A 54,869-nucleotide genomic window follows, 5' to 3' on the forward strand; every position below is an offset into this window, starting at 1 on the left:
TCCCCAAAAATCAGTGTTGAATCTGATTTGCCGGCCTGTGGGAATCCCAATTCCTTAAATCGTCACTACGGCCTAGGCTCCAAAAGTCGCCCGGGCTTGAAAATCGGCAAGCCACGAAAAATCGTTTGCGCCGACTTCCGTTCAGCCTCCGTTCAGCCACGGTCTTCTATTAACCTTTGCTAAAGCCGGTCCGTATCCCCCGAAAAAATGCGCGGGCCGGCGCGAAGGAGACCGAAAATGAATAGCTTTCTCAAGACCGCCATCCTGAGCGTTGGCATTGCCGCGACCACCTTGGCCACCTTCTCGGCGGCCAATGCCGACGACTGGCGCTGGCACCATCATCGTAGTCACGGCGGTGACGCCCTTGCTGCCGGCGTCGTCGGCCTCGCGGCGGGCGCCCTGATCGGCAGTGCGCTCAGCAACCCTGGGCCGCGCTACTACGACCCGGCCTATGATGACGGCTATTATGTCGACCGGCCGGTGCGTCGCTACTACGTGCAGCAGCCGCGTGTCGTCTATGCCGACCGCTACGCCGAACCGTGGACCCGCGGCTGGTACGAGTATTGCTCGGATCGCTATCGCAGCTTCAATTCGCGCACCGGCACCTTCACCGGCAACGATGGCGCCCAGCATTTCTGCGTTGCCAATTAAGAAACGAGGGTTCCCTGCCCCGGGCAAAAGCGCCGCCTCCAGCGGCGCTTTTTCTTTGCCTGCGGGGTCAGGTCAGAAACGGATTGGTCCGCCGCTCGTCGCCAAAGCGGCTGCCCGGGCCATGGCCGCAGATGAAACCGATGTCGTCGCCAAGCGGCAGAAGCTTGTCCTTGATCGAGGCGATCAGCGCGGCATGGTCACCGCCGGGCAGATCGGTGCGCCCGATCGAGCCCCGGAACAGCACGTCGCCGACATGCGCGAACTTGGACGCCCGGTTGTAGTAGACGACATGGCCCGGCGCATGCCCCGGGCAATGCAGCACCTCGAACCGATGGCCGCCGAAGGAAACGACCTCGCCTTCGGTCAGAAAACGGTCCGGCACGCAATTGCGCACCGGGTCGGTGAGGCCGAAGCGCTTGGCCTGGTTCTCGAGATTGGCAAGCAGTGGTTTGTCGGCCTCGTGCGGGCCGATGATGTCGATGCCGAGCGCATCCTTCAGTTCCATCGCGCCGCCGGCATGGTCGATATGGCCGTGCGTGATCCAGATCGCGCCGGCGGTGATGGCATTGTCCTTCAGCACCGACAGTATTTTGTCGACATCGCCGCCGGGATCGACGACGACGCCATTCCTGTCGTCCATGTCGAACAGGATTGTGCAGTTCTGCTGGAAGGGCGTGACCGGCGCGATGCTGGCATTGAGCTGACCCATGGCTTTCCTTCCCCACCGCTTTCCTTCGAAGTGTCGCCTGATGTAGACAGCCCGGCGAACCTCGTCCACCATTGTCCGAACTTCGGGAGGAAATGCGCGGCCGAGGCTGCCGGCCATGTTCCCAAAAGGAATGGGCGGCCGAGGCCGCCCATGGCAAAGGTCCGAAAGAACCGGGCCTATTTCTTCATCGCATTCATGACCGCGCCGATGATGCCGGTCAGGATCGCGCCACCACCAACGCCGCCGAGGAGGTTCTTCAGGTCGAGCGCGCTGCCGATGCCACCCGCCGCCGCTGCCGCGTCAACGCCGCCGCCGCCGAGCAAACTGCCGAGAATGGCCGCGCCGCCGACGCCGCCGATCGCACCGCCGAGGATTTTGGTGACTTGGCCCATCGCCGCCTGCTTCAACGCCGCGCCAACCGCCTGGCCACCGATAACGCCGGCAATTACCTGTACAACGATCTGGATAATCGTGTTGCTGTCCATGTAACTAGTCCCTCCTTAGCCGCCAGCCTCCTCGGGCCGACGCCATCATGAGACGCTGAATTGTTTGAAAGTCAAATGCGCGGGCGCTTAAATAAAAGGGGCGGCTCGAAAACCGCCCCTATTGCACAAAAAAGCTGTGACTATCGCTATTCTGCAGCGATTGCGTGCTTCGGCTGCACCGCGGCGGAATAGTCATTCATCAACGTCTTGGCGATCTCGCCGACCTCGAATCGGTATGGACCGATCTCGGAAACCGGCGTGACCTCGGCGGCGGTGCCGGTGAGGAAGCACTGCTCGAAACCTTCGAGTTCCTCCGGCATGATGACGCGCTCGATCAATTCGAAACCGCGGTCCTTCGCCAGGCCGATCACCGTGCGGCGGGTTATGCCATCGAGGAAGCAGTCGGGCGTGGGCGTATGGATCTTGCCGTCCTTGACGAAGAAGATGTTGGCGCCGGTGGCTTCCGCCACCTGGCCGCGCCAATCGAGCATCATGGCGTCGGCGTAGCCCTTGGCCTCGGCGGCGTGCTTGGACAGCGTGCAGATCATGTAGAGGCCCGCGGCCTTCGACTTGGACGGCGCGGTGCGCGGATCCGGCCGGCGCCATTCGGCGACATCGAGACGGATGCCCTTGAGCTTCTGCGCGGGGTCGAAATAGCTCGGCCATTGCCAGATGGCGATGGCGCAGTTGATACGGTTGTTCTGCGCCGAAACGCCCATCTGCTCGCTGCCGCGCCAGGCGATCGGGCGCACATAGGCGTCCTGGAAACCCTGTTTCTTCAACAGCGTGCGGCAGGCCTCGTCGATCTCGGCGACCGGATAGGGAATCTTGAAGCCGAGCAGGCGCGCCGATTCATGCAGGCGCTCATTGTGTTCGGTCAGCTTGAAGATCTGGCCGCCATAGGCGCGCTCGCCCTCGAAGACGGCGCTGGCATAGTGCAGGCCATGGGTCAGCACATGGATCTTGGCGTCGGCCCATTTGACGAACTCGCCATTCATCCAGATGAAGCCGTCCAATTGATCGAAGGGAACGGATGCCATGGAAACCTCCCGCGGGCGAGTGCCCGCAAATCGTTGTGTCTTAAAGCCTTTCGTACCGGCCCCGCCACAGGATCCGAAAGACTGGCCAATGCTTGAAAGCGTAGGCGGATATTCAATCCGTGGCAAACTCAGGAAGTTCCAGAAAAACGGCTTCCCCTTGCCTTTTCGTTCGCAATCCGCCGAAAAGCTTGTCAAAAATTATCATTGTCCGGAAATTACGTCAATAGTACTGACATAATTCCCCGCCTCGCATGGAGAAATGATGACGAGCCCCGCAGCCGGTAAACCGATCAGGACGGCGATCGCCGATGAGGACGGCATCGACTTCGCCATCATTGAGCTGTTTTTCTTCGCCTATCGCGATTTCACCTCCGATCCGGACCAGATCCTGGCCGATTACGGCTTCGGCCGCGCCCATCATCGCGTGCTGCACTTCGTCAACCGCAGGCCGGGTCTCACCGTCGCCGAATTGCTCGATGTGCTGAAGATCACCAAGCAGAGCCTCGCGCGGGTTTTGAAGCAGTTGATCGACACCGACCATATCGTCCAGGTGCAGGGTCCGCGCGACCGCCGGCAGCGCGAGCTCTATCCGACCGCCAAGGGTCGCGCCTTGGCCTTGGCGCTGGCACGGCCACAGTCACGCCGCATCCGTGCGGCATTGGAGGATTCCGGAACCACCGAACGCGCCACGATCGAGCGTTTCCTGGAAGCGATGGTCAATCCGGAACTAAGAGCGCAGATCGACATTGTGCCTGCGCAAACATCGGGGAAGAACCATGGAGACCATTGAGAAGGTTGATCATCCGTCAGCGCCCGACGATGACGCGCCGCATCTCCTGGTCGTCGACGACGACACGCGTATCCGCAACCTGCTCAAGCAGTATCTGTCCGAGAACGGTTTTCGCGTCACCGTGGCCGGCAATTCCGGCGAGGCCAGGCGCAAGCTCGCCGGCCTCGACTTCGACCTTCTGGTGCTCGACGTGATGATGCCGGGTGAAACCGGCGTCGACCTCACCAAGGCGCTGCGGGCCGAGAAGAACGTGCCGATCCTGATGCTGACGGCGCTGTCCGAAACCGACAGCCGCATCACCGGGCTGGAGGCCGGCGCCGATGACTACCTGCCGAAACCGTTCGATCCGCGCGAGCTGATCCTGCGCATCAACAACATCCTGCGCCGTGGCGGCCCGGCGGCGACGCCGAAGGTGGAGCAGCTGGTGTTCGGGCCCTACACGTTCCAGATCGCCAAGCGCGAATTGAAGCGCGGCGGCGAGGCGCTTAAGCTGACCGACCGCGAGCAGGAGATCCTCGCGATCTTCGCTGCGCGGGCGGGCGAGACCATACCGCGCCATGAGCTGGTGGGCGATGAATCGGATGTCGGCGAGCGCACCATCGACGTGCAGATCAACCGGCTGCGCCGCAAGATCGAGCGCGATCCGTCCAATCCGGTGTGGCTGCAGACGGTGCGCGGTATTGGGTATCGGCTCAGCGTCGAATAAGTTACCGTCGAAGGCCCTTTGCTGAATAGGCCATCGACGAGCGGAAGGGCGAATGGCGACCACGCAACTGGACAAGCCGAAAGGAAGCGGTCTCGGCGATCTCGCATTGCGGACGCTGAGGGCGATGCCGCGCGCCTGGAACCGGTTCTGGCGCCTGGTCGCGCTCTATATGCCGAAGCGGCTTTACGCCCGCTCGCTGATCATCGTGATCGCGCCGATGATCCTGCTGCAGTCGGTGGTCGCCTTCGTCTTCATGGAGCGCCATTGGCAGACGGTCACGCAGCGCCTGTCGCAGGCGACTATCTCGGACATAGCGGCCGTCATCGACATGATGGAGACCTATCCGCACGATGCCGATTACGCCAACATCATCCGCATCGCCCAGGACCGCATGCAGTTGAAGGTGGATCTGCTGCCGCCAGATCCGCTGCCGCCGCCCGGCCCGAAACCGTTCTTCTCGATCCTCGACGAGGCCTTGTCGTCGGAGATCACGAAGCAGATCAACCGTCCGTTCTGGATCGACACGGTCGGAAACTCCAACGTCGTCGAGGTTCGCGTCCAGCTTGAAGGCAAGGTGCTGCGCGTCTTCGTGCGGCGCAGCCAGGCTTATGCCTCCAACACCCACATCTTCCTGATCTGGATGGTCGGCACCTCGCTGGTGCTGTTGATGATCGCCATCCCCTTCCTGCGCAATCAGATCAGGCCGATCCTGACGCTCGCCGAGGCCGCCGAGAGTTTCGGCAAGGGTCGGCCGATGCCGCGCGATTTCCGCCCGCGCGGCGCCGAGGAAGTCCGTCGCGCCGGCTTCGCATTCATCCAGATGCGTGAGCGCATCGAGCGCCAGATCGAGCAGCGCACCGCGATGCTGACCGGCGTCAGCCACGACCTCAGGACCATCCTCACCCGCTTCAAGCTGCAACTGGCGCTGGCCGGCGGCAAATCCGAGACCAAGGCGGCGCTGAACCAGGACATCGACGACATGCAGTCGATGCTGGAGGGCTATCTTTCCTTTGCCCGCGGCGAGGGGGCGGAGGATACCGGCCGTTTCGATCTCGAAACCTATTTCCAGAAACTCGGCGAGGAAGCCCAATTGCGCGGCTGCAAGCTCACGACGGCGCTGACCGGCGATCCGACAGTGCATGTGCGGCCGAACGCCTTTGCCCGTTTGCTGTCGAACGTCATCGGCAATGCCTTCCGCTATGCCAAGACCGTCGAGGTCCACGCCAATCACGGTCGCGGCTCGCTCACGGTCATCATCGACGACAACGGCCCCGGCATCGCGCCCGACAAGCGCGAAGAGGTTTTCAAGCCTTTCCTGCGGCTCGACGAGGCGCGCAACCTCGACGCCAGCGGCACCGGACTTGGCCTGTCGATCGCCCGCGACATCGCCCGCAGCCACGGCGGCGACATCGGTCTCGAGGACAGCCCGCTCGGCGGCCTGCGCGCCGTCATCAAGGTTCCTGCCTAGCCCGAGCATGATCCCGAAAAGTGAAAGCCGGTTTTCGGATAAGATCATGCTCGATCAAAAAAGCAGCTTCATCCGCCCGTCATGAAATCATGGTCAAGAGCGCGCATGAAGCGCGCGACCTTCGTTGATTCGGCCCTGCCGCCCCGCTTCGATCCCGTGCCCGCCCGGGTGCGCTGGAGCGAGGCGCGAGCTGCTGCCTGGCTGCCGTTCCGGCACCACGCCGGCGCGACCAGGAACTATCGCGGCAAAGGACCGTCATGCGCATCGGGATCGCCATGCGGATCCTGATGGTCACCGACGCATGGCGGCCCCAGATCAACGGCGTGGTGCACACGCTGGAACGTCTCACCGAGGCGCTGAAACCTTTCGACGTCGAGCTCGATTTCCTGACGCCGAACCTCTTTTACACCTTGCCGATGCCGACCTATCCCGACATCCGGCTCGCATTGACGACGCCTGGCCATGTCGCGCGTATGATCGACGCCGCCAAGGCCGACCACATCCACATCGTCACCGAAGGTCCGCTCGGCATCATGGCGCGCCGCCATTGCCGAAGGATTGGCCGCCCCTTCACCACCAGCTACCACACACGCTTTCCCGAATATCTCAGCGCCCGCCTGCCGGTGCCGGAGAGCTGGGCCTACAATTGGCTGCGCGACTTCCACAATTCGGGACAGGGCACGCTCGTCGCGACGCAATCGCTGGCGGACGATCTCGCGGCGCGTGGCTTCAACAAGCTGAGGCCGTGGACACGCGGCGTCGACACAGACCATTTCCGGCCCGACAAGCGCAAGGAAACCGGCTTCCCCCGCCCGGTTTTCCTGTGCGTCGGCCGCGTCGCGATCGAAAAGAACCTGGCCGCCTTCCTCGATCTCGATTTGCCCGGCAGCAAGGTTATCGTCGGCGAAGGACCGGAGCTGGCAAAGCTCAAGGCGCGCTATCCCAAAGCGAATTTCCTCGGCCACCGCCCGAACGACGAGCTGGCCGAGATCTATGCGTCGGCCGACGTCTTCGTCTTTCCGAGCCGCACCGACACCTTCGGCAACGTCATCATCGAGGCGCTGGCCAGCGGAACGCCCGTCGCCGCCTATCCAGTGACCGGCCCGATCGACATTGTCGGCGATGGCGTCGGGGGGGCCGTATCGAACGATCTGGGCGAGGCGGCGATGAAGGCGCTTCACGTCGATCGCGCCGAGGCACGCCAGCGCGCGATGCGCTACAGCTGGCAGGCCTGCGCCGAAATGTTCCTCGACGTGGTCGACGAAGCGCTGGGAATGCCAAGCAAGCGCGCCGATCAGGATCAGCTGGCTCCAGGTCGCCCCAGGCTCGTCCTAGAATAAACGCCCGCCGTCCGGCACCTTGCGTTCGATGGCGCCGAGCACGACCGCGCCTTCCTCATCGGGAAAGCCGAGCGTCAGCACCTCCGACATGAACGGGCCGATCTGGCGCGGCGGGAAATTGACCACCGCGAAGACCTGGCGGCCGATCAGCATTTCCGGCGCGTAGTATTTGGTGATTTGCGCCGACGACTTCTTCACCCCGATCGCCGGACCGAAATCGATCTTCAGCTTGATCGCCGGCTTGCGCGCCTCCGGAAACGGCTCCGCCTCGACGATCGTGCCGGCACGGATGTCGATACGGTCGAAATCGGCAAAGCTGATCTCGGACTTGCGCTCGCTGCTGGAACTCATCGGCGATATCGGCCTGGCTCAGGCGTTTCCATGGGTCTCGAAGAGCACGCTGGAGAGCGCGTCCTTGGCCGATGTACCCGACCAGACGACGAACTGGAAGGCCTGGAAATAGCATTCGCATGCCTCTAACGCCGACGACAGAAGCACCTCGACCTGCTGGCTCGAGGGCTCGACCCCACCGGCAAGCAGCAGCGACTGCCGGAACATGATCGCGCCTTCCTGTTCCCACAGATCGAAGTGGCCGAACAGCATCTGTTCGTTGATCAGCGACAACAGCCGCATCACTTCCAGCGCGCGCGTTTCCGGCACCTTGATGTCGAAGGCGCAGGCCAGATGCAGCGCCTCGAAATCCTCCATCCAGGAGAAGGAGACATGGTAATCGGTCCAGCTGCCGGCCACCGAAATCGAAATCTCGTCGTCGCCGGCGCGCTCGAAGGACCAGTCGTTGTTGTGGGCCACCTGCTCGATGACATCCACCGGGTGGATTTCGCGGGAGAATTCGAGTTCGAGGAGTTCCATGAATGCTTCCTGTGTTCAGGGGAGCGCCACACGCTCCGCGGGGCACACACGACGAACAATCTTGTCTAGAACTCGGACGGTCAGGACTTCCCAACGCAAAGACCCAACCGGACCCCACCGCCCGGCGCATGACCCTGCTTCGAATCATGCAACAAATTCAGTCTATTGATCGGGAGTCGCGTGAACAGCCCAATTTTTCGCACTGCGTCATCCGCATGTGGAAAGGTGGCTGTCACAGAGATTCATGCAATGCCGGTAAGCGATTCACGGCAAAGCGATTTTTCGGATCGCGCTATGTGGAAAAGTTTAACGATTATTTTTTTGCGCGGGGCTTTGCAGCACCCGTAGGTGCGGCTTGTCCGGTCAGTTCGGCAAGCTTGGCCTCGAGCGCCTCGACGCGCGTCGCCAACTGGATGTTGTCTTCCCTCGCCTTGACCGCCATCTCGCGAACGGCCTCGAACTCTTCGCGCTGCACGATATCCATGGAGTTCAGCATGCGCTCGGCCTGAGCCCGGAACGCCGTCTCCACTTCGCGCCGCACGCCCTGCGCGGCACCCGCGGCATCGGTCATGATCTTTGCGAATTCATCGAGAATGCGGTTCGGTCCGGTCGACATGGCAGATCCTCGCTTTGTCGTTTTGAGGTAGTGGCGAGCGCCGCGGAATGCAAGAACGTTACGGGTTGATGGGTCCTGTGCGTTGCTATGGCGCATGGCGGTGAATTGCCTTATGCAAAGCTCCGCAAGCGCCCCAGACTGTACTTGAGGGCACCCAATCGCCTAGTGTGTTGCGTATTGCTTCAGCGCTCTTCAGTCCAGGGTCAACCAATGGCAACGCCCCCACGCCGACCGACAAATCCGATGGCCGCCGCGGAAGCCGCCTTCAAGCCAGTCAAAAAACCGGCGACCCCGATTCGCGAGCCCGCCACCGCGCCAAACGTCAGAGAGCTTGTTTCGATCAGGATCGATCGAGCTGTGCTGGACCACTTCCAGGAAGATGGTGCCGGCTGGCAGGACAGGATCAACGACGCTCTAAGACAAATTGTCGTCGGCAAGCCACCGGTTTAAGACCACCTCTGTGACAATCAAGGCAATCACCACCTTGCCTTGACCCTGCCAAAACCCTGCCGCATGGTCCGCGCCCGACAGACGACCGCAACCGGGAGACCCCAGTTTGAGCGAATATTTCCTGCTGCCGCTGGCCTCCCTGCCCTTCCCCAACATCGATCCGGTCATCGTCAACATCGGGCCGCTCGCGGTGCACTGGTACGGCGTCGGCTATATCGTCGGCATCCTGTTCGCCTGGTGGTACGCCAAGCGCCTCGTCACCAATTCTCGCCTCTGGCCGGACGGCCGCCTGCCGATGAAGCCCGAGGACCTCGACGATTTCATCGTCTGGGCGGCGATCGGCGTCGTGCTCGGCGGACGCACCGGGTACGTGCTCTTCTACGACCTGCCGCGCTACATCGCGCATCCGCTCGACATCTTCGCCGTCTGGCAGGGCGGCATGTCGTTTCATGGCGGCCTTCTCGGCGTCATTCTCGCCATGACGCTGTTTTCGCTCAAGCGCCGCATCCACACCTGGACGCTGTTCGATGTGGTGTCGGCCGGCGTGCCGGTTGGGCTGGGCCTGGTCCGTGTCGCGAACTTCATCAATTCGGAGCTCTGGGGCCGGCCTTCGGAAGCGCCATGGGCGATCGAATTTCCCAATGGCGGGCCCTTCACTCGCCACCCTAGCCAGCTCTACGAGGCCTTGCTCGAAGGCCTGGTGCTGTTTCTGGTGCTGCGCTTCCTCACCCATTCGCGCCTCAAGCTGAAAACGCCGCGCTTCGTCGGCGGCGCCTTCATCTGCGGCTACGGCTTGTCGCGCATCTTCGTCGAGTTCTTCCGCGAGCCCGACCAGCAGCTCGGCTACCTGCTCGGCACCAACTGGCTGACCATGGGCATGATCCTGTCCACGCCGATGGTGCTCGCCGGCATCTGGGCCATGGTCACCGCAAAGCCGATGGCGCAACCGCGGACGGCATGACCCGGTTGAAGGAGCGCATCAAAGGCCTGATCGGCGCGACGGGGCCGATCCCGGTCAGCGAATATATGGCGCTCTGCCTGTTCGATCCCGACGCCGGTTACTACACGACGCGCGAACCCTTCGGCGCCGCCGGCGACTTCATCACCGCGCCCGAGATCAGCCAGATGTTCGGCGAGCTCGTCGCGGTCTGGCTCTACCGGGCCTGGCAAGGTGCCGGCCAGCCATTGCCCGCGACCTTCGCCGAGATCGGTCCCGGCCGCGGCACCTTGATGAAGGACATGCTGCGCACCTGGTCGCAGCTCGACCCGGCACTTACCGGCAAGGCCTCGTTTGCCCTCATCGAGACCAGCCCGCGCCTTGTCGAAATCCAAAGAGAGACGCTTGCCGGCCAAGACGCAAAGCTGGACTGGCATCAGACCATCGACACGCTGCCGCGGCAGCCGCTGTTCATCGTCGGCAACGAACTCTTCGACGCAGTGCCGATCCGGCAGTTCGTGCATGTCGGCGAAAGCTGGCGCGAGCGCATGGTCGGCCTCGACGACAATGACGAGCTGCGCTTCTTTGCCGGCGCGGGCTCGCTCGACCCCACGCTGTTGCCCGAAGATGCCTCCAACGCGCCCGAAGGCGCGATCGCCGAAGTGGCGCCGGCCCGTGTAGCACTGATGTCGGCGATCGCGGCGCGTATCGCTGCCCAGGGCGGCGCGGGCCTCTTTATCGACTACGGCCATATGCAGCCTGGCATCGGCGACACCTTGCAGGCCTTGCGCCGGCATCGGCGTGAAGACGTGCTGGCCGGCCCCGGCGAGGCCGATCTCACATCGCATGTCGATTTCGCCGCCCTTGCGACAGCGGTCCATCCTCATGGGCTTCGTGTCGAGATGACGACACAGGGAGAATTCCTGCTTGGCATGGGCTTGATCGAGCGCGCCGGCGCGCTCGGTGCGAACGCTGATGAGCAAGCCCGTCAAGCCATCTCCGATGCGGTCGAACGCTTGGCCGGCCCCGACGCGATGGGCGAGCTTTTCAAGGTTATGACGATCCTACCGGCGACGAGAGCTGCTTGAGCCGGCAGGCGCGTCCTGCCGCCTGGCCCTCTTTGTCGTCCGAACTTCGCCTTGACGAAACCGCCTTGCACGGACGACAAACCCAGCCATGCTGAATCAGACCAGACCAGATCCAGTACGCTCGCCGCTGCTTGAAAAGGCGCAAGGCATGCGCCACGGCTATTTCACCCGCATCGGCGGCGTCTCCGACGGCATCTATCGGGGGCTCAACATCGGCACGGGCTCCAGCGACGATCAGACACTGGTCGCCGAGAACCGGCGACGCGTTGCCGACTGGATGGGCGTGCCGGCCGATCACCTGTTGACAGCGCACCAGGTCCACTCGCCGGATGTCATTGTGGCCAGGGAACCCTTCCCGGGCCCTCGCCCGAAGGCCGATGCCATCGTCACCGACCGTCCGGGCATCGCCGTCGGCGCCTCGACCGCCGATTGCGGGCCGGTGTTGTTTGCCGATGCCGAGGCGCGCATCATCGGTGCCGCCCATGCGGGCTGGAAAGGCGCCTTCACCGGCGTGCTCGAGAACACTATCCTTGCCATGGAAGGCCTCGGCGCCCGCCGCGAGCGCATCGTGGCCGTTCTCGGTCCTTCCATCGGCCCCGACAATTACGAGGTCGGGCCGGAATTCGTCGCCCGCTTCGTCGAGGCCGATGCCGACAACCCCCGCTATTTCAGGCCATCGACGACCGCCGGCCACTCGATGTTCGACCTCAACCAATATACGGTCGACCGGCTGCGCAAGGCCGGCGTGACCGCCGAGGGCCTTGGCCGCTGCACTTACGCGGAAGAAGACCTTTTCTATTCCTACCGGCGCACCACACACCGCAAGGAAGCGGATTACGGGCGCCAGGTTTCGGCAATCGTCCTGGAGAAAGAGTAATGGCGCTGCATTTCGAACGATCGGAATTCGACGCGCGGCGCGACCGGCTGCTGATCGAGATGGCCGAGAAGAAGCTCGATGCCGTGCTGTTGTTCGCGCAGGAGAGCATGTACTGGCTGACCGGCTACGACACGTTCGGCTTCTGCTTCTTCCAGTGCCTGGTGGTGAAGGCCGACGGTTCGATGGTGCTGCTCACCCGTTCGGCCGATCTCAGGCAGGCGCGTCATACCTCGACCATCGAAAACATCGTGCTGTGGACCGATCGTCAGGGCGCCAACCCGGCGATCGACCTGCGCAACCTGCTCAACGACCTCGATCTGCTCGGTGCCCGCATCGGCGTCGAATACGACACCCACGGCCTGACCGCCTACAACGGCCGGCGCCTCGACGAGCAATTGCAGACCTTCGGCCAGATCGCCGATGCTTCCGGCATCGTTGGCCGCCTGCGCCTGTTCAAGAGCCCGGCCGAAATCGCCAAGGCGGAAAAGGCCGCCAATCTTTCCGACGACGCGCTGGAAGCCGCCCTGCCCCTGATCAAGCAGGGCGGCGACGAAGGGCTCATCCTTGCCGCCATGCAGGGCGCGGTCTTTGCCGGCGGCGGCGACTATCCCGCCAACGAGTATATCATCGGCTCCGGCGCCGATGCCTTGCTCTGCCGCTACAAGGCCGGCCGCCGCAAGCTCACCAAGAACGACCAGCTGACGCTCGAATGGGCCGGCGTCTTCCACCACTATCATGCTCCCATGATGCGCACCGTGCTGACCGGCAAGGTGTCGAAACGTCACCAGGAATTGTTCGACGCTTCCCGTGCCGCCCTGCTCGCGGTCGAAAAGGCGATGACGCCGGGCAACACGTTCGGCGATGTCTTCGACGCGCATGCCCGCACGCTCGAAGCGCACAATCTGACCAAGCATCGGCTGAATGCCTGCGGCTATTCGGTCGGCGCCCGCTTCACGCCGTCCTGGATGGACATGCCGATGTTCTACCAGGGCAACACGGAACCGATCGCACCCAATATGACGCTGTTCGCGCATATGATCATCATGGACTCCGAGACCGAGAGCGCAATGACGCTTGGCCGCACCTACCTCACCACGGAATCGGCGCCGAAGCCGCTGTCGCGCCATGATCTCGACTTGATCGTGCAGTGAATCCATAATGGTTGGTTCACGCGGGGGCGTTCGCCAGTAGGGAGTTTTCAGGCAATGAGACGATCGCAGGTGACGACCGTGTCATTGCTTGCGGCGCTGGCGCTTGGCGCCTGCACCAACGCCAAGGACGTACTGGAACCTTCGGCCATCACCCCGACGGCGAGTTCGGCCCAGTCTTTGCCTGCCCCGCAGGGCTCATCGACAACGGCCACGTCTCCGACCACGACCGCGCCTGCTCCTTCGCCCGCGCCTTCCACCGCAGTGTCGCCCGCGACACGCGCAACGCCGGCTCAGACCGCCGCCCTCGCCAGGACGCGGCTGCAGGTGGCGCCGATCGTCGGCGCCACGGTGGAGGCCGCGGCGCCCCTGACGGCGGAACTGCAGACCCGAGCCCGGCAGCGCGGCCTGACGCTTGTCGGCAGCACGGACCAGACGGCTACGCATGTGCTGAAAGGCTATTTTTCGACGATGTCCGAGGGCAAGGACACGACCGTGATCTATGTCTGGGACATCTACGACCCTTCCGGCAATCGCCTGCACCGCATCAATGGCCAGCAGAAGGCGCCTGCGGCCGGCAGCGGCGAGGGCTGGCCCACGGTGGCGCCTGCGACCATGCAGGCCATCGCCGACCAGACGATCGACCAGTTCGCCGCCTGGCTCGGCGGCGGCGCCGGTTGACCGAACTGTTGCCGGCCAAACTGTTGCCGGCCAAACTGTTGCCGGCTTGCGATGTTTTCCGTGTTTGTTGCGGTCGCCGGAAGGATTCCCCACAACGAGGCTTGCAATACCGGCCCGGCCCGCTAAAAGCCCGCATAAAAGGCTTATGAGAGTCTCTCCGGCCTCTCCATCCTTCACCAGGAACGGTGCATGAAGCTTTTCGCGGGCAATTCCAACCGGGTGCTGGCCGAAGCGGTCGCTCGCTATCTCAACATCCCGCTGGGGAAGGCCAGCGTCAGGCGCTTCGCCGACCAGGAAATCTTCGTCGAGATCCAGGAAAACGTGCGCGGCGAGGATGTCTTCATCCTGCAGTCGACCTCTTATCCGACCAATGACCATCTGATGGAACTGCTCATCATGATGGACGCTTTCATGCGCTCCTCGGCACGACGCATCACGGCGGTCATCCCCTATTTCGGCTATGCGCGGCAGGACCGCCGCGCCTCCGGCCGCACGCCGATCTCGGCCAAGCTGGTCGCCAACATGATCACCCGCGCCGGCGCCGACCGCGTGCTGACGCTCGATTTGCATGCCGGCCAGATCCAGGGTTTCTTCGACATCCCGACCGACAATCTGTTCTCGGTGCCGGTGATGGCCCGCGACGTGAAAGCCAAGTACAAGCAGCTCGGCAACGTCGTCGTCGTGTCGCCCGACATCGGCGGCGTGGTGCGGGCGCGCGCGCTGGCCAAGCGTTTCGACGCGCAACTCGCCATCGTCGACAAACGCCGCGAGCGCCCTGGCGAATCGGAAGTCATGAACATCATCGGCGCCGTCGCCGGCAAGGACTGCCTGCTGATCGACGACATCGTCGATTCCGGCGGCACGCTTTGCAACGCGGCCGACGCGCTGCTCGCCAATGGCGCGACCTCCGTCACCGCCTACATCACCCATGGCGTGCTCTCCGGCGGCGCCGTTGCCCGCATCGCCGGATCGAAGCTGCAGGAACTGGTGATCACCGATTCCATCCAGCCGACGCAGGGCGTACTCGACGCGCCGAATATCCGTGTCATTTCGATCGCCGACCTGATGGGCGAAGCGATCTCGCGCACGGCCACGGAAGAATCGGTGTCGAGCCTGTTCGATTAATCAAAACTGGTCGCCGCGGGCGCATAGCGCAGCAGCGTCACCCCTTGCGCAAGGCGCTCCGTGCCGAGCGGCTTCAACGCCAGCGACAGGCCGGACCGGAAATATGGCTTGCCGCCGCCCAGCACGACCGGATGCACGTAAAGCCGGTACTCGTCGATCAGCGCGGCACGCGCAAAATACCCGGCAAGCTCGGCGCCAGCGACGGAAATCTCGCCATCCGTATCCGCCTTGAGGGTCCTTGCCACCACCTCCGCATCACCCTTTACCAGACGGGCATTCGGCCCAACCTCCTGAAGCGTGGTCGAAAACACGACCTTCGGCGTCTCTCGCCAGGCGCGGGCAAAATCCCGCTCGACGTCTTCAGCGGCGATCTCGCGCTCCGGGCTGTCCCAGAAGCGCATGGTTTCATACATCCTGCGCCCGCAAAGCGCGATGGATGTCCGTCGCATCTCGTCGTTGAAATGCCGATGCAATTCTTCCTCGGGAACAGGCAGGTCGATGTCTCCGCTCGGCCCGGCGATGTAGCCATCCAGCGATGTCAGCATGGCATAGACGATCGTCGCCACTAGGCTTCCTCCGATTTTTGCCTCCAGCAAAAAGAGCACAACTGATTGCAATTCGCAATCAGTATTTGGAAAATAGAACCTGTGCTGAGAACGGGCGAACCGCTCAATACCGCGGGCGCTGCTTCACGCGGCGATCGGACCGCCTGTTCGGCGCGGGTTTTCACCGGCATCGCGCGCGCCGCGCATATAGCCGCGCGGCGAAGCGCCGAGCATGCGCTTGAACATGGTGATGAAAGCCGGCACGCTGTCATAGCCGAGATCGAGCGCTACTCTGGTGATCGGCTCGCCGTCGGCAAGCCTCGGCAGCGCCGCGAACAGGCAGGCCTGCTGGCGCCAGGTCGACAGCGACAGCCCGGTCTGGCGATGGAAGGCGCGGGTGAAGGAGCGGCGGCTCATGCCCGCGGCATCCGCCCATTCGTCGATCGTCGCATGCGGTGAAGGGGCTGCCACGAAGCGCCGGCAAAGCGCCGCGAGCTTCGGATCGGACGGGAAAGGCAGGCCGAGCGGCCGTTCCGGCAGGCTCGGGATCTCGTGCAGCAAAAGTCCCATGACGAGCGCGGCACGCCCTTCGAGCTCGCCGCCCTGGGGCAGCTTCTCCGATTCGACGATCAGGCTGTGCATCAGCTCGGTGATGCCGACGACGCGCAAGCCTTCCGGCAGGCCGGCAATAGCGTCCGGCATCACATAGACCGAGCGCATCGAGACGTCGCCGAGCATCTCGACGGCGTGCTCGGTGCCGGCCGGTATCCACATCGCATGGTCGGGCGGCACCATCCAGCGTCCGTGCCTGGTCGTCACCAGGACCACGCCAACCAGCGCGTGCAGCAGCTGGCTGCGGCTGTGGCGGTGCTGCGGCACGCGATAGCCGTCCGGATATTCGGTCGGCAGCGCGACCGCCGGCCCGACGGCCTGTTCCAGCCATTGCCAGCGGCTTTCATGCAGCCGGCCGAGCTCGGCGGCGTCGCCTCTGAATATCTCCCGGCTATTTGGCATCGGATGTGGCCCACTTGCGAAACTATTGGACCAAACCACGAAAGAAGTCGCTTGGCAACAGGCCTATAAGGCCGCCTGCGGTTCGCCGCCTAGAGCATGATCCCGAAAAGTGGGAACCGGTTTTCGGACAAGATCATGCTCCAACAAGACTACGGAGCATTGCCTTGACTGATACGACCGCCACCTCCGTCGCCGCACCGGCGCCGGCAAGCAACATCTCGGCGCAGGCGACGGCCTTCACCGTCATTCTTGCGGTGAGCTTCTGCCACTGTGTCAACGACATCATGCAGTCGCTGCTTTCGGCGATCTATCCGCTGCTCAAGGACAATTACGGTCTCGATTTCTGGCAGATTGGCCTTCTGACCTTCACCTTCCAGGTGACGGCTTCGCTGCTGCAGCCGGTGATCGGCATGATCACCGACAAGAAGCCGATGCCCTACTCCTTGCCCTGGGGCATGGCCTCGTCGCTGGTTGGCCTGGTGGTGCTCGCCCATGCCGGCCATTACTGGCTGCTCCTGATCGGCGCCTCGCTGATCGGCATCGGCTCGGCGATCTTCCATCCGGAATCCTCGCGCATCGCCCGCTTTGCATCTGGCGGCCGCTTCGGCCTTGCGCAATCGCTGTTCCAGGTGGGCGGCAATTTCGGCCAGGCCATGGGCCCGCTGCTCGCCGCCTTCATCGTCGTGCCGTTCGGGCAGACCAGCATCTCCTGGTTCGCCGTCGGCTCGCTGATCGGCATCGTCGTCTTGTGGCAGGTCGGCGGCTGGTATAGCCGTCTGCGCGCCTCGCTGGCCACCCGCAAGCAGGCCGCCCATGTCTCGCCCTTCGCGCGCAAGAAGGTGATGTGGGCGCTGGCCGTGCTGACGCTGCTGGTGCTGACCAAGAACGCCTATATCGCCTCGCTCTCCAGCTACTACACCTTCTACGCCATGCATAAGTTCGGCGTTTCGGTGCAGATGAGCCAGGTGATGCTGTTCCTGTTCCTCGGCGCCTCGGCGCTGGGCATCCTGCTCGGCGGTCCGTTCGGCGACCGCTATGGACAGAAGGCGATGATCTGGTTCTCGATCGTCGGCGTGCTGCCCTTCACGCTGGCGCTGCCCTACGCCAATCTGGAATGGACGATGGTGCTCACCGTGCTGATCGGCCTGATCCTGTCGTCGGCCTTCTCCAACATCGTCGTTTTCGCGCAGGAACTGGTCCCGGGGCGCGTCGGCATGATCGCCGGCATCTTCTTCGGCTTCGCCTTCGGCATGGGCGGCATCGCCGCCGCGGTGCTCGGCGTCGTCGCCGACATGAAGGGCATCGACTTCGTCTACCAGATCTGCTCGTACCTGCCCTTCCTCGGCCTGCTGACCGTGTTTCTGCCCGACATGAAGGAAGCGCGGAAGGCCTGAGCCGGCGAAATCGGCGGCCAAGCCGCCGTTCAGCCTATAATCGCCGCCGGGTTTGAGACCTTGAAGGTCCCGGATCCGGCGGCATCTCATGGCGCAGCGCTTGCATTGCCCAAAACGCAGGTTCTTTTCTCGGCGCCCTTGCGCACGAGATCAGCTCTTTCCGATCAAACCCAGGCGCCGCAGAAGGCCGCGAAGAAAGCGGCCTCGGCCATTGGCCGCGTTCGCCGTCGCCTGGCGTTGCCGCCTCGGCAGCGCTGCGAACTGCTCGGAAAGCCGCCGAAGCGTCGAAGTCCAAAGCAGCGTATCGAGCTGCGCGATATCCGCCGATTTCAGCTCCTCCGGTTCGCTTCTGAGCGCCTGCACCAGCAGATCCCGGAAGTCATCCGGCCTGTCGGCCAGCCGGACATTCCGCCAATGCTTGAATTGCTCGTAGCCGCGCAACGCGAAAGTCGTCGCCACGACGGGCTTGCGATTGTACAGCGCTTCCGCGGTCTTGATGTTCGTGCCGCCGCCCTCAAGGATCGGAAGCATCACGACATCGGCAAGCTCGATCAGCGCGCTGAGGGTCGCGCCGTCCTGCACGCCGAGCAGCTCGATCCGTGCTTTGTCGGCGCCACCGTGCCGCGGGAATCCGGGATCGTTGCGTATCTGGTCGGCAACGTCGCCGACCACCACGATCCGCTCCGAGGCTGAAAGGAAACCGAGGTCCGGACCCGTCATCTGGAGAAAACCGCGGGCGTTGGGCGGATGGCCCGAGCCGACGAACAGCGCCGTGCGCAGGCCGGCGAACCGCGACGCCCAACGATCGAGGCCGATAGGCATTTCCCGCGGCCAAATGCCGTTGGCGGCGACCACCACGCTTGGATTGAGCTTGCGGAAATAGGTTGCATCCTGCTCGCTGACGGCGACGATCAGGTCTGCCTTTGCGGCAAGATCGGGCTCGATGTCTGCCGCGCGTTGAGCACTCCAGAGGTCCATTTCCGCGCCGGCGATGGCCTCCTGCGCCAGCATTTCCTGTTCGACGTTGTGCGAACTGTACACGATTGAAAAGCGTGCCTCGGGCGAGCACGTTTCAACATACTCGCTCAAGGCCGGCCAAAGCCAGCACTGCTCCAGGGCGATGACATCCGGCCTGAAGCCGTCGAGAAATCTTGCGATTTCGCGGCGATGGGACTTGCTGCCTGCGATGAATTCAGCGGCGGCGACATCGGAACGCCATTTGCGCCGGGCCATCTTCTTGCGAAAGCTGCGCGGCATCTCGATGAAAAGATCGCCGGCCTCCATTTCCCGTCTGGCGCCGCGGTTGGGAGTGACCACGACATGGCGTGTTTCCCATCCGCAACCCCGCAAGACCCTGTGGACGGCATTCACCCTCAACTGACCGCCATGGACCGGCCGCCGGATCGGAAACGTTCCAAGCGAAACATACCTCATCGGATCGACGTGATGGCCAGGCCGCCGGCATGAAGTGGCCGTCTCAACGTCGCAATCATTCTCTGGCCCCCAATTTAAGCGGGACACTACCATTGGACGCCCAGTCTGGACATTATGTTGGTGGATGGATGCCAGGTGCGCCCAAGATAAGCCTTGGCGATTGCAAATGTGAGAGCATCAGCTCGGTCTGAAGGGGAAGGAAGCATTTGACGTCGGGCAACGGACGAGATCCTTCCAAGTTGCGAATCCTGACGCTTCTGGCGCGCCATGGCACCGCCAGATATCCCACCGCGCTGCAGGATTTGAAGGCGATGTTTGCCGCGCAAATGCCAGACATGGCGCACCACACGCTTGTGATCGACAATTGCCTGCCGGAAGGTCGGAGCGTCCAGCTTGATCGCGAAGTCGAATTGATCGGGGGCTCCAACTCCAGCTGGGAATTCTCCGCCTGGGACAGCGGCATTGCCCACATCGGCGAACGGGTGAATGGCTATGACCTGGTCCATCTCGCTACGTCTGCATTCGCCGAATACACGCCGGACCATCTCAAGCTGATCGACCAGGACGTCGTGCGGCATCTGTCGGGCTTGAATGCGGTGCTCGGCCACATCGATTTCTTCAATGAGCCCGTGTCGATGTTTGGAATTCCCTCGCAGGCTTGGCTCCGCAGCTCGTTCATCCTGATGCGGCCCAGGCATTTGCAGGCGCTTGGATCGATGGTCGGCGTGACCGATGGCGCGCCGATTTTCAGCGGGAATCCGCTTTCGCCCTTCCGGGAAGACGCACCGGTCTCGCGCCCCTATAGACAGCTGTTGATTGGATGGCTTACCGGAGCCGGTACCGGGCAAGGCCCTGGATGGCACTCCCGGTTCGATCTCACGGACGAAACGCTGCCTCTTTTCGAGAGCAAGGCAAGGGCGATCCTCAACGAGCAGATGCTGACGAACCGATTGCTCGCAATCGGCAGCGCAATCGTCGATGTCACCTGGCTCGCGCGAAAGGCCAAGGCTGCAGACAGTATATCCTTGGGCGACATCCCCGATTGGCGAGCGCAACTGCGGTCGAGAGTGGGGCGCAAATTCGCGCGCCTCCTCGGTAAACCCGGTCGGGGACGACAGCCCTAGAGCATGATCCCGAAAAGTGGGAACCGGTTTTCGGAGAAAGATCATGCTCCAACAACGAGTTAGATCGAGACGGCGATTCAACGAAACGCCATCCCGCTCTAGCAGAAAGCAGCAGGCACGATTTCGAGCTTCATCCTCCCTGCAGCACCCGCCAGAGGGCGGGTGCTTTCGTGTTTCCGGCAAGCAGGCTCAGGCCTTGAAGAACGCCAGCAGGTCGGCGTTGATGACATCCGCATGGGTCGTTGCCATGCCGTGCGGGAAACCCTTGTAGACCTTGAGCTCGCCCTTCTTGAGCAGCTTGACCGAAAGCAGCGCGGAGTCCGCGATCGGGACGATCTGGTCGTCGTCTCCATGCATGACCAGCACCGGCACGTCGATCTTCTTCAGGTCCTCGGTGAAGTCGGTCTCCGAGAACGCCTTGATGCAGTCGTAATGCGCCTTGGCGCCACCCATCATGCCCTGGCGCCACCAATTGTCGACGACGCCTTCGGAAACCTGGGCACCGGGACGGTTGAAGCCGTAGAACGGGCCGGCCGGCACGTCGTGGAAGAACTGGGCGCGGTTGGCCGCCAGCGCAGCGCGGAAACCGTCGAACACCTCGATCGGCAGGCCGCCGGGATTGGCCGGCGTCTTCAGCATGATCGGCGGCACCGCACCGATCAGCACGGCCTTGGCGACGCGTCCTCCGCCGCCATATTGCGCGACATAGCGCGCGACCTCGCCACCGCCCGTCGAATGACCGACATGGATAGCGTCCTTGAGGCCGAGATGCGCGGTGAGCGCGGCCACGTCGGCGGCATAGGTGTCCATCTCGTTGCCGGTATCGGTCTGGCTCGAACGGCCATGGCCGCGTCGGTCATGGGCGACGACGCGGTAACCCTGTGCCAGGAAGAACAGCATCTGGGCGTCCCAGTCGTCGCTGCTCAACGGCCAGCCATGGTGGAAGACGACAGGCTGGCCAGTCCCCCAATCCTTGTAGAAGATCTGTGTTCCGTCCTTGGTGGTGATCGTGCCGCTGCCCGAACCCGACTTGGTCTGCGAGGTCATCTCAATCTCCTTTTATCGATGTCACGATAAACAATATCGCGATAACTATCTCGTAACGGAGGTCGGGAGCCTTGTCCATGAAATTATTTATCGCGATATCATTTTTCGTGGTATGCAATAGATGCTCAGTCGGCAAAAGGAATGCGCCGTGCCTCTCCCGTTGGACAATCAGCTCTGCTTCACGCTCTACGCCACCAGCTTGGCGATCAACCGCACCTACAAGCCCATGCTGGACGAGATGGGGATCACTTATCCGCAATATCTCGTGCTCAATGCGCTGGGAGAGACGGATGGCATGTCGGTGGGCAGCATCGCGCATCGGCTCGCCCTCGAATCGAGCACCATCACGCCGCTGGTGAAGCGAATGGAGCAGGCTGGGCTTGTCACCCGCCAGCGCAGCCAGACGGACGAGCGCCAGGTGCAGGTCGACCTGACCCCCGGCGGACGAGCCTTGCTCGTCCAATGCAATTGCCTGAACGAGACGCTGATCGAGCGGTCAGGCATGAAACTGGCTGAACTCGATGCCTTGAACCGGCAGATCCAGGCGTTGCGCGACGCGCTGAACGGCGGCCTTGCGGTCGACGCCGTCTGAGATGTGCTGAACAAGAGAGCGGGCGCGACCGGACAAGCTTGCGTCCCGGGCGCCTTGGACGGGCTCAGGGGATGCCGGTCACGCCTCTATCTTGACCGGCGACAGTTGCGGCGCCTCCAGCCCCTGGAATGGGTCGCGCCAGGCGTCGATCGCCTCCAGCCGGCCGTACCAGCGCCGGATCGCCGGGTAGTCGGCGAGCGGCAATCCGGCGACGTCGTTGAAAGGCAGGAACGTCGCCATGCGGAAGTCGGCATAGGAGATTGAATTGCCGACCAGCCACTCGCGTCCCGAAAGCTCGGGCTCGAGGATCGCCGCGGCTTTATGGAATTGCCTCAGCCCCTCCTCGACCAGCGCCTGGTCGATAGGACCGAGCCCATAGCGCTGCTTGGTCCCGCGCTCGAAATGCACCATATCGCAGGCGAAAGCGAACCGTTCCTTGCCCCAGCTGATCCAGCGGATCATATCCGGCTCGTCATCCCCGCCGCGCCAGAAATCCGAGCGAACCTCGCGCGAAAGCCGGCAGGCGATGGCGTCGGCCTCCCACAGGCTCCATCCCGATCCCACCAGTATGGGCAATGTCAGATTGGGGTTGAGCACGCGATGGCGTTCGGCCTGCCCCGGCGCCATGGGCGATGCGAACTCGAACGCGATCTTAGCCTTGAGATGGCGCGCCGTCGCGACCGCGAGGCGAGGATTGGGATTGCGGCTGAACAGCAGTTTCATAGTTGGTCCCCTTGGGATGGTTACATGCCGCAGGACGACTGAGATCCGCCCGATCCTACATTCGCGCAAATCGGATTTCCGGCTTATGCTTTCGGTGCTGGAACCCGCCCCGCAAGCCTTCCAGCCCAACCGCTTGCGCCTCTCGCCGCCTTCCGCTATAGAGCCGCCACCCGCGTAGACACCCTTGGAGGCAACGCGGAGGAAGGCCGGCCAGGCCTCGCATGATCCCCAGACGCATTTGGATCGCCAAACGCATCGGACAGATCGTGCAGGCCGCGACGGCTTTCGACGTTTACGGTTGGCCTCGTGCTTGCCGCAAGCGCTCCATAACACGCGAAAGGAAATGCCATGAGCCACGATGCTTACGAGCTCAAGGCCGAAGCGCGCGAACAGGTCGGTAAGGGGTCCGCCCGTGCAGTTCGTCGCAACGGTAAAGTGCCTGCAGTGATTTACGGCGACAAGCAGCCTCCCCTGGCGATTGCGCTGAACTACAAGGACCTCTTCTACAAGATCCACGGCGGCGGGTTCCTGACCACGATCGCCACGATCGATGTCGACGGCAAGAAGATCCAGGTCCTGCCGAAGGATTTCCAGCTCGACCCGGTCAAGGATTTTCCTGTCCATGTCGACTTCCTGCGCATCGGCAAGGACACCGAGGTCAATGTCGACGTGCCTGTCCACTTCATCAATGAGGACAAGTCGCCCGGCATCAAGCGCGGCGGCGTGCTCAACATCGTTCGTCACGAAGTCGAGTTCCACTGCCCGGCCAATGCGATCCCGGAATTCATCACCGTCGATCTCACCGGCACCGACATCGGCGATTCGATCCACATCTCGGCGGTCAAGCTGCCGGCCGGCGTCAAGCCGGTCATCTCCGATCGCGACTTCACCATCGCGACCGTTGCCGGCTCGTCAGCGATGAAGCCGGAGACGGAAGCGACCACCGAGGCGGCTGCGGAAGAGACGGCGGCCCCGGCGGCCGAAGAGAAGTAATTCTCCAGGCCGGATGATTTCATCCGGCTCTAGATCAAAGAAATAGAGCATGATGTTTTCCGAAAACCGCTTCACATTTTTCGGCATCATGCTCTAGTCCGGAGGCGGCGATGCTTGTCTTTGCAGGCCTCGGCAATCCGGGCGCGAAATACGAAAACAACCGGCACAATGTCGGCTTCATGGCGGCGGACGCGATTGCCCGCCGCCATTCCTTTTCCCCCTGGTCGCGAAAATTCCAGGGGCTGATCTGCGAAGGCACTCTCGGCGGCGAGAAGGTGCTGCTGATCAAGCCGCAGACCTTCATGAACCTCTCCGGACAGTCGGTCGGCGAAGCGATGCGCTTCTACAAGCTTGAACCGGCCGCCCTCACCGTGTTCTACGACGAGATCGACCTTGCCGCCGGCAAACTCCGGGTCAAGGTCGGCGGCGGCTCCGGCGGCCACAACGGCATTCGTTCGCTCGACCAGCATGTCGGCAACGCCTATCGCCGGGTGCGCATCGGCGTCGGCCATCCCGGCGTCAAGGAAATGGTGCACGGCCATGTGCTCGGCGATTTCGCCAAGGCCGATCGCGAATGGCTCGACGTCCTGCTCGACGCCATCGCCGACGACGCCGGTCTGCTGGCCAAGGGTGACGACAGCTCGTTCATGAACCGCGTCACGCTGGCGCTCCGCGACAAGCTTGTGCCGACCGGCGATGACGACCGCCCGCCGCCCAAGCCGCCGAAGCAGCAAAGCCATGTCCGCCAGGCGCGCCCGCAGCAGCCGGCGGCAAAACTTCCCGAAAGCGGCCCGATGGCCGCCATGCTGAAGAAGCTGTTCGGAAAAGACTAAAGCGCGTCGCGTCGAAACGGATTCACGCGACGCGCTTAGGTCGTTGCTTGATGCATGTCGTTGTCGCAAAACCGAGGTCACCTTTGCGCGACATGCATTAAATCATCGGGCCGCTCCCCATCGGATCGGCAGGAGCCGCCGATCGCGGAGAACGGCGCCGCCTCGAACTACATGGCGCCGACGGCCATGCCCTTGGTCGTCTCGTCGATCGCATCCCTGACCAGTGCGATGGCCTTGAGACGATGACCGCCCTTGTCGGGAATGGCGACCTGAAGCTGGTTGAGCGCCGTTTCCAGGGCTGCAAGCGCCCGGCTCATATGCGGCTGGCCGGCGGCTTCGGCTTCAGTGGCGGCAAGCGCTGTCGCGCCAACGGCGACTGCGGCGCCCGCAACTCCAAGCGCCACGATGTTGCGTAGACTGTCACGACGGGACAGATTGAAATCGGCCATGTCAGAATTTCCTTTGCTCGAGACTTTTATCGTCCATGCGACCGGGCCAAGCTAGCGTCAAATTGCGACGCCCGCGCTAAACGAACCCTGATCAAGCCGCTTGCAAACCGCACGCCCAGGCACTGGCGACGCCGGCTGCTGTCTTCGAAGGGCTTGACGTTCGTCACCCCTATCGCCCATAGCCCTCACCAAAATCGAATTCCGACAGGACTGGACGAACATGGGTTTCAAATGTGGCATCGTTGGCTTGCCCAACGTCGGCAAGTCGACGCTGTTCAATGCGCTGACCAGGACGGCCGCCGCGCAGGCCGCCAACTATCCTTTCTGCACCATTGAGCCGAACACCGGCGAGGTGGCGGTGCCTGACCCGCGCTTGCAGAAGATCGCGGCGATCGGCAAGTCGAAGGAGATCATCCCGACCCGCATCTCCTTCGTCGACATCGCCGGCCTGGTGCGCGGCGCCTCGAAGGGCGAAGGGCTGGGCAACCAGTTCCTCGCCAACATCCGCGAGGTCGACGCGATCGTGCATGTGCTGCGCTGCTTCGAGGACGACGACATCACCCATGTCGAAGGCCGCATCGACCCTGTCGCCGACGCAGAGACGGTCGAGACCGAGCTGATGCTGGCGGACCTCGAAAGCCTCGAGCGCCGCATCGCCCAGATCCGCAAGCGCGCCGCAGGCAAGGACAAGGAAGCCATGGCCGTCCTGCCGATGATGGAGGCCGCGCTCGAATTACTACAGGCCGGCAAGCCGACGCGCGTCCTGCTCAACGGCATCGCGGCGGAGGACCTGCGCATCCTGCAGGGGCTGAACCTGCTCACCTCGCATCCCGTTCTCTATGTCTGCAACGTCTCCGAGGCGGACGCCGCCACCGGCAACGAGCACACCAGGGCGGTGGAGAAGATGGCGGCCGCGCAAGGCGCCGGCACGGTGGTGATCTCGGCGGCGATCGAGGCGGAAGTCGCCCAGCTTTCCGACGAGGAGGAAATGGAGTTCCTTGCCTCGATCGGCCTCGACGAGCCCGGCCTCAACAAGGTGATCCGCGCCGGCTACGAGCTCCTGCATCTGATCACCTATTTCACCGTCGGACCGAAGGAGACGCGCGCCTGGACGATCCACAAGGGCGATAAGGCGCCGCAGGCGGCCGGCGTCATCCACACCGACTTCGAACGCGGCTTCATCCGCGCCCAGACGATCGCCTACAACGACTTCGTCACGCTGGGCGGCGAAGTAGCCGCCAAGGAAGCCGGCAAGGCGCGCGACGAAGGCAAGGAATATGTCGTCCAGGACGGCGACATCATGCTGTTCAAGTTCAACACCTGATCTCCAGGGAGACCCGGCGATGATAAAAACCTTCGTCGTCGACAATGATCGCCTGCGCCTCACCGAGGACCTTGCGGCCGATGGCGACAGGATCGTCTGGGCCGATCTTTTCAACCCGACCAAGGAGGAAGAGGCGCGCATCGAGAGCTGGCTGGGCATTGCCATCCCGACCCGCGAGGAGATGGAGGAGATCGAGATTTCGAGCCGACTCTATATCGAGGACGGCGGCTACTTCATGACCGCCGTGCTGCCGGCGCAGACCGAGGCCGACGATCCCTTGATGTCGCCGGTAACCTTCGCGCTGGCAGGCAAGAGGCTGATCACCGTCCGCTACCATGAGCCCAAGGCCTTCAAGACTTTCCCGCAGCGCGCCGAAAAGGTGGCGACCGGCTGCACCAGCGGCGACACCATCCTGATCGGGCTTCTCGAGGCGATCGTCGATCGCCTGGCCGACATCCTCGAGCGCGCCGGCCGCGAGGTCGAAACAATCTCGCGCGACATTTTCGAGGCGCGCTCGACCAAGGCCTCAAAACGCAACCGCGATTTCCAGGAGCTCCTGAAAGGCATCGGCCGCAAGGAGGACATCGCCTCCTCGGTCCGCGACAGCCTGATCTCGCTGCAGCGCCTTGCCGGCTTTCTCGCCCATGTCGCTGACCAGACCAAGATGAGCAAGGATGTGCGCGCCCGCATCAAGACGCTGTCGCGCGACGTGCTCTCGCTCGCCGACCACGCGACTTTCCTATCGCAGAAGATCTCCTTCCTGCTCGATGCCACGCTCGGCATGATCTCGATCGAGCAGAACGCCATCATCAAGATCTTCTCGGTCGCCGCCGTCATCTTCCTGCCGCCGACGCTGGTCGCCTCGATCTACGGCATGAACTTCGACATCATCCCCGAGCTCAAATGGGAGTTCGGCTACCCCTTTGCCATCGCCCTGATGGTGGTCTCGGCCATCCTGCCCTTCTGGTATTTCCGCCGCCGCGGCTGGCTCTGACGGGGTTGGCCGGCGACGGCTGGCTTACCAGAAATCACTTGACCAAATTGACTAGGACCTTCATCCGGGAAGGCCCGACTTTGGGGACCACGCGTTGTCAACCGGATTGTCAGCATGACCGGAAAGACCTGGGCCTATGAGGACTTCGTCGAGGGCGCCTCGCTCGACCTCGGCAGCAAGGACGTGAGCGCGGCCGAAATCATCGAATTCGCCAGCGAGTTCGACCCGCAGCCAATGCATCTCGACGAGGAAGCCGGCAAGGCGAGCATCCTCGGCGGGCTTTCGGCTTCGGGCTGGCATACCTGCGCGATGTTCATGCGTATGCTGTGCGACGCTTTCCTGCTCGATTCGACCTCTCAAGGCTCGCCCGGCATCGAGCATGTGAAATGGAAGAAGCCGGTGCTGGCCGGCGACAGGCTTACCGGCACGCTCACCATACTTTCCAAGCGCCAGTCGAAATCGAGGCCGCAGCTCGGCTTGATCACCATGCGCAGCGAGCTCGTCAACCAGCGCGGCGAAAGCGTCTTCGAGCTGGAGAACACTGGTATGTTCCTCGCGCGTGATGCCGCGAGGGACCTGTCATGACTTTGGACGAGTATTTCCTGATCGGCGAAACCGTCACGCTCGGCGCGCATAAATTCGAAGCCGACGAGATCAAGGCGTTTGCCAAAAAATACGATCCGCAGATCTTCCACGTCGATGAAGAGGCGGCGAAGAAGAGCGTGCTTGGCGGGCTCTGCGCCTCGGGCTGGCACACCGCCGCCACCTGGATGAAATACAACCTGGAAAAACGCATGGAGACCGAGGGCGTGCGCTGGACCGGCCCCGGCCCGCAGCCCGAATTCGGCCCCTCGCCCGGCTTCCGTAACCTGAAATGGCTGAAGCCGGTCTACGCCGGCGAGACCGTGACTTTCACGCGCATCGCGCAGGCGCACCGTCCGCTCGCCGGACGCCCGGGCTGGAACCTGCTGACGCTGCGTTCGGAAGGTTTCGATTCGACCGGCGACAAGGTGATCGAATTCGACAGCGCCGTGCTGGTGAAGGTGCAGTGAGTAGTGAGTAGTGAGTATTGAGTAGTGAGTAATGGATATCGGTGTTCTATGGCGAACGTTCGAATTTATCCGCACTCACTATTCACTACTCACTATTTCCTAATGCCCCTCGAACCCGATCAACGTCCTCACCGGCACGCCGAGCGCTTCCAGCTTCTCGCGCCCGCCGAGGTCCGGCAGGTCGATGACGAAGCAGGCCGCGACGATGTCGGCGCCGATTTGCCTGAGCAGCTTCACCGCGGCTTCCGCCGTGCCGCCGGTGGCGATCAGGTCGTCGACGATTATCACCTTCTCTCCTGGCGAGACGCCGTCCTTGTGCATCTCCATCTCGTCCAGCCCGTATTCGAGACTGTAGGCCACGCGCACCGTCTCATAAGGCAGCTTGCCTTTCTTGCGGATGGGCACGAAGCCCGCCGAAAGCTGGTGCGCCACCGCGCCGCCCAGGATGAAGCCGCGCGCCTCGATGCCGGCGATCTTGTCGATCTTCAGCCCGGCATAGGGATGGACCAGCTCGTCGATGGCGCGGCGGAAGGCCCGCGCGTCACCCAGCAGCGTGGTGATGTCGCGAAACAGAATGCCGGGCCTGGGATAATCCGGAATGGTGCGGATGGCCGCAAGCAGCGTGTCTTCGAGGGAGGATTTCATGGGCGGTTGATCCGTTGCCGCACAGTTTTGCCGACAAGCGGCCGAAAAGAAAAGGGCGCCATTCGGCGCCCTTGCATTTTTCTGGAAGCAAGGCGTCTCAGTGCGCCACGTCGGCCCACACCCTGCGCTTGGTCATGTAGACCAATGCGCCGAAGAGCAGCAGGAAGATCATGACGCGGAAACCGGTCTTCTTGCGGTCCTCCAGATGCGGCTCGGCAGCAAACATCAGGAAGGCCGAGACGTCGCGGGCATACTGGTCGACCGTCTGCGGCGAGCCGTCGTCATAGGTCACCTGACCGTCCGAGAGCGGCTTCGGCATCTTCAGCGACAAGCCGGACAGGAAGTACGGATTGTAGTGCGTGCCTTCCGGGATCACCATGCCGGCCGGCGGCGTCTGATCGTAGCCGGTGAGCAGCGAGTGGATGTAGTCCGGGCCGCCCTGCGCGTACTGCGTGAAGATATCGAAGATGAAGCGCGGGAAGCCGCGCTCGACGCCGCGCGCCTTGGCGAGCAGCGACATGTCCGGCGGGGCGGCGCCGCCATTGGCGGAGGCCGCGGCCTGCTCGTTCGGGAACGGCGCCGGGAAGTGGTCCGACGGCTTGCCGGGACGGTCGAACATGTCGCCGGCGTCGTTCGGGCCGTCATGGATGGTGTATTCGGCGGCCAGCGTCTTGATCTGCGCTTCCGAATAGCCGAGCCCTTCCAGCGTGCGGAAGGCCACCAGGTTCATCGAGTGGCAGGCCGAGCAGACTTCCTTGTAGACCTTCAGGCCGCGCTGCAGCTGCGCCTTGTCATAAGTGCCGAACGGACCGGCGAAGCTCCAGCTCATTTCCTTCGGTTCGTTGATCGGGAAATGCGTCGGAGCGGCCGCGTTGTGTTCCTCTTCGGCGGCGATGGCAGCGGTGCCCGCGACCACCAGGCCAAGCAGCGCCAGCGAGGTGAGAATCTTCTTCATACCCAAAATCCCCTCAGATTCTCAGCCCGTGGTTTCCGGCGCGACGGTAGCACGTGCCGGATGTCCGCTGCCGCCCTTTTTCTTTTCAAGCACGGCCTCGGTGATCGAGTTCGGCAGCCTGCGCGGCGTCTCGATCAGGCCGAGCACCGGCATGATGACCAGGAAGAAGGCGAAGTAGAACAGCGTCGCCATCTGCGCCATGAACACATAGCTGCCTTCCGCCGGCTGCGAGCCGAGCCATCCGAGCAGGACGGCATCGGCCACGAACACCCAGAAGAACAGCTTGTACCATGGACGGTAGACCGCCGAGCGCACCTTGGAGGTGTCGAGCCACGGCACCAGGAACAGCATGGCGATGGCGCCGAACATGCACAGCACGCCGCCGAGCTTGGAGTTGATCGGCCCGATGTTGAAGGTGATGGCGCGCAGGATCGCGTAGAACGGCAGGAAGTACCATTCCGGAACGATGTGGGCCGGCGTCTTCAGCGGGTTGGCGACCGTGTAGTTGTCCGGGTGGCCGAGAAAGTTCGGCAGGTAGAAGACGAAATAGGCGAAGACGAACAGGAACACGATCATGCCGAACGCGTCCTTGATGGTGGCGTAGGGCGTGAAGGCGACAGTGTCGGTCTTCGACTTGACCTCGATGCCGGTCGGGTTCGACTGGCCCACGACATGCAGCGCCCAGATGTGCAGCACGACGACGCCGGCGATCATGAACGGCAACAGGTAATGCAGCGCAAAGAAGCGGTTCAGCGTCGGATTGTCGACGGCGAAGCCGCCGAGGAGCAGTTCCTGGATCCAGTTCCCGACCAGCGGAATGGCGCTGAAGAAGCCGGTAATGACGGTAGCGCCCCAGAAGCTCATCTGGCCCCAAGGCAGCACGTAGCCCATGAAGCCGGTGGCCATCATCAGGAGGTAGATGATGCAGCCGAGGATCCACAGGAGCTCGCGCGGCGCCTTGTAGGAGCCGTAGAACAGGCCGCGGAAGATGTGGATGTAGACGGCCACGAAGAAGAACGAGGCGCCGTTGGAATGGAGATAGCGCAAGAGCCATCCCGAATTCACGTCGCGCATGATCTTCTCGACCGAATCGAAGGCGAGATTGGTGTCGGAGGTGTAGTGCATCGCCAGCACGATGCCGGTCAGGATCTGCGCGACCAGCATGATCGACAGGATGCCGCCGAAGGTCCACATATAGTTGAGGTTGCGCGGTACCGGATAGGCGACGAAGCTGTCATAGACCAGCCGCGGCAGCGGCATGCGGGCGTCGAACCAGCGCTCGATACCGGTCTTGGGCGTATAGGTCGAGTGTCCCTCGCTCATCGAAATATCCCCTGCCTCAACCGATAAGGATCTTGGTATCGGAAATGAACTTGAATACCGGGATCGCCATGTTCTCCGGCGCCGGGCCTTTGCGGATGCGGCCAGCGGTGTCGTACTGCGAACCGTGGCACGGGCAGAACCAGCCGCCGAAATCGCCTTCCTGGCCGAGCGGGATGCAGCCGAGATGGGTGCAGACCTGCACCATCACCATCCAGGCTTCCTTGCCGGGCGTGGTACGGTTGGCATCGGTCGCCGGCGCGTCGGAGGGCAGGTTGGCGTTGCGCGCGATCGGGTCCTTCAGATCGGCGAGGTTGACGGCCTCGCCGTCCTTCATTTCCTTTTCGGTGCGGTTTCGCACCACCACCGGCTTGCCGCGCCACTTGACGATCAGCGAAGAACCGGGCTGCAGCGAGGCGACGTCGACCTCCACCGAGGCCAGCGCCAGCGTCGAGGCGTCGGGGCGCATCTGGTCGATGAACGGCCACGCGACGGCTCCCGCGCCGACAACGGCGGCCATGCCGGTGGCTACGTAGAGAAAATCGCGACGGTTGGGATCGTGGATGTCGGTTGCGCTCACGGGTGCCTGATCCTTTCGCCTCTTCCTAACCGGAGGCCGAGCCTTGTCCCCGCTCAATCGCACCTGCCCGACAGCGCATGGCGAACAGGCTAGCGAATTCCTCCGGCATTTGGATTTCGGTTTATGCGTGCAGCCCGTTTTTGTCCAGCGGGGTGAAGGCACAAGGGCAGATTGTCGCGGGGACGCACAGCGGCCTTGGCCGACACCTCCCGGCCAGGCCGTCGGACAGCGTGAAACAGCGAGAAATCCGGGGTGAATCGGGCCGGTGTTCGCCTCGACATCGGCTCCTGGCCCGGTCTATTGTCCGGCCATGGCGCATGTCATCGAACGCGACAGTTGGGCCGAAGCCCCCGACCGCTGGATAGGCGAGCTGCAATGCGGCCAATTCGGCGCCAATTCCTGCCTGATCTTCAACTACCAGCCGTCGATCGGCGGCGGCCCGCGCCTGCACAAGCACCCCTATGCGGAAATCTTCGTCATCCGCTCCGGCACCGGCCTGTTCACGATCGGCGACCGGGAAATCGAGGCCACGGCCGGCCAGATCCTGATCGTGCCGCCCGACACGCCGCACAAATTCACCAATCTCGGCCCCGGCCCGCTCGAAAGCACCGACATCCACGAGAACGGCCACTTCATCACCGAGTGGCTGGAATGATTCTGATTGGGCCTGTCCGAAGCCTGACCGCAACCTAGTTCCATCCATCTGGCAACGATGGAGATCGACGCATGCAAACACGCGCCATCGAGGTCGAGGGGATGGCTATCGCGATCCGGGAAGCAGGACCGTTCGATGCGCCCGGCCTTCTGCTGCTGCATGGCTGGCCGCAAAGTTCATATGCATTCGAGGCAGTCATCGACCGGCTGGCCGAGAACCAGCACGTGGTCGCGCCAGACCTGCCGGGCATCGGCGGCTCGTACGACGCGCCCGGGACTGGCGAGAAGAGATATCTGGCAAGATTGATAAGGGGTCTGATTGGCGCTTGCGGCCTGCGGCAGGTCATCGTCGCCGGTCATGACGTCGGTGGCCAGATCGTCTTCGCGCTGTTGCGCGACTTGCCCGAGGAATTATCCGGCGCGGTGATCATGAACGTCGTCGTCCCCGGCGTGGCGCCGTGGGAAAATGTCATCCGCAATCCGCATATCTGGCATTTTGCCTTTCATGCGATCCCGGCTTTGCCGGAGATGCTGGTAGGCGGCCAAGAGCGCGCCTATTTCGATTTCTTCTTCGATATCCTTTCCAAGGAAAAGACCGCTATCCCCGCGGAAGCCAGGGACATCTATACAAAGGCCTATTCGCGGCCGGAAAGCCTCAAGGCCGGCTTCGACTGGTACCGCGCCTTTGCCGAGGACGCCAAGGTCAATTCCCGCCCATCCGCGATGCCGATCACCACGCCGGTTCTTTATCTCAGGGGTTCGGCCGAATCCGGCGACATCGCCGATTATCTCGACGGCTTGAGGTCCGCCGGTCTGTCGCGGGTCGAAGGCGACATCATCGCGGATAGCGGGCACTTCGCCGCTGATGAGAACCCCACGGCACTCGCTGCAAGATTGGTACGCTTCCGTGAAGAAATCAGTGCCTAACTGGCACCAAGTCTAACCAGCACCGCCCGCGGGATGTCGTATTCGCGGATCACGGCATCATGCTTGCGCAGGCCGCAAAGCTCGCGCTGGATGAAGTAGGCGTGGACGGCCGCGGCGGCTTCCTTGAGCAACCGGTTGCGATGCTCGCCCTCGCCGCTCTCGCGCAACTTGGCAAGGGTTTCCTCGACACGCTGGCCGGCGCGGCCGAGCGCCGCGGCCTTTTCGGCGAGGATTTCGTGGCCGAGCAGGTCGAGCGCGCTCTCCTGCGCGCCTGACCGTCCGAAATTGGTGGGCATGCGTACCGACATGACGCCGTTCTACTCCGCAGGGCGCGTCTCTTCCAGCGCGCTTTCCTCATTGAACAGGAAGCCGCCGGACTGCCGTTTCCAGAGCCGCGCATAGAGCCCATCGAGCGCCACCAGTTCGTCATGCGTACCCTGTTCGACGATGCGGCCGCCGTCGAGCACCACCAGCCGGTCGAGCGCCGCGATCGTCGACAGCCGGTGCGCGATGGCGATCACGGTCTTGCTTTCCATCAGCCTGGTCAGATTCTCCTGGATCGCCGCCTCGATGTCCGAATCGAGTGCCGAGGTCGCCTCGTCGAGGATCAGGATCGGCGCATCCTTGAGGAAGACGCGCGCGATCGCCACGCGCTGCCGCTGCCCGCCGGACAGCTTCACGCCGCGCTCGCCGACATAGGCCTCGTAGCCGGCGCGGCCGCGGTTGTCGCGCAGTCCGAGGATGAAGTCATGCGCCTCGGCTTTCCTGGCCGCGGCGATAACCTGCGCGTCGGTGGCATTCGGCATGCCGAGCTTGATGTTGTCGCGCAGCGAGCGGTGGAACAGCGCGGTATCCTGGCTGACGACGCCGATATTGCCGCGCAGCGAGTTCTGCGTGACCCCGGCGATGTCCTGGCCGTCGATCAGGATCTGGCCACCCTCCAGGTCGTAGAGGCGCAGGATCAGGTTGGCCAAGGTCGTCTTGCCGGCGCCCGACGGGCCGACCAGCCCGACCTTCTCGCCCGGACGCACGACGAGATCGATGCCGTCGAGCACGCCTTGCCCCTTGCCGTAATGGAAGGTGACGTTCCTGACCTCGATGCGGCCGCCGGTGACGACCAGTTCCTTGGCGTCCGGCGCGTCGGTCAGGCCCAACGGCTGCGAAATCAGCGCCTTGGAGTTCTCCAGCACGCCGAGGTTTCGCAAGATGCCGTTGAGCTGCATCATCAGCCTTCCAAGCAGCATGTTGAGCCTGAGCACCAGCGACAGTGTGAAGGCAACGGCGCCGACCGTGATCGAGCCTTCGACCCAGAGATAGATGGCAAAGGCTGCGATCGCCGTGATCATGATGCCGGAGAGCATGGTCAGCGCCATGCGCACGCCGGTCAGCCGGCGCGTGAACGGCCGTAGCGCGTCGAGATAGATGTCGAAGCCGCTGCGAATATAGCGGTCGTCGCCATCGGCTGAAAACAGTTTCAGCGTCTGCACGTTGGAATAGGAATCGACGATACGGCCGGTGATCATCGAGCCGGCCTCGGCGGTCGCCTCTGCATGCTTGCGGATCGCCGGCAGATAGAGTTTCGCCAGCCAGCCGAAGGCGGCGATCCAGATCACCACCAGCACTGCCAGCCGCAGATCGAGACCGGCGACCAGCGCCAGCGTGGTGACCGTATAGACGATCATGAACCACACGACCTCGATGAAGCTTTCCATCAGGTCGCCCGTCGCTTGCCCCGCCTGCCAAACCTTGGTGGCAATGCGGCCGGCGAAATCATTCTGGAAGAAGGCGTAGGACTGGCGCGAGACATGCCGATGCGCCTGCCAGCGCACCAGATTGTAGAAGCCGGGCGTGATCGTCTGTTCGTCGACAAGCGCCGACAGGCCGACCACGGCGGTGCGGATGACGAGCACTACCGCGCCCATGAACAAGAGCTCGGGACCGGCCGCGGCCCAAAGCGCGTGCCAGTTGCGTTCGCCGGGCAGCTGGTCGAGGATATCGACCAGCCTTCCGACGAAATAGAACAGGCCGGCCTCGACCAGCGGCGCGATGCCGCCGATGATCAGCATGGCGAAGAAGGCGAGCTTCGCCTGGCCGACATAGTGCCAGAGAAAGCCGCCGACGCTGACGGGCGGCCGCAGATTCGCCGGCTCGCGGAACGGGTAGACCCAGCGCTCGAACCAGCGATAGACGCCCTTCATCATTCGGCGGCTTCACCTTTCGTCGCCAGATCGTCGGCGACCGGTTTTTCCTCCAGCAGGAACCCGCCCGACTGGCGCCGCCAGAGCTGGGCGTAGAGCCCGCCCCTGGCGATCAGCGCCTCATGCGAGCCGTCCTCGACGATGCGGCCCTTGTCCATGACGACGAGCCGGTCCATCGCCGCGATGGTCGACAGGCGGTGAGCGATGGCGATGACGGTCTTGCCCTGCATGAGCTTGTAGAGGTTCTCCTGGATGGCGGCTTCCACTTCTGAATCGAGCGCGGACGTGGCCTCGTCGAGAATGAGGATCGGCGCGTCCTTCAGCATAACGCGGGCAATTGCGATGCGTTGCCGCTGGCCGCCGGACAGCTTCACGCCGCGCTCGCCGACAAGCGCCTCATAGCCGCTCTGCCCATGGGGATCGGTCAGCCCCGCGATCACATCGTCGATCTGGGCGGCTTTGGCGGCGCTGAACATCGCCTCGTCGCTAGCCGTCTGGCGCCCATATTTGAGGTTCTCGCGAACGGATCGATGCAAGAGCGAGGTGTCCTGGTTGACGAAGCCTATCGCCGTCCGAACGCTTTCCTGCGAGACGTTGCGGATGTCCTGCCCGTCGATCAGCACCTTGCCGTCTTGGACGTCGAACAGCCGCAGCACGAGATTGACCAGCGTCGACTTGCCGGCTCCCGAACGGCCGATCAGGCCGACCCGCTCGCCCGGCGCGATCTTCAGCGACAGATTGTCGATGACCCCGCCTTTGCCGTCCTTGCGCCAGTAATTGAAGTTCACCCGGTCGAACTCGATGCCGCCGGCGGTCACGACGAGGGCCGGTGCGTCGGGCTGGTCCTGCATGACGATCGGCCGCGCGATCGTCGTCATCGAGTTGCTGGCGACGCCGATCTGCCGGAAGACGTTGGCGCCGACGTCGAGGATCCTGCCGGAGATGTTGGCGATCTGCAGCGCGAACGGTATCGCGGTCGCGACGGCCGCGGTGGTCAAGGCGCCGGCGTTCCAGCCGACGAGTGCCAGCCAGCTCACGGCGATGAGCAGCGCCGCGTTGAGGATGAACAAAGCTGACCACATCAGCGTGAAAACGCGCATCAGCTGGTAGAATGTGTCGGCGTGCTCGACGACTGCCTGCGAGACATATTTGTCTTCGTGCTCGCCGGTCGAGAATGTCTTGAGCGTCAGGATGTTGGTGTAGCTGTCGACCATGCGGCCGCTCACCTGCGACCACCGCTCCGACAGTTGGGACGAGCGTTGCGTGATCCTGGGCATCGCGGACCAGAAGATCAGGCAATAGAACACCAGCCACACCGCCACGACCGTCAGGAGAAGCGGATCGAGCCGCGCCAGCACGACGATGGCGACCGCAACGAAGACCAGCGCATACCAGACGGCATCGACGGTGAGGTTGACGCTCATCTCCATCGAATCGCCGCTTTGCATAACCTTGGTTCCGATGCGGCCGGCGAAGTCGTTCTGGAAGAACGACCAGTCCTGGCGCACGACATGCCAATGGCTCTGCCAGCGGATGAGGTCGATGAGGTTTGGCGCGATGGCATGGTTGCGGATAAGCGCGTCGATGACCATCGACAGCGGGCGCAGCAGCACGACGAACGCCATCAGCACGAGCAGCGGCCCATGGGCGGCGAAGAAGTCTCCCGGCCTGGTGCTGGAGAGCAGGCCCACGATCAGGCCGACGAAAATCGGCAGCATCGCGTCCACGATTGCCGCGACCGCAACGATGACGATGCGCAGCCAATAGGCGGTGCGAAACTGCCTTATGAAATACCAGTAGAACCGCCAAAGCCCCATTGGCGGCTGCCTGTCTTCGGCCAGCGCCACCGGCGAATAACGGCTTTCGAACCAGGTGAAGATGCGGTCGAGCATTTTTCTCTCATAGACGCCGGAAACTGCAATCGCGATCGCGTTACTCCGCTGCCATCTCGGATTCCGGCGCCTTGGCATCAACCTCGGTTGGCGCGTCATCGAGCAGGAAGCCGCCGGACTGGTGCTGCCAGAGCTGTGCATAGAGCCCGCCCTTGGCGACGAGTTCCTCATGCGAGCCTTCCTCGATGATGCGACCCTTGTCCATGACGACGAGCCGGTCCATCGCCGCGATGGTCGACAGACGGTGCGCGATGGCAATGACGGTCTTGCCCTGCATCAGCTTGTAGAGGTTCTCCTGGATCGCCGCCTCGGCTTCCGAATCGAGCGCCGAGGTCGCCTCGTCGAGGATCAGGATCGGGGCGTCCTTCAGCATGACGCGGGCGATCGCGACGCGCTGGCGCTGGCCGCCGGACAGCTTGACGCCGCGGTCGCCGACATGGGCGTCGAAGCCCTTGCGGCCGTTGTGGTCCGAAAGCCCGCCGATGAAATCGAGCGCCTCCGCCCGACGCGCCGCTTCGGTGAGCATCTCGTCGGTCGCGTCGGGCCGGCCGTAGAGGATGTTCTCCCTCACCGAGCGATGCAGCAGCGAGGTGTCCTGCGTCACCATGCCGATCTGCGCGCGCAGCGAATCCTGCGTCACCGCCGCGATCTCCTGGCCGTCGACGAGGATCCTGCCGCTTTCCAGGTCGTAGAAACGCAGCAGCAGATTGACCAGCGTCGACTTGCCGGCGCCCGAGCGGCCGACGATGCCGACCTTCTCGCCGGGCTTCACGGTAAGCGACAAGTTCTCGATGACGCCCTTCTGCTTGCCATAGTGGAAGCGGATGTCGTCGAAGCGGATCTCGCCCTGGCTGACACTGATGTCCTTGGCGCCCGGCCTGTCCTCGACCAGGCGCGGCAGCGAGATCGACTGGATGCCGTCCTGCACCGTGCCGATATTCTCGAACAGCCCGGACATCTCCCACATGATCCATTGCGACATGCCCCACATTCGCAGGACAAGGCCGATGACCACGGCGACGGCGCCAATCGTCACCGCCTGCCCCAGCCAAAGCCACAGCGAGATTGCCGTGACGGAGAACAGAAGCAGCGAATTCAGGATGTAGAGCAAGCCGTAGAGCACCGTCACCAGCCGCATCGAGCGGTAGACAGTGTCGAGGAAGCTCGCCATGCCTTCCCTGGCGAAGGTTGCCTCGCGCCGTGCATGCGAAAACAGCTTCACCGTCTGGATGTTGGTGTAGCTGTCGACGACGCGGCCGGTCATGGTCGAGCGCGCATTGGCCTGCTCCTCGCCGACCTTGCCGAGCCGTGGAATGAAAAAGCGCAAGAGCCCGATATAGCCGACCAGCCAGACGGCGAGCGGTGCGGCCAGCCGCCAGTCGGCCGCGCCGACAATGAACAACATGCCGAGAAAGTAGACGATGACGTAGTTCAGCACGTCGATCAGCTTGATCACGCATTCGCGCACGGCGAGCGCCGTCTGCATCAGCTTGGTGGCGATGCGGCCGGCGAACTCGTCCTGGTAGAAGGCCATCGACTGCTTGAGCAGATAGCGATGCACCTGCCAGCGGATGCGCATGGGATAATTGCCCATCAGCGTCTGCTGGTTGAGCAGCGAATGCAGCCATACCGTGCCCGGCAGCGCGAACAGCACGACGAAAGCCATGCCGGCGAGCTTCCATATCTCCGTCTGCAGGAAGGTTTCGCGGTTCTGCGCCGACAGCCAGTCGACGATGCGGCCGAGGAAGCCGAACATCCAGACTTCGGTGAAGGCGATCGCCGTCACCAGCACCGCATCGACGACGATGTAGGGCCAGGCGCCGCGCGTGTAGTGCACGCAAAACGCGATCAGCGTCCTCGGCGGCTCGACCGGCTCCGCGGCAGGGAACGGATCGAGCCTGTTTTCAAACCAGCGGAACATTCCAGGCACTCGACTTGTCTGTGCGCTCACGCGGCGCGGGATTGATGGGCAAGGCTTTGCGGCCGCGCGGCATTGCGGGCCGGCGACACGGAATCATCCGAGTCGCCGGCCCTATCCCGCGCAATATAGGGTTTCGCCGGCATTTCGCCGACAGGTTCGTTTGACGATCCTGAAGGCCCCGAAGTTCCCGACGAAAGGCCGGAGCCTGCCCGGTTCCTGTCGCCCGGCCGGATCAAGCGGATGATCCGGCGCACCAGCGTGGGCCGGCTGTGGTCGGGCACCGCGCGCGAGAAATCGACGTCCGGCAGCATGCCGCGATGCGGCCTGCGCCGTTCCTCGGCATGCACCGCCGACGAATAGGTCTCGCCGATCAGCAGCGCCCAGGTAGCCACCTTGCGCTCATGCAGGCTTCTTGACCCCGGTATCTTGTAGGGATCGAACATCGGTCCGTCCTCCATATGCAAATGCGTTAAAAAGGATGATGCGGCCTCGACCACCGGCATTCGGCCGAAGGCGCGGATCGAATCGGCCGGAACCGGACGACGAGCGTCAGCCTCGGCACGACGGTAACCGTCGGTCTTGACACGACGGCAAGCATCGGTCTTGACACGTTCAGCGGGAGCGCGGCGCCCCTTTGGCAGTTTGAAAAACATCGCAAGATTCCTTCGAAGGCCGAAAACTGGGTTCGGCGGGAATCGGTGCGATGAGGACTTAAAGTGTCAGAAGAATCGTCGTACCGAAACCGCCTGCGGGCATACGTGAGCCCCGGAGAGGAGCTGGATGTGCATGGTCATCATGTGTTCCCCTCCATTCGGTTCGGGTTGACGATGGTGGGCATATACTCGACTTCGCAGAAAATGGCCACCCGCCAGTCCAGAAATCGCCAAAAGCCGGAGGTTCCTGTGGCCGATCTGCCACTTATTAGCAGGATGCGGAAATGAACGATCGTCTCCGCATCGCGCTCTACCAGCCGGATATCGCCGGCAACACCGGGACAATCCTGCGCTTCGCCGCCTGCCTCGACATCGGTGTCGATATCATCGAGCCGGCCGGCTTCCCGCTCTCCGACCGGGCGCTGAAACGGGCCGGCATGGACTACCTCGAAAAGGCGGCGCTTTCCCGCCATGCCGATTGGCACGCCTTCGAGGAGTGGCGAAAGACCAACGCGCGCCGCCTGGTGCTGCTCACCACCAAGGCCACGGCCGCCTACACCGACTTTGCTTTCGTTGCCGGCGACATCCTTCTGTTCGGCCGCGAATCCGCCGGCGTGCCGGATCAGGTCCACCAGGCGGCCGACGCGCGACTGACCATTCCGATGCGGGCGGGCGCCCGCAGCATCAATGTCGCGCTGTCGGTCGCCATGGTCGCGGGCGAAGCGCTGCGCCAGCTCGGCTAGGACGCGCCGGGTTTCCTCGCTCTCCCGAACCGCCACCCCTTCCGCCGTCATTTTCGTCCAGGCGCACATCGCCTTCTCCTGCATTTGCCATATCGTCGCTCTTTCGCTACAAGCTCAACTTAACTTGAGGTCAAGCGGGAATTTGAGAATGGCTCCGGTGAGGGAATTGACGGTCGGCCAGGTGGCGGTGCGCAGCGGCGTGGCGGTATCGGCGCTGCATTTCTACGAGGCCCGCGGGCTGATCCGCAGCCATCGCACTTCGGGCAACCAGCGGCGCTACGGCCGCGACGTGCTGCGGCGCGTGGCGATCATCCGCGTCGCCCAGGAAGTCGGCATCTCGCTTGCCGGGATCGCCCAGGCGTTCCAGTCCCTGCCCGAAGAGCGCACGCCGACGCGCGAGGACTGGAACCTGCTTTCAACAGCCTGGCGCGACGATCTCGACCAGAAGATCGCCCAGCTCAAGAAATTGCGCGACGGCCTGACCGACTGCATCGGCTGCGGCTGCATGTCGATCGACAAATGTCCGCTGAGGAACAAGGAAGACCGGCTGGCCCGGGAGGGAACAGGTGCGAGGCGGCTGGCGGTGCGCTGACGGTCTGGCGCCAAGGTGCATTGAGATTCAGGTCAGGCCGAGCCGGAGTCGAAGACGGGCGTGAAGCGACCAAACTAGGTGACTTCCGAGAACCGGAGCGGAGCGTACTTAAAGTACGTGAGCACCGGAAGCGCAGGAAGCCGCCGTTTGCAGGCCGGCCTCACCTGAATATCAATGCACCTTAATCAGCCGCCGGCAGCCGCCGCATGGTGAACTCGATCACGTCGCCTGGACGTTCGAACCAGCTTTCGATCTCGGTCCAGTAGGCCTGTTTCGGAAAACGCTCGAACCACTCCTTGGCCTTGAGACGCGCATCCGGGCGCGGCAGCACGAAGGTTTCGCGCAAGAAACCGTCGCGCGGCTGGTTTTCGCGCTCAGCCCGTGAGCGCTCCAGCCTCTTCTTCAAGCCATCCAGCGGCGGTCTTGCCGGGGTGCGCACGAAGGAACTCCTTTGCACCTGGATCAGACAGGACTTGACCCTTGTCCTCAAGAGATTAGGGATCGCGCGCAGAAAAAACGAGTCATTTGTCAGGCAAGTGAAGCCTGTGACTGGAGACCGAATTGGAAAGACCTGATCTTCCGGTGGGCCTGCCGGCCGATATCGAGCAGAAGAAGATGAAGGCCCGCCTCTGGTTCGAGGCCTTGCGCGAGCGCATCTGCGTCACCTTCGAGCAGATCGAGCAGGAGCTCACCGGCCCGCAAGCATCATGGTCGCCCGGCCATTTCGAGAAGACCCCCTGGGAGCGCGACGAAGGGCGTGGCGGCGGCGGCGCCATGTCGATGATGCGCGGTCGCGTCTTCGAGAAGGTCGGCGTTCACACCTCGACCGTCCATGGCGAATTCTCGCCCGAGTTCAGGAGACAGATTCCCGGCGCCGAAGAAGACCCGCGTTTCTGGGCGAGCGGCATCTCGTTGATCGCCCACCCCTGGAACCCCAACGTGCCGGCCGTGCACATGAACACGCGCATGGTCGTCACCACGCGCCAGTGGTTCGGTGGCGGCGCCGATCTGACGCCGGTGCTCGACCGTCGCCGAACCCAGGACGATCCCGACACGATTGCCTTCCATCGCGCCATGCAGTTCGCCTGCGAGAAGAACGCCGCCGTCGCCGACTATCCCAAATTCAAAGCCTGGTGCGACGAGTACTTCTTCCTGCCGCACCGCAACGAGGCGCGCGGCATCGGCGGCATCTTCTTCGACTGGCTGCATTCGGACGAGGACAGGGGCGGCTGGAATGCCGATCTCAATTTCGTCCAGGATGTCGGACGCTCCTTCCTTGTCGTCTATGCCCATCTGGTGCGGGGCAACTTCAACCAGGACTGGACCGACGGCGAGCGCGACGAACAGCTGATCCGGCGCGGCCGCTACGTCGAATTCAACTTGCTTCACGATCGCGGCACCATCTTCGGCCTGAAGACCGGCGGCAATGTCGCCTCGATCCTGTCCAGCCTGCCGCCCGAGGTAAAATGGCCGTAACGATCCGGTGAGCCCAGGCCATGGCCGCATTGCTGTCCCATTCGCTGAATCTTGGCGGGCAATGTGGCAAGGGCGATATCTTTTTCGTCTAATATCCTTTTGAAAAAATTGATCTATTTAGGGTCGTCGGGTCGGGAAGCGCCGGCGGTCGAAGCGGAGATCACCTGTCTCCGCCGGCCGTGACTCGACGCGACTTGACGGCCCTGACCAGGAGGGTGCCTGACCAAACGGGCGCCTTGTTTCCAGGAGAGCATGCCATGCGCAAGCTTATCGTGACGGCGGCAGCCGCCGCCTTTCTCGCCTCCGGTGGCGCCGCGTTCGCGGCGGTGAAGCACACCACCGGCACCGTCAAGAGCTTTGATGGAACGGCCATGAGCCTTGTTCTGGACGATGGGTCGACATTCAAGCTGTCCAAGGCCTTCAAGGATCCCGGCGTTCAGGCCGGCGAGAAGGTCCGCGTGTCCTGGGACATGAGCGGCAAGAACAAAATCGCCGAGGCCGTCAAGATCATGAAGTAACGACCTTGCTCTGAAGGTCCAGTTCTCAGGCAGCGGGGAAAGGCGGGGCATAGTGCTCCGCCTTTCCTTCCATTCCGGGATTGGGGACTTTCGATGCAACCGAACCGTCCGACACGTGTTATGGTAGTCCGGCAGAGCAACCGGAAGAGGCGCGCCGCCGTTTCCCTCCCGGACTGCCAAGAAAAAAATCAGGGGCGGCCGGCCGGCCAAGGTCGAACCACCCGCGCTAGGAAAGGAAGAGTCATGAAGGAATTCCAATGCGGATCGCTGGTTCCCGGCTGTGACTGGCACACGCGCGCCGACGAGGAAGCGGAGGTCATGCGCCGCGCCGTCGAGCATATGCGCGAGACGCATGGCGAGACCGTTATTCGCGAGACCATGATCGAGGCGATCCGCTCGCGCATCCAGAAAGTTCGCGACGCCGCCTGATCGGGCCAGATCGCAGGCTTCCAAACGTCACCGGCCGACAGGCGCGATGGCGGTTCGTTGCTTCCGGCCCGCGTCCGCCCTCCTCGTCGGCGATCCTCCGATCGCCGGCGAAGGCATTGTTTATGCTTAATTCCAGCGAATTCTTATATTCGTAACAGCTTAGGTAACCTGGCGGTAACGGTCTGCGTGCGATTCTCCCGCGCATGATCCGGCCAGAGGCGGCTGCCCGAGAAGCCCTTCGCCATCAAGGCGCTGTCCGGAATGGTGGGGCGAGGTGCGTCGCGCATGCGCGAGCGATCCGACATCCGAGGCGGTCTCTGCACGGCGGTGCTCCTGTCGTGCGCCTTCCTCTTGGCGTCCGCTGCGACAGCGCAGGAATGGACCACCTCGCTCGTCGATATCCATCAGGGTTCTCCGCTCAGCGACCGCGCCAGGGGCCTCGGCAACGGCGGCTATGAGCTGCAGGGCGGAAGCTGGATCTCCTTCAGCCGTTGGTATCACGCGAGCTGGGTCGACATGCATGTCGATCTTCTTACCCAGATCACGCCCGATACCGGCTTTCTCTGGGGATTTGGCACTGGGGAACAAGGCGAGAAATACAGCATCGAGCCCAGCCTCAAGCTTGGTTTTCTCACTCAGGTCCATCCCAATCCGAACAGCACCCTGTCCCTGTCGGTCACCTCGGTCATCGGCGGCAACCTGACCGAAAAGCCCTGCGAGGCCGACTACGGCGAGTTCGGAACCTACAGCGTCAACTGCCGGCTGGCGGCGGGCGAGACGGCGCCCGAGGAAACGCTGAAGTATCTGGTCAGCGCGAAGCCGGAGAGCATGCATCTCTGGCTGAACTACCGTCTCACTTTCTGATCGGAGGGGCTGCGGATGAAATCATCTTGTCCCGAAACTCACGATCGTCCGTCCTGGTTCTGTCTGACTGGAGAATGAACATGTCGGTTAAGTCCTTGAAGTTCGGCCTCGCCGCTGCCCTCGCCATCCTTTCGGCGCCGATGGCATCGGCTCAGGAAGCTCTCAGCCCGGACGAAATGGCTGCACTCTGCCATGGCGGCGGGTCGATCTGCGTGAGCGCAACGATCCCGGCCGCGCGGACGACGCAAGCCGTACAGAGCTGGATGAGCCCCGACGTCGGCGCGGCATGGGCCGCCGGCTACAAGGGCAAGGGCGTCACCATCACCATGGTCGACGACTTCAGCAGCACCTCGCGCTTTTCCGGCAATTTCGGGATCGGCGTGCAGACCCAGCGGCACGGCGAATGGACGCGCGAGGAGGCAAGCATGATTGCTCCCGCGGCGACCATCCGCTCCAAGGATTTCTCGACGGGCACGGCCGTTTCGCTGGCACGCGGCCTCAACGTGCTTAACCTGAGCTACGGCATGTACACAACTGCGGGCTACAGCACGAACCAGATCTGGTGGGCTCCAGAGGAGTCCTCGATCATCTCCTACGCCACCAAGGGTTCGGCCATCGTCTCGAAGGCGGCCGGCAATGACTCGGTCGCTGTCGGCGGGGTCACCGGTGGCCAGCAGGACTATCTCGACCTTGCCCTGATCGGCAAACCGACGGCGATCTTCGTCGGCGCATTGTCGACGAACGGCACCACAGCCAACAAGGCCCAACTCGCCTGGTATTCCGACTATGCCGGCTCCAACACGGCTGTGCAGAGCCACTTCCTGGTGGTCGGCGTCGAGGGCGACAAGACCGGGCTCTACGGAACGTCCTTCGCCGCGCCGATCATCTCCGGCTATGCCGCGATCATCGGCAGCAAGTTCACCAAGGCGACGCCGGTGCAGATCACCAACGACCTGCTCAACACGGCCCGCACCGACACGCTGGCCAATTACGACCCCTCCGTCTACGGCAAAGGCGAGGCAAGCCTTTCTCGCGCGCTCGCCCCTGTTGCGATCCATTGACAGCCGCGAGCGGTTTCGACGTTTCAAGTCTCCAGCGCCTGCGCGGCGCGTTCCATCAGCGCGCCGCGTTCCAGGGTGAAGCCTGACTCCATCCATTCCTTCTCGAGGTTCTTCAGCGTGGCGCCGAGCTTGGGCCCCGGCGACGCGCCAAGCTCGGTCAGGTCGGCGCCTTTGATCGGGAACACCGGCTTTTCCCACTTGAGCGTGAAATTGAGCAGGCGTGAAAAACCGCCGGCTTCCATCATCGCCTGATTGTCCTCGACGGCACGCGTCCGAGCGGCGGCAAGCGCCAGTCGAATACGGTCGAGATAGCCGTCGCGATCGCCGTAATAGAGTTTCTTGGCCAGTTCGGTCTCGGTCGCCTTGGCATCCGGCGCAACGGTCAGCGCCCAATGCCGCAGGCGATCGGCATCCTCGTTCGAAAGTCGCAGCCTCTCGCCAAGCGTCTTCATACGCACGGCATCGGGCGGGACGATCGCCTCCAGCCTCAACACCGGATCGGCGATCCAGCCGAGATCCTCTCCAGCCTTGACCAGGCCATGGATGGCGTCGATGCCCCATTTCTCGCTTTCCGGCAGCACGGCGGTGAGCACGCCAGCCTGGCGCATCCACAAGAGCGCGCGCGAGGGATCCGGAGCCGACAAGAGCTTCTTCAGTTCGGACCAGACCCGTTCGGCCGAAAGCCGCGCAAGCCCATCCTTCAGCCTGGCGCAGGCCTTCAGCCCTTCCGCGTCCGGCCGTCCTTCGCCATACCAGGCAAAGAAGCGGAAAAAGCGCAGAATGCGCAGATAATCCTCGCGGATGCGCGCCTCCGCGTCGCCGATGAAACGCAGCCGCCGCGCTTCGATGTCGGCGATGCCGCCGACCAGGTCGACGACCGTGCCGTCCGCTTCGGCATAGAGGGCGTTGATGGTGAAGTCGCGCCGCTCGGCGTCGGCTTTCCAGTCACGTCCGAAAATCACTTTTGCCCGCCGCCCGTCGGTCTCGATATCGGCGCGCAGCGTCGTCACCTCATAGGGCTTGCCGCCCGCGACCACTGTGACCGTGCCATGATCGATGCCTGTCGGCACCGTCTTGAAGCCGACGGCCTTGGCGCGTCTGATCGTTTCCTCGGGCACCGTGGTCGTGGCGATGTCGACGTCGGCGACCCGTTGGCCGATCAGCGTGTTGCGCACCGCGCCGCCGGCGATACGCGCTTCCTCGCCGCCCTCCTTCAGCACCGCAAGCAGCTTCTGCAGATGCTTTTCGGCGAGCCAATCGGCCTTGCCCGAGAGAGACACCTCAGCGCTCACGCATAGAGCCTTTCATAGAGCGTGCGGACGATGCCGGCGGTGACGCCCCAGATGCGCTGGCCGCCATAGGGCATATCGTAGAAGAACCATTCGAGGTCGTTCCAGAAACGGCTGTCGCGCGCGTGGTTGGCGGGGTCCATCAGGAAACTCAGGGGCACCTCGAAGGCCGCATCGACCTCGTCGGCATTGAGCGTCAGCGAAAAACCCGGCCGCACGATGGCAAGCACCGGCACGATGCGGTAGCCGCTGCCGGAGACGTAGTCGGGCATGCGGCCGATGATCTCGATGAAATCCCGATCGAGGCCGATCTCCTCGAAGGTCTCGCGCAGCGCCGTGGCCTCGGGGCCGGGATCGGTCGGATCGATCGTGCCGCCTGGGAAAGCCACCTGGCCTGAATGGCTGCGCAGCTTCTCGGCGCGCTTGGTGAGCAGCACCATGGCGCCCTTGGCACGGTCGATCACCGGAATCAGCACCGCCGCGTCGCGCAGCGGCTTGACATGTTTGAGCCGGGGATGGCCGGGATTGAAGCGATGGTCGCCGAAATCGTCGCCAGGGACGATCGCCGCCTGCGCCGCGACGCGGGCACGAAAGTCAGCGATCGAAAACGGCGCCGGCGTCACCTGGTCCATCACGCGCTCAGCCGCTTCAGTTTCTCGGCCGGCATGAGCGGATAGACCTCGCCGCCCGAGCGGACGGCGAACATCGCCCTGCCGCCGATGTCGATCTCCTCGCCATGCTCGACCAGCTCATACATCACCGGCCGCGCCACCAGCGCCTCCAGCCGTCCGCGCACCAGCACATAGGGCTTCAGTCCGCCGGTTTCGTCTTCGTCGACGAAGCGCAGCGGATGGCCGGGGCCGGCGGCGACGACGTCGCCGACATTGGTGCGGAAGGTGATGACCTGGTCGTTCCCACTTCCGGACACGTTCATTTCGACAGCGATGAAGGGGGCGTCGACGACACGGATCCCGACCCGTTCGACCGGCGTCACAAGGTAGGTCTTTCCGTCGGCATCCTTGCGCAGCACGCTGGAAAAGAGCTGCACCAGCGGCATGCGGCCGATCGGCGTGCCGAGATAGAACCAGGTCCCGTCGGCCTTGATCTCCATGTCGAGGTCGTCGCAGAATTCCGGATTCCAGCGCTCGACCGGCGCCGGCCCCTTGCCGGCCCGCGCCGCGCGCGAGATCAGCGCCTCCAGGCCGCGCGCCTCGGTGGCGCCGGTCAGGCTCTGCTCGCCCGGGCTCCGTTCGCCCGGTGTTTGTTCACGATGTTCGCTGCGTTCGGCCATGGTCACGAAATAGTCACTGTTGTCCCGATTGTCAGCCTTGTCCGTCCAAGTCTGTGATTTAAGTTCGAATACAGGCGCCAGGCGAGGCCGAATCGCGGCATTCTGCAGCATTGAGAGTGCAGGCCGGTATTTCCAACCACAAGGATCGAACGGCATGAGCGTGATGATCAAGGAAAGCCCGATCAGCGAAAAAGCGATGATCGAGGAAGCCGAAAAGGCGCTGGCCGACATCTCCAGGGTCCGCGACGCGGTCGGCCGGGTGATCTTCGGCCAGGAGGCGGTCGTCGAGCGCACGCTGGTGGCGCTGCTGGCGGGCGGCCATGCTCTGCTGGTCGGCGTGCCCGGCCTCGCCAAGACCAAGCTGGTCGAAACGCTGGGCATCGTGCTCGGCCTCGATTCGCGCCGCGTCCAGTTCACGCCCGACCTGATGCCGTCGGACATCCTCGGTTCCGAGGTGATGGAGCAGGACGAGTTCGGCAAGCGCTCCTTCCGCTTCATTTCCGGACCGATCTTCACGCAATTGCTGATGGCCGACGAGATCAACCGCGCCTCGCCGCGCACGCAATCGGCGCTGCTGCAGGCGATGCAGGAATATCACGTCACCATCGCCGGCGCCCGCCACGACCTGCCCGCGCCCTTCCACGTGCTTGCGACGCAGAACCCGCTTGAACAGGAAGGCACCTACCCGCTGCCGGAAGCCCAGCTCGACCGCTTCCTGATGCAAGTCGACATCCTCTATCCGGAGATCGAGGCGGAGCGCCGCATCCTGCTCGAAACCACCGGCGTCGACGAAGCCAAGGCCGACAACGTGCTGCAGCCGGCCAGACTGAGGGAAATCCAGACGCTGATCCGTCGCATGCCGGTGCCGGAAAGCGTCGTCGAGGCGATCCTCAAGCTGGTGCGCTCGGCCCGGCCCGGCCAGGGCAATGCCGAGACGGACAAGCACGTCGCCTGGGGGCCAGGGCCCCGCGCCAGCCAGGCGCTGACCCTGTGCGCCCGCGCGCGCGCCCTATATGATGGCAGGTTGGCACCTTCGGTCGACGACGTCCGCGCCTTGGCCGAACCGGTGCTGCAGCATCGCATGGCGCTGACTTTCGCCGCCCGCGCCGAAGGCACCTCCGTGCGCGACGTGGTGGCGAAGCTGGCAAAAGGCATCTGATGGGTCGAATAGGCGAGGTCCAGGCACCGGTTGCGGCGCGCGATGCGCTCGCCCGTGGCCGGTTGCGGGCTTCATTGGTGCCCGACCTGCTGGTCGAGGCGCGCCGTATCGTCAACACGGTGATCGCCGGCTGGCACGGCCGCCGCAAGCGCGGCATCGGCGAGAATTTCTGGCAGTTCCGGCCCTATGTCGAAGGCGATTCCTCGCGCATCGACTGGCGCCGCTCCGCCAGGGACGACCACACCTATGTGCGCGATCGCGAATGGGAGGCCGCGCACACCGTCTGGCTCTGGGCCGACCCATCGCCTTCCATGCTCTACAAATCGGCCGGCGTCGGCGTTTCCAAGGAATCGCGCGCGCTGGTGCTGGCGCTCGCCTTGGCCGAGCTCTTGTCGCGCAGCGGCGAGCGCATCGCCTGGCCGGGCCTGACGGACCCGTTCACAGCCCGCAACGGCGCCGAGCGCATCGCCGCCCAGCTGAGCCACGCCGCCGCGCTTCCCGCCAAGCCCGATCTGTCGGCCATCCGCCGTTTCTGCGACATCGTGCTTGTCAGCGATTTCCTCGATCCGGTCGAGGAAACCATGGCCTGGCTCGACGTGCTGGCGCGCCACGGCGTGCGCGCGCATCTGATCGAGGTGGCCGATCCGGCCGAGGAAACCTTCCCCTATGCCGGCCGCACCGAATTCACCGATCCCGAGACCGGCGACAAGCTGACCGCCGGCCGCGCCGAGATGCTGGCCGAGGAATACCGCCTGCTTTACCGGGCCCGCCGCGAGGAATTGGCCGCCTGGTGCAAACGTCTCGGCTGGAGCTATACCGTCAACCACACCGACCGCCTCGCCTCCGAGGCGCTGGTGCGCATCCACATGGCGCTGACCGCCGACGGTAGCAATAATGTCGGAAAGGCGGTCGCATGAGCTGGCTGCCGCTTTCCTTCGGGGCGCCCATGGTGCTGTGGGGACTTCTGGCGCTGCCGGTGATCTGGTGGTTGCTGCGGCTCACCCCGCCCAAGCCGCAAACGGAAGTGTTCCCGCCATTGAAAATCCTCGCCCAGGTCCTGAGGCGCGAGGAAACCCCGCAGCAAAGCCCGTGGTGGTTGACGCTGCTTCGGCTGCTGATGGCGGCGCTCGTCGTGATGGCGTTGGCCGAGCCGGTCTTCAATCCGCGCGAAAAACTGCCGGCGGAAGGTGCGGCCCTGGCGCTTGTCATCGACAATGGCTGGGCAAGCGCCGCCGACTGGAACAAGCGCGTGGCCACCGCCGAACGGCTGATCGCCGATGCCGGCTCGAACGGCGTGCCGGTCGTCATCGCCTTCACCGCCGAGAAGCCCAATGCCGAGATCGGCCCCTTCGATGCCTCGGCCGCGCTCGACCATCTGCGCGCGGCAAAGCCGCGGCCAATCCCCACCGACAGGCCCGCCGTCTACGCCCGTGTCGCCGCCGCGTTGGAGCGCCTGCCCGGCGCCAGCGTTGCCGTGCTCGCGGATGGCCTTGCCGCCAAAGGCGACGAGGCCGCTTTCAAGACGCTGCTCGAAAAGAACGCGACACGGCTGGTTTGGGCCATTTCCGACCGGCCTTCGCTGACCGGCCTGATTGGCGCCGACAACCAGGTCGACGGCTTCGCGCTGACCGCCATCCGCGCGCCGGGCGATCCGGCCCCGGCGCAGGTCACCGCAGGCGCCTTCGACGACAAGGGCCGCCGCATCGCCGATGCGACGCTGACCTTCGCGCCTGGCGAGGCCGCGACCACGGCCACGATGGCGGTCCCGTTCGAACTGCGCAACGATTTCGCCTCGATCGCGCTCGACGGCGAGCGCCAGGCCGGCGCCGTGCGCGTGCTCGACGAGAGTTCGAAACGCCGGCGCGTCGGCCTTCTGTCGCAGGCCGAGGCCGACCAGGCGCAGCCGCTTCTGTCGCCGCTCTACTATATCCGCCGCGCCCTGCAGCCCTTTGCCGATCTGGTCGAGCCGTCGAGCGCCGATCTCGCCGACGCCATTCCGCAGCTTCTCGACCAGAAGCCGGCGATGATCATCATGGCCGATGTCGGCACCATCCCGGAACAGGTCAAGCAGCGGCTGGTCGACTGGGTCGACAAGGGCGGCACGCTGGTGCGCTTTGCCGGCCCGCGTCTTGCCGCGGCCGGCAACGACGACGACCTTTTGCCGGTCCGGCTGCGCAGCGGCGAGCGCGCGCTGGGCGGCGCGCTGTCGTGGACGACGCCGCAGGCGGTGACCGAATTCCCGAAGAACGGCCCTTTTGCCGATCTTTCACCGCCCTCCGAGGTGACGGTCAGCCGGCAGGTTCTGGCCGAGCCGACGCCCGACATCGTCGAGCGCACTTGGGCCACGCTTGCCGACGGCACGCCGCTGGTGACGGGCATGAAGAAGGACAAAGGCACGCTGGTGCTCTTTCATGTCACGCCCGAGGCGACCTGGTCGAACCTGCCGATCTCCGGCAGCTTCGTCGAGATGCTGCGGCGCGTCGTGCAATTGTCGCGCAACCAGGGCGCCGCGATCGCCAATGCGGAAGCCGCCGCGGCGTCGCTCGCGCCCTACCGTATGATCGGCGCCGACGGCACGCTGACGCCGCCCTCGCCGGATGCCCGGCCGCTGGTGCCCGGCGCCGGTCCGCTGCCGGTGACGCTGGAAAACCCGCCAGGCCTTTACGGCTCGGAGACCGGTGTGTTCGCGCATAATTTGCTCAACGCTTCGAGCACATTCGCGCCGCTGGCGCGCCCGCAGGTTTCGCTGCCGGTGACAACCGTCCCCTATGCCTTCGACGAATCGGAAAACCTCAAAGGGCCGCTCGTCGCCATCGCGCTCCTGTTGATGGTGCTCGACACCTTGGCGGTGTTCTGGATGGGCGGGCTGCTGGCGCGCCGGCCGCGCCGCGCTAGAGCTGTAGCAACCGCCGCGGCCGTTCTGGTCGTGCTCGGTGGGCTCTTCGGCCACGCCGACGTTGCCCGCGCCGACGATTCGAAACCAGGCGACGCCCAGGCGATCGACGACATTTCGAAAACCCGCATCGCCTATGTGATCACCGGCGAGCCCGGCGTCGATTCGATCAGCCGCGCCGGCCTCGAAGGCCTCACGCGCTTCCTCGTCGAGAAGACCGCGCTTGAGCCCGGTCCGCCGGCGGGCGTCGACATCGCCAAGGACGAGCTGTCCTTCTTTCCGCTGATCTATTGGCCGATCGACGCGTCGGCGCCTATGCCCAGCCAGGCGGCGATCGCCCGCATCGACGCCTATATGCAGCAGGGCGGTACGGTTCTGTTCGATACGCGCGACCAGTTCTCGAATGGCATCGGCGCCGGCTCGGCAAGCCCAGCGACCGAGCGGCTGCGCGACATCCTCGGCAATCTCAACGTGCCGCCGCTGGAGCCGGTGCCGTCGGACCACGTGCTGACCAAATCCTTCTTCATCCTTCCGGAGTTCCCCGGCCGCTTCAATGGCAGCCCGCTCTGGGTCGAGGCCTCGCTCGAGGCCAGCAACACCGAGAACCGCCCGGTGCGGACCGGCGACGGCGTCTCGCCGATCATGATCACCGCCAATGATTTCGCCGGCGCCTGGGCCATCGACGAGAACGGCGATCCGATGCTGCCGACCGTGCCGCCGGATCCGATGCAGCGCGTCTATGCGCTGCGTGCCGGCGTCAACATCATGATGTACATGCTGACCGGCAATTATAAATCCGATCAGGTGCATGTGCCCGTGCTGCTCGAACGGCTGGGGCAGTAGGTCATGAACTGGTCGATCTCCTTCGAACCGCTGGTTTCCTGGCCGCTGTTTGGCCTTCTCTTCGTGCCGTTGCTGCTGCTGGCGCTGGTCGGCCTGTGGTTCCGCCAACGCGGCTCGGCGCTGCGCTTCATCGCGTTGCTCGCGCTTGCCGCGGCATTGCTCAACCCGGTGTTCCTCGCCGAGGAACGCGAGGCGCTGAAGAGCGTCGTCGCTCTCATCGTCGATCGCAGCCAGAGCCAGGACATTGGCGACCGCGCCAAGCAGACCGACGAGGCGCTGGCCGGGTTGCAGCAGCGTCTTGCCCGCTTCAAGCAGTTCGATGTCCGTGTCGTCGAGGCCGGCAAGTCCGAAGCCGCTGACGAGCGCACCGAAACCAGGCTGTTCAGCGCGCTGGAGGGCACTTTCCGCGACGTGCCGCCGTCGCGCATCGGCGGCGCGATCATGATCACCGATGGCGAGGTGCATGATGCGCCGGCCGGCGCACCGGAGTTCAACGCGCCGCTGCATGCGCTGATCACCGGCAACGAGCACGAGAAGGACCGCCGCATCCGCTTCGAGAACGCGCCGCGCTTCGGCCTCGTGGGCAAGCCGCTCGACATGACCTACCGCGTCATTTCGACAGAAGGCGATGGCGCTCCGGTGGACGTGCGCGTCTCGGTCAATGGCGAGCAGGTCTCGGTCGAGCACGCGACCGTCGGCCAGCCGATGAAGCTCTCGGTCACCATACCCAATGCCGGCCGCAACATCGTCCAGCTCGGCATCGACCGGGAGCCCGGCGAACTGACCGACGCCAACAACCGGGCGATCGCTTTGGTCGACGGCATCCGCGAGAACCTGCGCGTGCTCTTGGTTTCCGGCGAGCCGCATGCCGGCGAGCGCACCTGGCGCAACCTTTTGAAGTCGGACGCATCGGTCGATCTCGTCCACTTCACCATTCTGCGCCCGCCGGAAAAGCAGGACGGCACGCCGATCAACGAGCTGTCGCTGATCGCCTTCCCGACGCGCGAGCTGTTCGTCGAGAAGATCAAGGATTTCGACCTGATCATCTTCGACCGCTACCAGCACCGCGACGTGCTGCCGATCCTGTATTACGATTACATCTCCGAATATGTCGAAAAGGGCGGCGCGCTGCTGATTGCCGCCGGCCCCGAATATGCCGGCGAAAACTCCATTGCCCGCACGCCGCTGAACGCCGCGCTGCCGGCCATGCCGACCGGCGAGGTGGTGGACAAGGCCTTCTATCCGCGCCTGACCGATCTCGGCCAGCGCCATCCGGTGACGCGCGGGCTCGACGGCTCGGCGAGCGAGCCGCCGCATTGGAGCCGCTGGTTCCGCACCATCGGCGTCAAGAATCCGGAAGGCGAAGTGGTGATGAAGGGCGCCGACAACCGGCCCCTGCTCCTGCTCGACCGCAAGGGCGAAGGCCGTGTCGGCATGCTGCTCTCCGACCAGGGCTGGTTGTGGGCG

The 54,869-nt window shown here is 63.7% G+C and carries 59 protein-coding genes (1 of these 59 running past the window's edge); 34 read left to right on the plus strand and 25 right to left on the minus strand.

Annotated features, from left to right (window positions below; genetic code table 11):
- The first annotated feature begins 237 nt into the window (after positions 1 to 237).
- Positions 238 to 651 (plus strand): BA14K family protein, encoded by a 414-nt coding sequence (locus FJW07_RS21220; RefSeq protein ID WP_140647550.1) that lies wholly within the window; start codon positions 238 to 240, stop codon positions 649 to 651.
- Positions 652 to 718: 67 nt separating this feature from the next.
- On the opposite strand, the gene FJW07_RS21225 is transcribed toward FJW07_RS21220, so the two are convergent.
- The 3 genes from FJW07_RS21225 to FJW07_RS21235 form a co-directional block, all read right to left on the minus strand.
- Entirely contained in the window at positions 719 to 1,360 is a 642-nt protein-coding gene (locus FJW07_RS21225; protein WP_140858678.1) for an MBL fold metallo-hydrolase, read from the minus strand.
- Positions 1,361 to 1,536: 176 nt separating this feature from the next.
- The gene (locus FJW07_RS21230; protein WP_140647552.1) at positions 1,537 to 1,845 is read right to left on the minus strand and encodes a hypothetical protein; all 309 of its coding nucleotides are present in this window, start codon (positions 1,843 to 1,845) and stop codon (positions 1,537 to 1,539) included.
- A gap of 146 nt (positions 1,846 to 1,991) precedes the next feature.
- On the minus strand, positions 1,992 to 2,885 hold the full coding sequence (locus tag FJW07_RS21235) for a branched-chain amino acid aminotransferase (RefSeq protein ID WP_140653382.1): 894 nt from the start codon (positions 2,883 to 2,885) through the stop codon (positions 1,992 to 1,994).
- Positions 2,886 to 3,147: 262 nt separating this feature from the next.
- Between FJW07_RS21235 and FJW07_RS21240 the strand changes: the two genes are divergently transcribed.
- The 4 genes from FJW07_RS21240 to FJW07_RS21255 all read left to right on the plus strand — a co-directional run bounded on the left by FJW07_RS21240 (position 3,148) and on the right by FJW07_RS21255 (position 7,189).
- Complete coding sequence (locus tag FJW07_RS21240; RefSeq protein ID WP_140647554.1) at positions 3,148 to 3,675, plus strand: MarR family transcriptional regulator; 528 nt, start codon at positions 3,148 to 3,150, stop codon at positions 3,673 to 3,675.
- Positions 3,662 to 4,381 carry a response regulator transcription factor gene (locus tag FJW07_RS21245; protein WP_095766537.1) on the plus strand — a complete coding sequence of 240 codons (720 nt, stop codon included), beginning with the start codon at positions 3,662 to 3,664 and terminating at the stop codon, positions 4,379 to 4,381. Before FJW07_RS21240 ends, FJW07_RS21245 begins: the two co-directional genes overlap by 14 nt.
- Positions 4,382 to 4,433: 52 nt before the next feature.
- Positions 4,434 to 5,849 carry an ATP-binding protein gene (locus tag FJW07_RS21250; protein ID WP_140858679.1) on the plus strand — a complete coding sequence of 472 codons (1,416 nt, stop codon included), beginning with the start codon at positions 4,434 to 4,436 and terminating at the stop codon, positions 5,847 to 5,849.
- Between the two features lie 275 nt (positions 5,850 to 6,124).
- Entirely contained in the window at positions 6,125 to 7,189 is a 1,065-nt protein-coding gene (locus tag FJW07_RS21255; protein ID WP_140858748.1) for a glycosyltransferase family 1 protein, read from the plus strand.
- Here the strand turns inward: FJW07_RS21255 and FJW07_RS21260 are convergent.
- From FJW07_RS21260 to FJW07_RS21270, 3 genes are all read right to left on the minus strand, one after another.
- Positions 7,181 to 7,540, minus strand: coding sequence for a tRNA-binding protein (locus FJW07_RS21260; RefSeq protein ID WP_140858680.1), 360 nt, complete (start codon positions 7,538 to 7,540; stop codon positions 7,181 to 7,183). The genes FJW07_RS21255 and FJW07_RS21260 overlap by 9 nt on opposite strands.
- A gap of 18 nt (positions 7,541 to 7,558) precedes the next feature.
- Positions 7,559 to 8,059: a YbjN domain-containing protein gene (locus tag FJW07_RS21265; protein WP_040989643.1), complete on the minus strand. Its 501-nt coding sequence runs from the start codon at positions 8,057 to 8,059 to the stop codon at positions 7,559 to 7,561.
- Positions 8,060 to 8,372: 313 nt separating this feature from the next.
- Positions 8,373 to 8,675 carry an accessory factor UbiK family protein gene (locus FJW07_RS21270; protein WP_140647557.1) on the minus strand — a complete coding sequence of 101 codons (303 nt, stop codon included), beginning with the start codon at positions 8,673 to 8,675 and terminating at the stop codon, positions 8,373 to 8,375.
- Between the two features lie 210 nt (positions 8,676 to 8,885).
- Between FJW07_RS21270 and FJW07_RS21275 the strand changes: the two genes are divergently transcribed.
- The 7 genes from FJW07_RS21275 to FJW07_RS21305 all read left to right on the plus strand — a co-directional run bounded on the left by FJW07_RS21275 (position 8,886) and on the right by FJW07_RS21305 (position 14,981).
- Complete coding sequence (locus FJW07_RS21275) at positions 8,886 to 9,125, plus strand: BrnA antitoxin family protein (RefSeq protein WP_140858681.1); 240 nt, start codon at positions 8,886 to 8,888, stop codon at positions 9,123 to 9,125.
- Between the two features lie 106 nt (positions 9,126 to 9,231).
- Positions 9,232 to 10,086, plus strand: coding sequence for a prolipoprotein diacylglyceryl transferase (gene lgt / locus FJW07_RS21280; RefSeq protein WP_140858682.1), 855 nt, complete (start codon positions 9,232 to 9,234; stop codon positions 10,084 to 10,086).
- The gene (locus FJW07_RS21285) at positions 10,083 to 11,150 is read left to right on the plus strand and encodes a class I SAM-dependent methyltransferase (RefSeq protein WP_140858683.1); all 1,068 of its coding nucleotides are present in this window, start codon (positions 10,083 to 10,085) and stop codon (positions 11,148 to 11,150) included. Before lgt ends, FJW07_RS21285 begins: the two co-directional genes overlap by 4 nt.
- Before the next feature lie 88 nt (positions 11,151 to 11,238).
- Positions 11,239 to 12,027, plus strand: a complete 789-nt coding sequence (gene pgeF, locus FJW07_RS21290) for a peptidoglycan editing factor PgeF (protein ID WP_140858684.1) — start codon at positions 11,239 to 11,241, stop codon at positions 12,025 to 12,027.
- Positions 12,027 to 13,178 carry a Xaa-Pro peptidase family protein gene (locus FJW07_RS21295; protein ID WP_140703900.1) on the plus strand — a complete coding sequence of 384 codons (1,152 nt, stop codon included), beginning with the start codon at positions 12,027 to 12,029 and terminating at the stop codon, positions 13,176 to 13,178. The genes pgeF and FJW07_RS21295 overlap by 1 nt, the downstream gene beginning before the upstream one ends.
- Positions 13,179 to 13,232: 54 nt before the next feature.
- Positions 13,233 to 13,856 (plus strand): hypothetical protein, encoded by a 624-nt coding sequence (locus FJW07_RS21300; protein ID WP_140858685.1) that lies wholly within the window; start codon positions 13,233 to 13,235, stop codon positions 13,854 to 13,856.
- 189 nt (positions 13,857 to 14,045) lie between these two features.
- A complete protein-coding gene (locus tag FJW07_RS21305) occupies positions 14,046 to 14,981 on the plus strand; it encodes a ribose-phosphate pyrophosphokinase (protein ID WP_126059768.1) in 936 nt (311 codons plus the stop codon).
- On the opposite strand, the gene FJW07_RS21310 is transcribed toward FJW07_RS21305, so the two are convergent.
- Both FJW07_RS21310 and FJW07_RS21315 read right to left on the minus strand, forming a co-directional pair.
- A complete protein-coding gene (locus FJW07_RS21310) occupies positions 14,978 to 15,547 on the minus strand; it encodes a dihydrofolate reductase family protein (protein ID WP_140858686.1) in 570 nt (189 codons plus the stop codon). The two genes, FJW07_RS21305 and FJW07_RS21310, sit on opposite strands and share 4 nt — an antisense overlap.
- 123 nt (positions 15,548 to 15,670) lie before the next feature.
- Positions 15,671 to 16,540: a helix-turn-helix transcriptional regulator gene (locus FJW07_RS21315; RefSeq protein ID WP_140647565.1), complete on the minus strand. Its 870-nt coding sequence runs from the start codon at positions 16,538 to 16,540 to the stop codon at positions 15,671 to 15,673.
- A 164-nt stretch (positions 16,541 to 16,704) separates the two neighbouring features.
- Between FJW07_RS21315 and FJW07_RS21320 the strand changes: the two genes are divergently transcribed.
- Positions 16,705 to 17,934 (plus strand): MFS transporter, encoded by a 1,230-nt coding sequence (locus FJW07_RS21320; RefSeq protein WP_181166801.1) that lies wholly within the window; start codon positions 16,705 to 16,707, stop codon positions 17,932 to 17,934.
- A 150-nt stretch (positions 17,935 to 18,084) separates the two neighbouring features.
- Here the strand turns inward: FJW07_RS21320 and FJW07_RS21325 are convergent, their stop codons facing one another.
- Positions 18,085 to 19,461, minus strand: a complete 1,377-nt coding sequence (locus FJW07_RS21325) for a glycosyltransferase (protein ID WP_140858687.1) — start codon at positions 19,459 to 19,461, stop codon at positions 18,085 to 18,087.
- A 113-nt stretch (positions 19,462 to 19,574) separates the two neighbouring features.
- Here FJW07_RS21325 and FJW07_RS21330 point away from each other — a divergent pair, with 113 nt between their 5' ends.
- Positions 19,575 to 20,492, plus strand: a complete 918-nt coding sequence (locus FJW07_RS21330; protein ID WP_246680835.1) for a hypothetical protein — start codon at positions 19,575 to 19,577, stop codon at positions 20,490 to 20,492.
- Between the two features lie 189 nt (positions 20,493 to 20,681).
- Here FJW07_RS21330 and FJW07_RS21335 read toward each other — a convergent pair whose 3' ends face one another.
- The gene (locus FJW07_RS21335; protein WP_140858688.1) at positions 20,682 to 21,539 is read right to left on the minus strand and encodes an alpha/beta hydrolase; all 858 of its coding nucleotides are present in this window, start codon (positions 21,537 to 21,539) and stop codon (positions 20,682 to 20,684) included.
- 148 nt (positions 21,540 to 21,687) lie between these two features.
- Here FJW07_RS21335 and FJW07_RS21340 point away from each other — a divergent pair, with 148 nt between their 5' ends.
- On the plus strand, positions 21,688 to 22,131 hold the full coding sequence (locus FJW07_RS21340) for a MarR family transcriptional regulator (protein WP_140645769.1): 444 nt from the start codon (positions 21,688 to 21,690) through the stop codon (positions 22,129 to 22,131).
- A gap of 78 nt (positions 22,132 to 22,209) precedes the next feature.
- On the opposite strand, the gene FJW07_RS21345 is transcribed toward FJW07_RS21340, so the two are convergent.
- Positions 22,210 to 22,854, minus strand: coding sequence for a glutathione S-transferase family protein (locus FJW07_RS21345; RefSeq protein ID WP_140858689.1), 645 nt, complete (start codon positions 22,852 to 22,854; stop codon positions 22,210 to 22,212).
- Between the two features lie 348 nt (positions 22,855 to 23,202).
- Between FJW07_RS21345 and FJW07_RS21350 the strand changes: the two genes are divergently transcribed.
- Both FJW07_RS21350 and pth read left to right on the plus strand, forming a co-directional pair.
- Positions 23,203 to 23,847, plus strand: coding sequence for a 50S ribosomal protein L25/general stress protein Ctc (locus FJW07_RS21350; RefSeq protein ID WP_140653359.1), 645 nt, complete (start codon positions 23,203 to 23,205; stop codon positions 23,845 to 23,847).
- Between the two features lie 110 nt (positions 23,848 to 23,957).
- On the plus strand, positions 23,958 to 24,680 hold the full coding sequence (gene pth, locus FJW07_RS21355) for an aminoacyl-tRNA hydrolase (protein WP_140645766.1): 723 nt from the start codon (positions 23,958 to 23,960) through the stop codon (positions 24,678 to 24,680).
- A 167-nt stretch (positions 24,681 to 24,847) separates the two neighbouring features.
- On the opposite strand, the gene FJW07_RS21360 is transcribed toward pth, so the two are convergent.
- Positions 24,848 to 25,129: a hypothetical protein gene (locus tag FJW07_RS21360; RefSeq protein WP_140645765.1), complete on the minus strand. Its 282-nt coding sequence runs from the start codon at positions 25,127 to 25,129 to the stop codon at positions 24,848 to 24,850.
- A gap of 220 nt (positions 25,130 to 25,349) precedes the next feature.
- Between FJW07_RS21360 and ychF the strand changes: the two genes are divergently transcribed.
- The 4 genes from ychF (at position 25,350) to FJW07_RS21380 (ending at position 28,499) form a co-directional block, all read left to right on the plus strand.
- The gene (ychF, locus tag FJW07_RS21365; RefSeq protein WP_140653357.1) at positions 25,350 to 26,453 is read left to right on the plus strand and encodes a redox-regulated ATPase YchF; all 1,104 of its coding nucleotides are present in this window, start codon (positions 25,350 to 25,352) and stop codon (positions 26,451 to 26,453) included.
- A 19-nt stretch (positions 26,454 to 26,472) separates the two neighbouring features.
- Complete coding sequence (gene corA / locus FJW07_RS21370) at positions 26,473 to 27,447, plus strand: magnesium/cobalt transporter CorA (protein WP_140645763.1); 975 nt, start codon at positions 26,473 to 26,475, stop codon at positions 27,445 to 27,447.
- 114 nt (positions 27,448 to 27,561) lie between these two features.
- Positions 27,562 to 28,032, plus strand: a complete 471-nt coding sequence (locus FJW07_RS21375) for a MaoC family dehydratase (RefSeq protein WP_140653354.1) — start codon at positions 27,562 to 27,564, stop codon at positions 28,030 to 28,032.
- On the plus strand, positions 28,029 to 28,499 hold the full coding sequence (locus tag FJW07_RS21380; protein ID WP_140858690.1) for a MaoC family dehydratase: 471 nt from the start codon (positions 28,029 to 28,031) through the stop codon (positions 28,497 to 28,499). The genes FJW07_RS21375 and FJW07_RS21380 overlap by 4 nt, the downstream gene beginning before the upstream one ends.
- Before the next feature lie 99 nt (positions 28,500 to 28,598).
- Here FJW07_RS21380 and FJW07_RS21385 read toward each other — a convergent pair whose 3' ends face one another.
- From FJW07_RS21385 to petA, 4 genes are all read right to left on the minus strand, one after another.
- Positions 28,599 to 29,144 (minus strand): adenine phosphoribosyltransferase, encoded by a 546-nt coding sequence (locus FJW07_RS21385; protein WP_140653350.1) that lies wholly within the window; start codon positions 29,142 to 29,144, stop codon positions 28,599 to 28,601.
- 97 nt (positions 29,145 to 29,241) lie between these two features.
- Positions 29,242 to 30,099, minus strand: coding sequence for a cytochrome c1 (locus FJW07_RS21390; protein ID WP_140645759.1), 858 nt, complete (start codon positions 30,097 to 30,099; stop codon positions 29,242 to 29,244).
- Positions 30,100 to 30,120: 21 nt separating this feature from the next.
- Complete coding sequence (locus FJW07_RS21395) at positions 30,121 to 31,422, minus strand: cytochrome b N-terminal domain-containing protein (RefSeq protein WP_140645758.1); 1,302 nt, start codon at positions 31,420 to 31,422, stop codon at positions 30,121 to 30,123.
- 16 nt (positions 31,423 to 31,438) lie between these two features.
- A complete protein-coding gene (petA, locus tag FJW07_RS21400) occupies positions 31,439 to 31,999 on the minus strand; it encodes a ubiquinol-cytochrome c reductase iron-sulfur subunit (RefSeq protein ID WP_112099424.1) in 561 nt (186 codons plus the stop codon).
- Between the two features lie 310 nt (positions 32,000 to 32,309).
- Between petA and FJW07_RS21405 the strand changes: the two genes are divergently transcribed.
- Both FJW07_RS21405 and FJW07_RS21410 read left to right on the plus strand, forming a co-directional pair.
- A complete protein-coding gene (locus FJW07_RS21405) occupies positions 32,310 to 32,654 on the plus strand; it encodes a cupin domain-containing protein (RefSeq protein WP_140782434.1) in 345 nt (114 codons plus the stop codon).
- 71 nt (positions 32,655 to 32,725) lie between these two features.
- Complete coding sequence (locus FJW07_RS21410) at positions 32,726 to 33,580, plus strand: alpha/beta hydrolase (RefSeq protein WP_140645757.1); 855 nt, start codon at positions 32,726 to 32,728, stop codon at positions 33,578 to 33,580.
- Here FJW07_RS21410 and FJW07_RS21415 read toward each other — a convergent pair.
- The 5 genes from FJW07_RS21415 to FJW07_RS21435 are packed head-to-tail and all read right to left on the minus strand — an operon-like array spanning position 33,577 to position 40,034.
- Entirely contained in the window at positions 33,577 to 33,888 is a 312-nt protein-coding gene (locus FJW07_RS21415; protein ID WP_140645756.1) for a DUF6665 family protein, read from the minus strand. The two genes, FJW07_RS21410 and FJW07_RS21415, sit on opposite strands and share 4 nt — an antisense overlap.
- 9 nt (positions 33,889 to 33,897) lie before the next feature.
- Positions 33,898 to 35,781 carry an ABC transporter ATP-binding protein gene (locus FJW07_RS21420; protein WP_140645755.1) on the minus strand — a complete coding sequence of 628 codons (1,884 nt, stop codon included), beginning with the start codon at positions 35,779 to 35,781 and terminating at the stop codon, positions 33,898 to 33,900.
- Positions 35,778 to 37,670 (minus strand): ABC transporter ATP-binding protein, encoded by a 1,893-nt coding sequence (locus tag FJW07_RS21425; RefSeq protein ID WP_140645754.1) that lies wholly within the window; start codon positions 37,668 to 37,670, stop codon positions 35,778 to 35,780. Before FJW07_RS21425 ends, FJW07_RS21420 begins: the two co-directional genes overlap by 4 nt.
- A gap of 40 nt (positions 37,671 to 37,710) precedes the next feature.
- Positions 37,711 to 39,591 (minus strand): ABC transporter ATP-binding protein, encoded by a 1,881-nt coding sequence (locus tag FJW07_RS21430; RefSeq protein WP_140858691.1) that lies wholly within the window; start codon positions 39,589 to 39,591, stop codon positions 37,711 to 37,713.
- Between the two features lie 26 nt (positions 39,592 to 39,617).
- Positions 39,618 to 40,034, minus strand: a complete 417-nt coding sequence (locus tag FJW07_RS21435; protein WP_246680836.1) for a hypothetical protein — start codon at positions 40,032 to 40,034, stop codon at positions 39,618 to 39,620.
- A 494-nt stretch (positions 40,035 to 40,528) separates the two neighbouring features.
- On the opposite strand from FJW07_RS21435, the gene FJW07_RS21440 reads away from it, so the two are divergent.
- Both FJW07_RS21440 and soxR read left to right on the plus strand, forming a co-directional pair.
- Positions 40,529 to 40,987 (plus strand): tRNA (cytidine(34)-2'-O)-methyltransferase, encoded by a 459-nt coding sequence (locus FJW07_RS21440; protein ID WP_140858693.1) that lies wholly within the window; start codon positions 40,529 to 40,531, stop codon positions 40,985 to 40,987.
- Between the two features lie 148 nt (positions 40,988 to 41,135).
- Entirely contained in the window at positions 41,136 to 41,579 is a 444-nt protein-coding gene (soxR, locus tag FJW07_RS21445; RefSeq protein ID WP_140858694.1) for a redox-sensitive transcriptional activator SoxR, read from the plus strand.
- Between the two features lie 181 nt (positions 41,580 to 41,760).
- Here soxR and FJW07_RS21450 read toward each other — a convergent pair whose 3' ends face one another.
- A complete protein-coding gene (locus FJW07_RS21450) occupies positions 41,761 to 42,018 on the minus strand; it encodes a hypothetical protein (protein ID WP_140645749.1) in 258 nt (85 codons plus the stop codon).
- 122 nt (positions 42,019 to 42,140) lie between these two features.
- Here FJW07_RS21450 and hemF point away from each other — a divergent pair, with 122 nt between their 5' ends.
- From hemF to FJW07_RS21475, 5 genes are all read left to right on the plus strand, one after another.
- Complete coding sequence (hemF, locus tag FJW07_RS21455) at positions 42,141 to 43,055, plus strand: oxygen-dependent coproporphyrinogen oxidase (protein WP_140858695.1); 915 nt, start codon at positions 42,141 to 42,143, stop codon at positions 43,053 to 43,055.
- Positions 43,056 to 43,312: 257 nt separating this feature from the next.
- On the plus strand, positions 43,313 to 43,573 hold the full coding sequence (locus FJW07_RS21460; RefSeq protein WP_140645747.1) for a DUF1344 domain-containing protein: 261 nt from the start codon (positions 43,313 to 43,315) through the stop codon (positions 43,571 to 43,573).
- A gap of 243 nt (positions 43,574 to 43,816) precedes the next feature.
- Positions 43,817 to 44,002 carry a DUF1059 domain-containing protein gene (locus FJW07_RS21465; protein WP_008877709.1) on the plus strand — a complete coding sequence of 62 codons (186 nt, stop codon included), beginning with the start codon at positions 43,817 to 43,819 and terminating at the stop codon, positions 44,000 to 44,002.
- A 285-nt stretch (positions 44,003 to 44,287) separates the two neighbouring features.
- Positions 44,288 to 44,866: a hypothetical protein gene (locus FJW07_RS21470; RefSeq protein ID WP_140858696.1), complete on the plus strand. Its 579-nt coding sequence runs from the start codon at positions 44,288 to 44,290 to the stop codon at positions 44,864 to 44,866.
- Between the two features lie 80 nt (positions 44,867 to 44,946).
- On the plus strand, positions 44,947 to 45,927 hold the full coding sequence (locus tag FJW07_RS21475; RefSeq protein WP_140858697.1) for a S8/S53 family peptidase: 981 nt from the start codon (positions 44,947 to 44,949) through the stop codon (positions 45,925 to 45,927).
- A gap of 23 nt (positions 45,928 to 45,950) precedes the next feature.
- Here the strand turns inward: FJW07_RS21475 and FJW07_RS21480 are convergent, their stop codons facing one another.
- The 3 genes from FJW07_RS21480 to FJW07_RS21490 are packed head-to-tail and all read right to left on the minus strand — an operon-like array spanning position 45,951 to position 48,507.
- Complete coding sequence (locus tag FJW07_RS21480; protein WP_140858698.1) at positions 45,951 to 47,219, minus strand: CCA tRNA nucleotidyltransferase; 1,269 nt, start codon at positions 47,217 to 47,219, stop codon at positions 45,951 to 45,953.
- Positions 47,216 to 47,848 (minus strand): CoA pyrophosphatase, encoded by a 633-nt coding sequence (locus FJW07_RS21485; RefSeq protein ID WP_140858699.1) that lies wholly within the window; start codon positions 47,846 to 47,848, stop codon positions 47,216 to 47,218. Before FJW07_RS21485 ends, FJW07_RS21480 begins: the two co-directional genes overlap by 4 nt.
- Positions 47,848 to 48,507 carry a DUF1285 domain-containing protein gene (locus FJW07_RS21490; protein WP_140858750.1) on the minus strand — a complete coding sequence of 220 codons (660 nt, stop codon included), beginning with the start codon at positions 48,505 to 48,507 and terminating at the stop codon, positions 47,848 to 47,850. Before FJW07_RS21490 ends, FJW07_RS21485 begins: the two co-directional genes overlap by 1 nt.
- A 154-nt stretch (positions 48,508 to 48,661) precedes the next feature.
- Here FJW07_RS21490 and FJW07_RS21495 point away from each other — a divergent pair, with 154 nt between their 5' ends.
- The 4 genes in view from FJW07_RS21495 to FJW07_RS21510 are tightly spaced (at most 3 nt apart) and all read left to right on the plus strand, a layout consistent with a single transcriptional unit that may run on beyond the window.
- Positions 48,662 to 49,666: a MoxR family ATPase gene (locus FJW07_RS21495; RefSeq protein WP_140645742.1), complete on the plus strand. Its 1,005-nt coding sequence runs from the start codon at positions 48,662 to 48,664 to the stop codon at positions 49,664 to 49,666.
- On the plus strand, positions 49,666 to 50,583 hold the full coding sequence (locus tag FJW07_RS21500; RefSeq protein ID WP_140858700.1) for a DUF58 domain-containing protein: 918 nt from the start codon (positions 49,666 to 49,668) through the stop codon (positions 50,581 to 50,583). The genes FJW07_RS21495 and FJW07_RS21500 overlap by 1 nt, the downstream gene beginning before the upstream one ends.
- Positions 50,580 to 53,402 (plus strand): DUF4159 domain-containing protein, encoded by a 2,823-nt coding sequence (locus FJW07_RS21505; RefSeq protein WP_140858701.1) that lies wholly within the window; start codon positions 50,580 to 50,582, stop codon positions 53,400 to 53,402. Before FJW07_RS21500 ends, FJW07_RS21505 begins: the two co-directional genes overlap by 4 nt.
- 3 nt (positions 53,403 to 53,405) lie before the next feature.
- On the plus strand, positions 53,406 to 54,869 hold the 5' portion of the coding sequence (locus tag FJW07_RS21510) for a hypothetical protein (RefSeq protein WP_140858702.1). 624 nt of this gene lie beyond the right edge of the window; the window shows 1,464 of its 2,088 coding nt (coding positions 1–1,464); the start codon lies at positions 53,406 to 53,408; the stop codon falls past the right edge of the window.

This window comes from Mesorhizobium sp. B3-1-9, from assembly GCF_006439595.1.
Taxonomy (GTDB): domain Bacteria; phylum Pseudomonadota; class Alphaproteobacteria; order Rhizobiales; family Rhizobiaceae; genus Mesorhizobium.

Coding starts and splice junctions, on each gene's coding strand:
- FJW07_RS21220 (WP_140647550.1), top strand. CDS start 238: ATGAATAGCTTTCTCAAGACCGCCATCCTGAGCGTTGGCATTGCCGCG.
- FJW07_RS21225 (WP_140858678.1), bottom strand. CDS start 1,360: ATGGGTCAGCTCAATGCCAGCATCGCGCCGGTCACGCCCTTCCAGCAG.
- FJW07_RS21230 (WP_140647552.1), bottom strand. CDS start 1,845: ATGGACAGCAACACGATTATCCAGATCGTTGTACAGGTAATTGCCGGC.
- FJW07_RS21235 (WP_140653382.1), bottom strand. CDS start 2,885: ATGGCATCCGTTCCCTTCGATCAATTGGACGGCTTCATCTGGATGAAT.
- FJW07_RS21240 (WP_140647554.1), top strand. CDS start 3,148: ATGACGAGCCCCGCAGCCGGTAAACCGATCAGGACGGCGATCGCCGAT.
- FJW07_RS21245 (WP_095766537.1), top strand. CDS start 3,662: ATGGAGACCATTGAGAAGGTTGATCATCCGTCAGCGCCCGACGATGAC.
- FJW07_RS21250 (WP_140858679.1), top strand. CDS start 4,434: ATGGCGACCACGCAACTGGACAAGCCGAAAGGAAGCGGTCTCGGCGAT.
- FJW07_RS21255 (WP_140858748.1), top strand. CDS start 6,125: ATGCGGATCCTGATGGTCACCGACGCATGGCGGCCCCAGATCAACGGC.
- FJW07_RS21260 (WP_140858680.1), bottom strand. CDS start 7,540: ATGAGTTCCAGCAGCGAGCGCAAGTCCGAGATCAGCTTTGCCGATTTC.
- FJW07_RS21265 (WP_040989643.1), bottom strand. CDS start 8,059: ATGGAACTCCTCGAACTCGAATTCTCCCGCGAAATCCACCCGGTGGAT.
- FJW07_RS21270 (WP_140647557.1), bottom strand. CDS start 8,675: ATGTCGACCGGACCGAACCGCATTCTCGATGAATTCGCAAAGATCATG.
- FJW07_RS21275 (WP_140858681.1), top strand. CDS start 8,886: ATGGCAACGCCCCCACGCCGACCGACAAATCCGATGGCCGCCGCGGAA.
- FJW07_RS21285 (WP_140858683.1), top strand. CDS start 10,083: ATGACCCGGTTGAAGGAGCGCATCAAAGGCCTGATCGGCGCGACGGGG.
- pgeF (WP_140858684.1), top strand. CDS start 11,239: ATGCTGAATCAGACCAGACCAGATCCAGTACGCTCGCCGCTGCTTGAA.
- FJW07_RS21295 (WP_140703900.1), top strand. CDS start 12,027: ATGGCGCTGCATTTCGAACGATCGGAATTCGACGCGCGGCGCGACCGG.
- FJW07_RS21300 (WP_140858685.1), top strand. CDS start 13,233: ATGAGACGATCGCAGGTGACGACCGTGTCATTGCTTGCGGCGCTGGCG.
- FJW07_RS21305 (WP_126059768.1), top strand. CDS start 14,046: ATGAAGCTTTTCGCGGGCAATTCCAACCGGGTGCTGGCCGAAGCGGTC.
- FJW07_RS21315 (WP_140647565.1), bottom strand. CDS start 16,540: ATGCCAAATAGCCGGGAGATATTCAGAGGCGACGCCGCCGAGCTCGGC.
- FJW07_RS21325 (WP_140858687.1), bottom strand. CDS start 19,461: ATGGTAGTGTCCCGCTTAAATTGGGGGCCAGAGAATGATTGCGACGTT.
- FJW07_RS21335 (WP_140858688.1), bottom strand. CDS start 21,539: ATGACCTCGCAGACCAAGTCGGGTTCGGGCAGCGGCACGATCACCACC.
- FJW07_RS21345 (WP_140858689.1), bottom strand. CDS start 22,854: ATGAAACTGCTGTTCAGCCGCAATCCCAATCCTCGCCTCGCGGTCGCG.
- FJW07_RS21350 (WP_140653359.1), top strand. CDS start 23,203: ATGAGCCACGATGCTTACGAGCTCAAGGCCGAAGCGCGCGAACAGGTC.
- pth (WP_140645766.1), top strand. CDS start 23,958: ATGCTTGTCTTTGCAGGCCTCGGCAATCCGGGCGCGAAATACGAAAAC.
- FJW07_RS21360 (WP_140645765.1), bottom strand. CDS start 25,129: ATGGCCGATTTCAATCTGTCCCGTCGTGACAGTCTACGCAACATCGTG.
- ychF (WP_140653357.1), top strand. CDS start 25,350: ATGGGTTTCAAATGTGGCATCGTTGGCTTGCCCAACGTCGGCAAGTCG.
- corA (WP_140645763.1), top strand. CDS start 26,473: ATGATAAAAACCTTCGTCGTCGACAATGATCGCCTGCGCCTCACCGAG.
- FJW07_RS21375 (WP_140653354.1), top strand. CDS start 27,562: ATGACCGGAAAGACCTGGGCCTATGAGGACTTCGTCGAGGGCGCCTCG.
- FJW07_RS21380 (WP_140858690.1), top strand. CDS start 28,029: ATGACTTTGGACGAGTATTTCCTGATCGGCGAAACCGTCACGCTCGGC.
- FJW07_RS21385 (WP_140653350.1), bottom strand. CDS start 29,144: ATGAAATCCTCCCTCGAAGACACGCTGCTTGCGGCCATCCGCACCATT.
- FJW07_RS21390 (WP_140645759.1), bottom strand. CDS start 30,099: ATGAAGAAGATTCTCACCTCGCTGGCGCTGCTTGGCCTGGTGGTCGCG.
- FJW07_RS21395 (WP_140645758.1), bottom strand. CDS start 31,422: ATGAGCGAGGGACACTCGACCTATACGCCCAAGACCGGTATCGAGCGC.
- FJW07_RS21405 (WP_140782434.1), top strand. CDS start 32,310: ATGGCGCATGTCATCGAACGCGACAGTTGGGCCGAAGCCCCCGACCGC.
- FJW07_RS21410 (WP_140645757.1), top strand. CDS start 32,726: ATGCAAACACGCGCCATCGAGGTCGAGGGGATGGCTATCGCGATCCGG.
- FJW07_RS21415 (WP_140645756.1), bottom strand. CDS start 33,888: ATGTCGGTACGCATGCCCACCAATTTCGGACGGTCAGGCGCGCAGGAG.
- FJW07_RS21420 (WP_140645755.1), bottom strand. CDS start 35,781: ATGATGAAGGGCGTCTATCGCTGGTTCGAGCGCTGGGTCTACCCGTTC.
- FJW07_RS21425 (WP_140645754.1), bottom strand. CDS start 37,670: ATGCTCGACCGCATCTTCACCTGGTTCGAAAGCCGTTATTCGCCGGTG.
- FJW07_RS21430 (WP_140858691.1), bottom strand. CDS start 39,591: ATGTTCCGCTGGTTTGAAAACAGGCTCGATCCGTTCCCTGCCGCGGAG.
- FJW07_RS21435 (WP_246680836.1), bottom strand. CDS start 40,034: ATGTTCGATCCCTACAAGATACCGGGGTCAAGAAGCCTGCATGAGCGC.
- FJW07_RS21440 (WP_140858693.1), top strand. CDS start 40,529: ATGAACGATCGTCTCCGCATCGCGCTCTACCAGCCGGATATCGCCGGC.
- soxR (WP_140858694.1), top strand. CDS start 41,136: ATGGCTCCGGTGAGGGAATTGACGGTCGGCCAGGTGGCGGTGCGCAGC.
- FJW07_RS21460 (WP_140645747.1), top strand. CDS start 43,313: ATGCGCAAGCTTATCGTGACGGCGGCAGCCGCCGCCTTTCTCGCCTCC.
- FJW07_RS21465 (WP_008877709.1), top strand. CDS start 43,817: ATGAAGGAATTCCAATGCGGATCGCTGGTTCCCGGCTGTGACTGGCAC.
- FJW07_RS21470 (WP_140858696.1), top strand. CDS start 44,288: ATGCGCGAGCGATCCGACATCCGAGGCGGTCTCTGCACGGCGGTGCTC.
- FJW07_RS21475 (WP_140858697.1), top strand. CDS start 44,947: ATGTCGGTTAAGTCCTTGAAGTTCGGCCTCGCCGCTGCCCTCGCCATC.
- FJW07_RS21485 (WP_140858699.1), bottom strand. CDS start 47,848: ATGGACCAGGTGACGCCGGCGCCGTTTTCGATCGCTGACTTTCGTGCC.
- FJW07_RS21490 (WP_140858750.1), bottom strand. CDS start 48,507: ATGGCCGAACGCAGCGAACATCGTGAACAAACACCGGGCGAACGGAGC.
- FJW07_RS21495 (WP_140645742.1), top strand. CDS start 48,662: ATGAGCGTGATGATCAAGGAAAGCCCGATCAGCGAAAAAGCGATGATC.
- FJW07_RS21500 (WP_140858700.1), top strand. CDS start 49,666: ATGGGTCGAATAGGCGAGGTCCAGGCACCGGTTGCGGCGCGCGATGCG.
- FJW07_RS21505 (WP_140858701.1), top strand. CDS start 50,580: ATGAGCTGGCTGCCGCTTTCCTTCGGGGCGCCCATGGTGCTGTGGGGA.